At 71.7% G+C, this 55,583-nt stretch carries 55 protein-coding genes and 2 pseudogenes (1 of these 57 running past the window's edge); 39 read left to right on the top strand and 18 right to left on the bottom strand.

Translation table 11 applies throughout. The features are described 5' to 3' along the window. Both ffh and AC3EN4_RS03170 read left to right on the top strand, forming a co-directional pair. On the top strand, positions 1 to 956 hold the 3' portion of the coding sequence (gene ffh, locus AC3EN4_RS03175) for a signal recognition particle protein (protein ID WP_422738768.1). It extends 598 nt beyond the left edge of the window; the window shows 956 of its 1,554 coding nt (coding positions 599-1,554); the start codon falls outside the window, past its left edge; its stop codon occupies positions 954 to 956. An 86-nt stretch (positions 957 to 1,042) separates the two neighbouring features. Next, on the top strand, positions 1,043 to 2,122 hold the full coding sequence (locus AC3EN4_RS03170) for an amidohydrolase family protein (RefSeq protein ID WP_435204435.1): 1,080 nt from the start codon (positions 1,043 to 1,045) through the stop codon (positions 2,120 to 2,122). A 505-nt stretch (positions 2,123 to 2,627) separates the two neighbouring features. On the opposite strand, the gene AC3EN4_RS03165 is transcribed toward AC3EN4_RS03170, so the two are convergent. After that, positions 2,628 to 3,230, bottom strand: a complete 603-nt coding sequence (locus AC3EN4_RS03165) for a TetR/AcrR family transcriptional regulator (protein WP_435204434.1) — start codon at positions 3,228 to 3,230, stop codon at positions 2,628 to 2,630. 142 nt (positions 3,231 to 3,372) lie between these two features. On the opposite strand from AC3EN4_RS03165, the gene proS reads away from it, so the two are divergent. The 12 genes from proS (at position 3,373) to AC3EN4_RS03105 (ending at position 11,609) form a co-directional block, all read left to right on the top strand. Beyond that, positions 3,373 to 4,779, top strand: a complete 1,407-nt coding sequence (gene proS, locus AC3EN4_RS03160; protein WP_435204433.1) for a proline--tRNA ligase — start codon at positions 3,373 to 3,375, stop codon at positions 4,777 to 4,779. A 37-nt stretch (positions 4,780 to 4,816) separates the two neighbouring features. Then, positions 4,817 to 5,437 carry a ribonuclease FAU-1 family protein gene (locus AC3EN4_RS03155; RefSeq protein WP_435204432.1) on the top strand — a complete coding sequence of 207 codons (621 nt, stop codon included), beginning with the start codon at positions 4,817 to 4,819 and terminating at the stop codon, positions 5,435 to 5,437. A 230-nt stretch (positions 5,438 to 5,667) separates the two neighbouring features. Continuing rightward, entirely contained in the window at positions 5,668 to 6,138 is a 471-nt protein-coding gene (rpsP, locus tag AC3EN4_RS03150; protein ID WP_421474950.1) for a 30S ribosomal protein S16, read from the top strand. Between the two features lies 1 nt (position 6,139). Further along, positions 6,140 to 6,373: an RNA-binding protein gene (locus AC3EN4_RS03145; protein ID WP_013284588.1), complete on the top strand. Its 234-nt coding sequence runs from the start codon at positions 6,140 to 6,142 to the stop codon at positions 6,371 to 6,373. After that, positions 6,373 to 6,930, top strand: coding sequence for a ribosome maturation factor RimM (rimM, locus tag AC3EN4_RS03140; RefSeq protein ID WP_422738772.1), 558 nt, complete (start codon positions 6,373 to 6,375; stop codon positions 6,928 to 6,930). The genes AC3EN4_RS03145 and rimM overlap by 1 nt, the downstream gene beginning before the upstream one ends. An 11-nt stretch (positions 6,931 to 6,941) precedes the next feature. After that, positions 6,942 to 7,715: a tRNA (guanosine(37)-N1)-methyltransferase TrmD gene (gene trmD / locus AC3EN4_RS03135; protein WP_435204431.1), complete on the top strand. Its 774-nt coding sequence runs from the start codon at positions 6,942 to 6,944 to the stop codon at positions 7,713 to 7,715. Positions 7,716 to 7,858: 143 nt separating this feature from the next. After that, positions 7,859 to 8,215, top strand: coding sequence for a 50S ribosomal protein L19 (gene rplS, locus AC3EN4_RS03130; RefSeq protein WP_421474953.1), 357 nt, complete (start codon positions 7,859 to 7,861; stop codon positions 8,213 to 8,215). A gap of 181 nt (positions 8,216 to 8,396) precedes the next feature. Next, entirely contained in the window at positions 8,397 to 9,266 is an 870-nt protein-coding gene (lepB, locus tag AC3EN4_RS03125; protein ID WP_422738774.1) for a signal peptidase I, read from the top strand. Between the two features lie 10 nt (positions 9,267 to 9,276). Further along, complete coding sequence (gene lepB / locus AC3EN4_RS03120; protein ID WP_433537471.1) at positions 9,277 to 9,912, top strand: signal peptidase I; 636 nt, start codon at positions 9,277 to 9,279, stop codon at positions 9,910 to 9,912. A gap of 55 nt (positions 9,913 to 9,967) precedes the next feature. Beyond that, positions 9,968 to 10,483 carry an NUDIX hydrolase gene (locus tag AC3EN4_RS03115; RefSeq protein WP_435204847.1) on the top strand — a complete coding sequence of 172 codons (516 nt, stop codon included), beginning with the start codon at positions 9,968 to 9,970 and terminating at the stop codon, positions 10,481 to 10,483. Next, a complete protein-coding gene (locus AC3EN4_RS03110) occupies positions 10,477 to 11,289 on the top strand; it encodes a ribonuclease HII (RefSeq protein ID WP_435204430.1) in 813 nt (270 codons plus the stop codon). The genes AC3EN4_RS03115 and AC3EN4_RS03110 overlap by 7 nt, the downstream gene beginning before the upstream one ends. Further along, positions 11,286 to 11,609, top strand: a complete 324-nt coding sequence (locus AC3EN4_RS03105) for a DUF2469 domain-containing protein (RefSeq protein ID WP_018218957.1) — start codon at positions 11,286 to 11,288, stop codon at positions 11,607 to 11,609. Before AC3EN4_RS03110 ends, AC3EN4_RS03105 begins: the two co-directional genes overlap by 4 nt. A 46-nt stretch (positions 11,610 to 11,655) precedes the next feature. Here the strand turns inward: AC3EN4_RS03105 and AC3EN4_RS03100 are convergent, their stop codons facing one another. After that, positions 11,656 to 12,816, bottom strand: coding sequence for a sulfite oxidase (locus tag AC3EN4_RS03100; protein WP_435204429.1), 1,161 nt, complete (start codon positions 12,814 to 12,816; stop codon positions 11,656 to 11,658). A gap of 128 nt (positions 12,817 to 12,944) precedes the next feature. Here AC3EN4_RS03100 and AC3EN4_RS03095 point away from each other — a divergent pair, with 128 nt between their 5' ends. Both AC3EN4_RS03095 and AC3EN4_RS03090 read left to right on the top strand, forming a co-directional pair. Next, positions 12,945 to 13,391 carry a DUF4240 domain-containing protein gene (locus AC3EN4_RS03095; protein WP_435204428.1) on the top strand — a complete coding sequence of 149 codons (447 nt, stop codon included), beginning with the start codon at positions 12,945 to 12,947 and terminating at the stop codon, positions 13,389 to 13,391. Between the two features lie 134 nt (positions 13,392 to 13,525). Next, the gene (locus tag AC3EN4_RS03090; RefSeq protein WP_435204427.1) at positions 13,526 to 14,134 is read left to right on the top strand and encodes a M23 family metallopeptidase; all 609 of its coding nucleotides are present in this window, start codon (positions 13,526 to 13,528) and stop codon (positions 14,132 to 14,134) included. 10 nt (positions 14,135 to 14,144) lie between these two features. On the opposite strand, the gene AC3EN4_RS03085 is transcribed toward AC3EN4_RS03090, so the two are convergent. The 5 genes from AC3EN4_RS03085 to AC3EN4_RS03065 all read right to left on the bottom strand — a co-directional run bounded on the left by AC3EN4_RS03085 (position 14,145) and on the right by AC3EN4_RS03065 (position 19,733). Next, on the bottom strand, positions 14,145 to 15,326 hold the full coding sequence (locus tag AC3EN4_RS03085; RefSeq protein WP_435204426.1) for an aminotransferase class V-fold PLP-dependent enzyme: 1,182 nt from the start codon (positions 15,324 to 15,326) through the stop codon (positions 14,145 to 14,147). A gap of 44 nt (positions 15,327 to 15,370) precedes the next feature. Next, the gene (locus AC3EN4_RS03080) at positions 15,371 to 16,504 is read right to left on the bottom strand and encodes a tyrosine recombinase XerC (protein ID WP_435204425.1); all 1,134 of its coding nucleotides are present in this window, start codon (positions 16,502 to 16,504) and stop codon (positions 15,371 to 15,373) included. 128 nt (positions 16,505 to 16,632) lie between these two features. Continuing rightward, entirely contained in the window at positions 16,633 to 17,829 is a 1,197-nt protein-coding gene (dprA, locus tag AC3EN4_RS03075; RefSeq protein ID WP_435204424.1) for a DNA-processing protein DprA, read from the bottom strand. Continuing rightward, positions 17,826 to 19,346, bottom strand: coding sequence for a YifB family Mg chelatase-like AAA ATPase (locus AC3EN4_RS03070; protein ID WP_435204423.1), 1,521 nt, complete (start codon positions 19,344 to 19,346; stop codon positions 17,826 to 17,828). Before AC3EN4_RS03070 ends, dprA begins: the two co-directional genes overlap by 4 nt. 27 nt (positions 19,347 to 19,373) lie before the next feature. Then, the gene (locus tag AC3EN4_RS03065) at positions 19,374 to 19,733 is read right to left on the bottom strand and encodes a YraN family protein (protein ID WP_435204422.1); all 360 of its coding nucleotides are present in this window, start codon (positions 19,731 to 19,733) and stop codon (positions 19,374 to 19,376) included. A 990-nt stretch (positions 19,734 to 20,723) separates the two neighbouring features. On the opposite strand from AC3EN4_RS03065, the pseudogene AC3EN4_RS03060 reads away from it, so the two are divergent. The 5 genes and pseudogenes from AC3EN4_RS03060 to frr form a co-directional block, all read left to right on the top strand. Continuing rightward, a pseudogene (locus tag AC3EN4_RS03060) lies at positions 20,724 to 21,338 on the top strand (hypothetical protein); the annotation flags it as partial. A gap of 330 nt (positions 21,339 to 21,668) precedes the next feature. After that, on the top strand, positions 21,669 to 22,526 hold the full coding sequence (gene rpsB, locus AC3EN4_RS03055) for a 30S ribosomal protein S2 (RefSeq protein ID WP_422738784.1): 858 nt from the start codon (positions 21,669 to 21,671) through the stop codon (positions 22,524 to 22,526). A 134-nt stretch (positions 22,527 to 22,660) separates the two neighbouring features. Then, the gene (gene tsf, locus AC3EN4_RS03050; RefSeq protein ID WP_422738785.1) at positions 22,661 to 23,488 is read left to right on the top strand and encodes a translation elongation factor Ts; all 828 of its coding nucleotides are present in this window, start codon (positions 22,661 to 22,663) and stop codon (positions 23,486 to 23,488) included. A gap of 162 nt (positions 23,489 to 23,650) precedes the next feature. Then, a complete protein-coding gene (pyrH, locus tag AC3EN4_RS03045; protein WP_421474972.1) occupies positions 23,651 to 24,418 on the top strand; it encodes a UMP kinase in 768 nt (255 codons plus the stop codon). A 55-nt stretch (positions 24,419 to 24,473) separates the two neighbouring features. After that, complete coding sequence (gene frr, locus AC3EN4_RS03040; RefSeq protein WP_121655235.1) at positions 24,474 to 25,031, top strand: ribosome recycling factor; 558 nt, start codon at positions 24,474 to 24,476, stop codon at positions 25,029 to 25,031. An 82-nt stretch (positions 25,032 to 25,113) separates the two neighbouring features. Here the strand turns inward: frr and AC3EN4_RS03035 are convergent, their stop codons facing one another. After that, positions 25,114 to 25,557, bottom strand: coding sequence for a hypothetical protein (locus AC3EN4_RS03035; protein WP_435204421.1), 444 nt, complete (start codon positions 25,555 to 25,557; stop codon positions 25,114 to 25,116). 427 nt (positions 25,558 to 25,984) lie between these two features. On the opposite strand from AC3EN4_RS03035, the gene AC3EN4_RS03030 reads away from it, so the two are divergent. From AC3EN4_RS03030 to AC3EN4_RS03020, 3 genes are all read left to right on the top strand, one after another. After that, positions 25,985 to 27,472, top strand: a complete 1,488-nt coding sequence (locus AC3EN4_RS03030) for a phosphatidate cytidylyltransferase (RefSeq protein WP_435204420.1) — start codon at positions 25,985 to 25,987, stop codon at positions 27,470 to 27,472. A gap of 104 nt (positions 27,473 to 27,576) precedes the next feature. Next, positions 27,577 to 28,734 carry a dual-specificity RNA methyltransferase RlmN gene (rlmN, locus tag AC3EN4_RS03025; protein WP_422738788.1) on the top strand — a complete coding sequence of 386 codons (1,158 nt, stop codon included), beginning with the start codon at positions 27,577 to 27,579 and terminating at the stop codon, positions 28,732 to 28,734. A 31-nt stretch (positions 28,735 to 28,765) separates the two neighbouring features. Next, a complete protein-coding gene (locus AC3EN4_RS03020) occupies positions 28,766 to 30,025 on the top strand; it encodes a DivIVA domain-containing protein (RefSeq protein WP_435204419.1) in 1,260 nt (419 codons plus the stop codon). 184 nt (positions 30,026 to 30,209) lie between these two features. Here AC3EN4_RS03020 and AC3EN4_RS03015 read toward each other — a convergent pair whose 3' ends face one another. Further along, positions 30,210 to 30,434 (bottom strand): DUF2631 domain-containing protein, encoded by a 225-nt coding sequence (locus AC3EN4_RS03015; protein WP_422738790.1) that lies wholly within the window; start codon positions 30,432 to 30,434, stop codon positions 30,210 to 30,212. A gap of 197 nt (positions 30,435 to 30,631) precedes the next feature. On the opposite strand from AC3EN4_RS03015, the gene AC3EN4_RS03010 reads away from it, so the two are divergent. Both AC3EN4_RS03010 and AC3EN4_RS03005 read left to right on the top strand, forming a co-directional pair. Beyond that, a complete protein-coding gene (locus tag AC3EN4_RS03010) occupies positions 30,632 to 32,221 on the top strand; it encodes a Rieske 2Fe-2S domain-containing protein (RefSeq protein ID WP_435204418.1) in 1,590 nt (529 codons plus the stop codon). 162 nt (positions 32,222 to 32,383) lie between these two features. Then, positions 32,384 to 33,022, top strand: coding sequence for a TMEM175 family protein (locus tag AC3EN4_RS03005; protein ID WP_435204846.1), 639 nt, complete (start codon positions 32,384 to 32,386; stop codon positions 33,020 to 33,022). On the opposite strand, the gene AC3EN4_RS03000 is transcribed toward AC3EN4_RS03005, so the two are convergent. The 3 genes from AC3EN4_RS03000 to AC3EN4_RS02990 all read right to left on the bottom strand — a co-directional run bounded on the left by AC3EN4_RS03000 (position 33,017) and on the right by AC3EN4_RS02990 (position 37,230). Next, positions 33,017 to 34,612 (bottom strand): phytoene desaturase family protein, encoded by a 1,596-nt coding sequence (locus AC3EN4_RS03000; protein ID WP_435204416.1) that lies wholly within the window; start codon positions 34,610 to 34,612, stop codon positions 33,017 to 33,019. The genes AC3EN4_RS03005 and AC3EN4_RS03000 overlap by 6 nt on opposite strands. Positions 34,613 to 34,706: 94 nt before the next feature. Then, positions 34,707 to 36,539, bottom strand: coding sequence for a HAMP domain-containing sensor histidine kinase (locus tag AC3EN4_RS02995; protein WP_435204415.1), 1,833 nt, complete (start codon positions 36,537 to 36,539; stop codon positions 34,707 to 34,709). Continuing rightward, positions 36,529 to 37,230, bottom strand: coding sequence for a response regulator transcription factor (locus tag AC3EN4_RS02990; RefSeq protein ID WP_435204414.1), 702 nt, complete (start codon positions 37,228 to 37,230; stop codon positions 36,529 to 36,531). The genes AC3EN4_RS02995 and AC3EN4_RS02990 overlap by 11 nt, the downstream gene beginning before the upstream one ends. Before the next feature lie 122 nt (positions 37,231 to 37,352). Between AC3EN4_RS02990 and AC3EN4_RS02985 the strand changes: the two genes are divergently transcribed. Genes AC3EN4_RS02985 through AC3EN4_RS02970 form a run of 4 tightly spaced genes read left to right on the top strand, consistent with a single transcriptional unit; the run spans position 37,353 to position 40,999 of the window. Beyond that, on the top strand, positions 37,353 to 37,946 hold the full coding sequence (locus tag AC3EN4_RS02985; protein WP_435204413.1) for a hypothetical protein: 594 nt from the start codon (positions 37,353 to 37,355) through the stop codon (positions 37,944 to 37,946). Then, on the top strand, positions 37,933 to 39,042 hold the full coding sequence (locus AC3EN4_RS02980; RefSeq protein WP_435204412.1) for an efflux RND transporter periplasmic adaptor subunit: 1,110 nt from the start codon (positions 37,933 to 37,935) through the stop codon (positions 39,040 to 39,042). Before AC3EN4_RS02985 ends, AC3EN4_RS02980 begins: the two co-directional genes overlap by 14 nt. Before the next feature lie 44 nt (positions 39,043 to 39,086). Continuing rightward, positions 39,087 to 39,785, top strand: coding sequence for an ABC transporter ATP-binding protein (locus tag AC3EN4_RS02975; protein WP_435204845.1), 699 nt, complete (start codon positions 39,087 to 39,089; stop codon positions 39,783 to 39,785). After that, positions 39,782 to 40,999, top strand: coding sequence for an ABC transporter permease (locus AC3EN4_RS02970; RefSeq protein ID WP_435204411.1), 1,218 nt, complete (start codon positions 39,782 to 39,784; stop codon positions 40,997 to 40,999). Before AC3EN4_RS02975 ends, AC3EN4_RS02970 begins: the two co-directional genes overlap by 4 nt. On the opposite strand, the gene AC3EN4_RS02965 is transcribed toward AC3EN4_RS02970, so the two are convergent. Continuing rightward, on the bottom strand, positions 41,000 to 41,830 hold the full coding sequence (locus tag AC3EN4_RS02965; RefSeq protein WP_435204410.1) for a YhjD/YihY/BrkB family envelope integrity protein: 831 nt from the start codon (positions 41,828 to 41,830) through the stop codon (positions 41,000 to 41,002). It abuts the gene before it with no gap. Between the two features lie 51 nt (positions 41,831 to 41,881). On the opposite strand from AC3EN4_RS02965, the gene AC3EN4_RS02960 reads away from it, so the two are divergent. Further along, on the top strand, positions 41,882 to 42,433 hold the full coding sequence (locus AC3EN4_RS02960) for a GNAT family N-acetyltransferase (protein WP_435204409.1): 552 nt from the start codon (positions 41,882 to 41,884) through the stop codon (positions 42,431 to 42,433). A 338-nt stretch (positions 42,434 to 42,771) separates the two neighbouring features. Beyond that, entirely contained in the window at positions 42,772 to 46,425 is a 3,654-nt protein-coding gene (locus tag AC3EN4_RS02955) for a CARDB domain-containing protein (RefSeq protein ID WP_435204408.1), read from the top strand. Positions 46,426 to 46,536: 111 nt separating this feature from the next. Here the strand turns inward: AC3EN4_RS02955 and AC3EN4_RS02950 are convergent, their stop codons facing one another. From AC3EN4_RS02950 to AC3EN4_RS02940, 3 genes are all read right to left on the bottom strand, one after another. Beyond that, positions 46,537 to 46,980, bottom strand: coding sequence for a hypothetical protein (locus AC3EN4_RS02950; protein ID WP_435204407.1), 444 nt, complete (start codon positions 46,978 to 46,980; stop codon positions 46,537 to 46,539). A 102-nt stretch (positions 46,981 to 47,082) separates the two neighbouring features. Further along, on the bottom strand, positions 47,083 to 47,349 hold the full coding sequence (locus AC3EN4_RS02945; protein ID WP_435204405.1) for a hypothetical protein: 267 nt from the start codon (positions 47,347 to 47,349) through the stop codon (positions 47,083 to 47,085). After that, complete coding sequence (locus AC3EN4_RS02940; protein ID WP_435204404.1) at positions 47,346 to 47,588, bottom strand: hypothetical protein; 243 nt, start codon at positions 47,586 to 47,588, stop codon at positions 47,346 to 47,348. Before AC3EN4_RS02940 ends, AC3EN4_RS02945 begins: the two co-directional genes overlap by 4 nt. A 136-nt stretch (positions 47,589 to 47,724) precedes the next feature. On the opposite strand from AC3EN4_RS02940, the gene AC3EN4_RS02935 reads away from it, so the two are divergent. From AC3EN4_RS02935 to ispG, 6 genes are all read left to right on the top strand, one after another. Next, the gene (locus AC3EN4_RS02935) at positions 47,725 to 48,606 is read left to right on the top strand and encodes a helix-turn-helix domain-containing protein (RefSeq protein WP_435204403.1); all 882 of its coding nucleotides are present in this window, start codon (positions 47,725 to 47,727) and stop codon (positions 48,604 to 48,606) included. Continuing rightward, a complete protein-coding gene (locus AC3EN4_RS02930; RefSeq protein WP_435204402.1) occupies positions 48,596 to 48,787 on the top strand; it encodes a DUF397 domain-containing protein in 192 nt (63 codons plus the stop codon). Before AC3EN4_RS02935 ends, AC3EN4_RS02930 begins: the two co-directional genes overlap by 11 nt. A 194-nt stretch (positions 48,788 to 48,981) precedes the next feature. After that, a complete protein-coding gene (locus AC3EN4_RS02925) occupies positions 48,982 to 49,611 on the top strand; it encodes a Uma2 family endonuclease (protein WP_435204401.1) in 630 nt (209 codons plus the stop codon). A gap of 134 nt (positions 49,612 to 49,745) precedes the next feature. Continuing rightward, complete coding sequence (gene dxr, locus AC3EN4_RS02920; protein ID WP_435204400.1) at positions 49,746 to 50,957, top strand: 1-deoxy-D-xylulose-5-phosphate reductoisomerase; 1,212 nt, start codon at positions 49,746 to 49,748, stop codon at positions 50,955 to 50,957. Continuing rightward, on the top strand, positions 50,957 to 52,207 hold the full coding sequence (locus tag AC3EN4_RS02915) for a M50 family metallopeptidase (protein WP_435204399.1): 1,251 nt from the start codon (positions 50,957 to 50,959) through the stop codon (positions 52,205 to 52,207). The genes dxr and AC3EN4_RS02915 overlap by 1 nt, the downstream gene beginning before the upstream one ends. A gap of 9 nt (positions 52,208 to 52,216) precedes the next feature. Further along, a complete protein-coding gene (gene ispG, locus AC3EN4_RS02910) occupies positions 52,217 to 53,389 on the top strand; it encodes a flavodoxin-dependent (E)-4-hydroxy-3-methylbut-2-enyl-diphosphate synthase (RefSeq protein WP_357122317.1) in 1,173 nt (390 codons plus the stop codon). 169 nt (positions 53,390 to 53,558) lie between these two features. Here the strand turns inward: ispG and AC3EN4_RS02905 are convergent, their stop codons facing one another. Beyond that, positions 53,559 to 54,146 (bottom strand): PadR family transcriptional regulator, encoded by a 588-nt coding sequence (locus tag AC3EN4_RS02905; protein WP_435204398.1) that lies wholly within the window; start codon positions 54,144 to 54,146, stop codon positions 53,559 to 53,561. A gap of 151 nt (positions 54,147 to 54,297) precedes the next feature. Between AC3EN4_RS02905 and AC3EN4_RS02900 the strand changes: the two genes are divergently transcribed. Next, positions 54,298 to 55,137 (top strand): GNAT family N-acetyltransferase, encoded by an 840-nt coding sequence (locus tag AC3EN4_RS02900; RefSeq protein ID WP_435204397.1) that lies wholly within the window; start codon positions 54,298 to 54,300, stop codon positions 55,135 to 55,137. Between the two features lie 63 nt (positions 55,138 to 55,200). Here AC3EN4_RS02900 and AC3EN4_RS02895 read toward each other — a convergent pair. Then, positions 55,201 to 55,583, bottom strand: a pseudogene (locus tag AC3EN4_RS02895) (hypothetical protein); the annotation flags it as partial.

The following is a 55,583-nucleotide window of genomic DNA, read 5'->3' as shown; positions in this document are numbered from 1 at the left end:
ACGCCGAGATGATGCAGCAGGCCGCCGACATCCGTGACGCCGTCTCGCCGGACGAGGTCATCTTCGTCATCGACGCGATGGTCGGTCAGGACGCCGTACGCACCGCCGAGGCGTTCCGCGACGGCGTCGGCATCACCGGTGTGGTGCTCTCCAAGCTCGACGGCGACGCCCGTGGTGGTGCCGCGCTGTCGGTGCGCGAGGTCACCGGGCAGCCGATCCTGTTCGCCTCCACCGGCGAGAAGTTGGAGGACTTCGACGTCTTCCACCCCGACCGGATGGCCAGCCGGATCCTCGGCATGGGCGACGTCCTCACTCTGATCGAGCAGGCCGAGCAGGCCTTCGACTCCGATCAGAAGGAGAAGATGACCGCCAAGCTGATGGGCGGCGAGCAGTTCACCCTGGACGACTTCCTCGACCAGCTCATCGCGGTACGGCGGATGGGCCCGATCGCCAACGTGCTGGCCATGATGCCGGGCATGGGGCAGATGAAGGACCAGCTCGCCGAGTTGGACGACAGCCACTTCGACCGGGTCACCGCGATCATCCGTTCGATGACCCCGGGCGAGCGGACCAACCCGAAGATCATCAACGGTTCCCGCCGGGCGCGTATCGCCAACGGCTCCGGGGTCACCGTGATGGACGTCAACCAACTGCTGAACCGCTTCGCCGACGCGCAGAAGATGATGAAGCAGATGGGCGGCATGATGGGTCTGCCCGGCGGCGGTCGGCGCAAGGCCACCAAGAGCCCGAAGAACAAGCGCAAGGGCACCAAGGGCGGCGGTCGTCCGCGTACCGGCGCCGGGATGCCGGCCGGCTTCCCGGGTGGCATGCCGCAGCTTCCGCCGGGGATGGACCCGAACGACCTGGCCGCCGGCCAGGGCCTCCCGCCCGGCTTCAAGCTGCCGAAGATCGACTTCAACAAGCTCGGCAAGGGCGGCGACAAGGGCCCGCGCTGACGCGGGCGCCTTTCCTGCCTGCGTTGACCGCCGGGAAGAACGACCTGCTCGCCCCCGACGAGGAGTGATCGGGTAGGACTGTGCGCATGGCCCTTCATGTGCGCGGCGTGCTGCTCCCCGACGACGAGGTCCGGGACCTCTGGCTGGTCGGCGACCGGGTGACCTTCACCCCGGTACCCGACGCGGAGACCGTCGTGGACGGCGGCTTCGTGCTGCCGGGCCTGGTCGACGCACACTGCCACATCGGCATCGCCCGAGGTGGCGCCCCGATCACCTCGCTCGACCAGGCCCGTGACCTGGCTCGGCTCGACCGGGACGCCGGGGTGCTGGCGATCCGGGACGCCGGCTCGCCGTACCCGTACCCCGAGTTGGACGACGAACCCGACCTGCCGCGACTGGCCCGCGCGGGCCGGCACGTCGCCCCGCCGAAGCGGTACCTGCGGGACATCGGCGTCGAGGTCGACGCCACCGACGTGACGGCCACGGTGGCCGCCCAGGCGAAGGCCGGCAACGGCTGGGTCAAGCTGGTCGGCGACTGGATCGACCGGGGCGTCGGCGACCTCGCGCCGGCCTGGGACGCGGACACCCTCACCGCCGCCGTGCGGGCCGCGCACGACGCCGGGGTACGCGCCGCGGTGCACACCTTCTCCGAGTCGGCCGTCGAGATCATGGTGCGCGCCGGGGTGGACTCGGTCGAGCACGGCACCGGCCTGAGCCTCGACCTGATCGACGAGATGGCCCGCCGGGGCACCGCTCTCGTCCCCACGATGATCAACATTGCGACCTTCGGCGGGATCGCCGAGCAGGCGCGGGCCAAGTTCCCCGGGTACGCCGAACACATGCTCGCGCTGCGCGACCGCTTCCCCGACGTGGTGCGGGCCGCACACGAGGCCGGCGTGCCGATCTACGTGGGCACCGACGCCGGCGGCGGCATCGACCACGGACTGGCCGCCGAGGAGATGTTGCTGCTGCACGAGCGCGCCGGCATGCCCGCCGAGGACGTACTCGCCGCCGCCTCCTGGGGCGCCCGGGAGTGGCTCGGCTTTCCCGGGCTGGTCGAGGGCGGTCTCGCCGACCTCACCGTCTACCCCGAGGACCCCCGCCGCGACCTGGGGGTCGTCCGCGCCCCGTCCCGCACGATCCTGCGCGGCCAAGTGGTGCGCTGACTCGTCCGCGCTGGGCTGGGCTGGGCCGCGCTGGGCTGCGCTGGGCTGGGCTGCGCCGCGCAAGATCGCGCTCGATCCTGGTTGTAGTGGCCTCAGCATTCGCGGGATGCCACTACAACCAGGGTGTAGCACGATCTTGCCGCCCAAGATCCGCACAACATCAGGGATGTTGCTGCTTCCGGCGCGTCTGAGGCAGCAACATCGGTGATGTTGTGAGGATCTTGGGCGCGGGGCGCGGGGCGCGGGGCGCGGGGCGCGGGGCGCGGGGCGCGGGGCGCGGGGCGCGGGGCGCGGGGCGCGGGGCGCGGGGCGCGGGGCGCGGGGCGCGGGGCGCGGGGCGCGGGGCGCGGGGCCTTCCCACGCCGATCTTGCACTTTCTGCGCGGACTTATTTCGCGAACATGGACATGTCGGCGTCAGTAAGTGCAAGATCGGCGCGTGGGGCGCGTGGGGCGCGTGGGGCGCGTGGGGCGCGTGGGGCGCGTGGGCGCGTGGGCGTGGGCGGGTCAGGGGCGCCGGGTGGCGGCGGCGGTGAAGAGGTGTACGGCCAGGTCGGCGAGGGCCGTCGCGGTCTGCTCGATCGGTGCGCCGGGGAGCACGATGTGGCTCACCACGAGGCGGACGATCGTGTCGGCGGCGAAGGCCAGCGCGGTCGGGTCCGCGCCCGGCAGGTGGTCGCCGGCCCAACCGAGCAGCGCGTCCGAGGCTTCGGTGAGGACCACCTCGGCCCGGGTGGTGAGGTACGGCAGTAGTTCGTCCGAGCCGCCTCGGGCGCTGGTCAGGATCGCTTTGACCAGTGGATTGTCCGCCGCGGTGGCGAGGGTGTGCGCGATCGCCGCGTACGCGCCGGCGCGTACGTCGGAGCCGTGTGCGTCCAGCGCCTCGCGGACGTCGCCCACGAAACGGTCCACCTCGCGCCGGGCGAGCGCCTCGGCCAGGCCGGCCTTGCTGCCGAACTCGTTGTAGACGGTCTGCCGGCTCACACCGGCGGCCGTGGCCACCCCGCCCATCCGTACCGCGTCCCAGCCGGCGGCGATGGTCCGCGCGCGGGCCGCGTCCACGATCGTGTCCCGAAGCCGCTGGCGCGGTGAGCCCGTCGTCGCAGTCATGATGGTCGAACTCTACCCGCGCCGCCGGCCGACCCACCGCCGCCTCGTGGCGGCCGGGGCGCGCCGCGCGACGCCTCCCGCGGCGCGGCGCGACGCCTCCCGGGCGCGGCGGCGCCTCACCTGGCGCATAGGATGTGCGGTCATGGCTCGCGTGCTCACTCCCCGTGCGGAAGACTTTCCCCGCTGGTACCAGGACCTGATCGCCAAGGCGAAGCTGGCCGACAACGGCCCGGTCCGGGGGACCATGGTCATCCGACCGGCCGGCTACGCCATCTGGGAGCGGATGCAGGCCGAGATGGACGACCGGATCAAGGCGGCCGGCGCGGAGAACGCGTACTTCCCGCTGTTCATCCCGGAGAGCTACCTCAAGCGTGAGGCCGAGCACGTCGAGGGCTTCTCGCCGGAGCTGGCGGTCGTCACCCACGGTGGAGGCAAGCAGCTCGCCGAGCCGGTGGTGGTGCGTCCCACCAGCGAGACGGTGATCGGCGAGTTCATGGCCAAGTGGATCGACTCGTACCGGGACCTGCCGCTGCTGCTCAACCAGTGGGCGAACGTGGTCCGGTGGGAGCTGCGCCCGCGGGTCTTCCTGCGGACCAGCGAGTTCCTCTGGCAGGAGGGGCACACCGCGCACGCCACCCGCGAGGACGCGCGGGCGTACGCGCGGCGGATCCTGCACGAGGCGTACGAGGACCTGATGGTCAACGTGCTCGGCATCCCCGTGGTGGTGGGCCTCAAGACCGCCCGTGAGCGGTTCGCCGGGGCGACCGCCACGTACACCTGCGAAGGCATGATGGGCGACGGCAAGGCGCTCCAGCTCGGCACCAGCCACGAGTTGGGCCAGAACTTCGCCAAGGCGTTCGACATCAGCTACTCCTCCAAGGAGGGCGGCCGGGAGCACGCCTGGACGACCTCGTGGGGCACGTCGACGCGGATGCTCGGCGGTCTGATCATGGCGCACGGCGACGACAACGGCCTGCGGGTGCCGCCGCGGCTGGCGCCCATCCAGGCGTACATCATGATCGTCAAGGATGGCGAGGGCGTCGCGGAAGCGGCGGCCAAGCTGCGCGACGGCCTGCGCGACGCCGGCGTCCGGGTCGCGCTCGACGACCGGACCGACACCGCGTTCGGCCGCCGGGCCGTCGACGCCGAGCTGCGCGGCTATCCGGTACGCGTCGAGGTCGGTCCCCGCGACCTGGCCGCCGGTAACGCGACGGTGGTACGCCGTACCGATGGGTCGAAGTCCCCGACGGCGGTGGCCGACGTGGTCGGCGCGGTCCTCGCGGCGCTGGAGGAGGACCAGAAGGCGCTGCACGACCAGGCGCTGGCCCACCGGCAGTCCCGCACGGTCGAGGTGTCGACCCTGGCCGAGGCGATCGAGGCGGCCGCCACCGGCTGGGCCAAGGTGCCGTGGTCGGCGGTGGGCGTGGCCGGCGAGGCCGAGGCGAACGGTCAGGGCGTGACGGTGCGCTGCCTGCTGCGGGCCGACGGCTCGGTGCCGGACTCGGAGGACGAGCCCGACCTGGTGGCCATCCTCGCCCGCGCCTACTGAGGTGCTTGTCGACCGGTTTCAGCCGGGTCGGCTGATCATGCATCGCAACGTGCGGCACGGCCGGATCGGCTGGGTACGCCCGGGGCGGGTGGTCAGCGACGACGAGCGGGGCCTGCTGGTCTGGATCGCCCGGGACTCGCCGGTGGCGCACGAGGTCACCGAGGCGGGGCTCAACATGCGGGCCATGCCGTTCGCCCAGTGGGTCTCGTCGTCGTACCGGTTGGCGCACGGGCGGTGGAACGGTCCGCCGTTGCTGAAGTTCCTGCCCACCGGGGCGGCGCACTCGGTCTGGTGGTTCCGGGACGCACAGGGTCGGTTCGCCCACTGGTACGTCAACCTGGAGGAGCCCGGCGTCCGCTGGGACGACGGCCCGGTGGCCGGTGTCGACGTGGTGGACCAGGACCTCGACGTGGTGGTACGCCCGGACCTGAGCTGGGAGTGGAAGGACGAGGACGAGTTCGTCGAGCGGCTCGCCTTCGGCGACGACTACTGGGTGACCGACGAGAAGGCGGTCCGCGCCGAGGGGGAGCGGGTGATCGCGCTCGCCGAGGCCGGCGCGTTCCCGTTCGACGGCACCTGGGTCGACTTCACCCCACCCGCGGATTGGGACGTACCGGACGAACTGCCGCCAGGGTGGGACCGTCCGCCGGTGCGGTGACGGGTGTTCCGGATCACCGGTGACGTGGTGTCCGGGTCCGGTGCGAAAGATCGGCGTCGGATCTGGCAGAATGGGTCGCTGGTATCCGGCGCGCGTCCGGCGCCCTCTAACCCGGGCACGTCGCCAGTCCACCGAGTTGTCTCCGGCCCAACCCCACTGTGCCGGTCGGCGCTCACCCATGCACACCGCCCGTAGTGGGCTGGTGAGATCGCAACAGGAGCGAAACAACTGTGGCCGTAAAGATCCGGCTCCTGCGGATGGGCAAGATCCGCAACCCGCAGTACCGCATCGTCATCGCCGACTCGCGCACCAAGCGTGACGGCCGGGCGATCGAGTTCGTCGGGGTGTACCAGCCGAAGGAGGACCCTTCGGTCATCGAGGTCAAGTCGGAGCGGGTCCAGTACTGGCTGTCCGTCGGCGCCCAGCCGAGCGAGGCGGTGCAGCGGCTGCTGGAGCTGACCGGTGACTGGCAGAAGTTCAAGGGTCTGCCGGCCCCGCCGCCGCTGAAGGTCGCCCCCGAGCGGGCCGACCGCAAGGCGGCGTACGAGGCCGAGGCGAAGGCCGCCGCCGGGCTGGCCCCGGAGACCCCGGCCAAGCCGGCCAAGAAGGCCGCCAAGGCCACCGAGGCTCCGGCTGCCGAGGCCCCGGCGACCGAGGCTCCGGCCGAGACCCCCGCCGCCGACGCCGGTGAGCAGGCCTGACATGCCTCTGCGTCCCGCGTTGGAGCACCTGGTCAAGGGCATCGTCGACCACCCGGACGACGTCCGGGTCCGGATGGTCGATTCCCGTCGGGGCAAGCGGCTGGAAGTCCGCGTGCACCCCGAGGACCTCGGCACGGTGATCGGGCGGTCCGGCCGGACCGCCAAGGCGCTGCGTCAGGTGATCGGCTCCATCGGTGGGCGCGGCGTACGCGTCGACATCGTCGACTCGTACTGATGCAGCTCGTCGTCGGAAGGGTCGGCAAGCCGCACGGTATCCGCGGTGAGGTCACCGTGGAGGTGCGGACCGACGAGCCCGAAGCGCGGTTCGCCCCCGGCACAGTGCTCAGCACTGAGCCGGGGGCGGTTCCGCCGCCCGCGCCCGCTGACGGGCCGGGCGTGCCGTTCCGGGTGCCGGCAAAGCTGACCATCGAGCAGGCCCGGTTCCACCAGGGTCGGCTCCTGGTCGCCTTCGACGGGATCCTGGACCGCAACACCGCCGAGGCGCTGCGCGGCACCCTGCTCGTGGTGGACAGCGCCGACGTCGAGCCTCCGGAGGACCCGGAGGAGTTCCACGACCACCAGTTGGTGGGCCTCGCGGTGGTCACCCCGTCCGGCGAACACCTGGGCGAGGTCGCCCGCATCGACCACGCGCCCTCGTCCGACCTGCTGGTGCTGCGGCGGCCCGAGGGGCGTACCGCGTTGATCCCGTTCGTCCGGGCGATCGTCCCGGAGGTCGACCTGGCCGGTGGACGCGTGATCGTCGACCCGCCGGCCGGACTGCTCGATCTTTAGGACCACCCCGCATGCGCGTCGACGTCGTGTCGATCTTCCCCGAGTACTTCGCCCCGCTGGACCTGTCCCTGATCGGCCGGGCCCGCGCCAACGGCGTACTCCAGCTCGCCGTGCACGACCTGCGGACCTGGACCCACGACGTGCACCGCACGGTCGACGACACCCCGTACGGCGGCGGCCCCGGGATGGTGATGAAGCCCGAGCCGTGGGGTGCGGCGCTGGACGCGCTCGCGCCGGCCGAGGCCGCACCGCCCCGACTGCTGGTGCCGTCGCCGGCCGGCGTCCCGTTCACCCAGGCCATGGCCCACGAGCTGGCCGCCGAGCCGCACCTGCTCTTCGCCTGCGGCCGGTACGAGGGGATCGACCAGCGGGTCCTGACGCACGCCGCCACCCGCATGCCGGTCACCGAGGTGTCGCTCGGCGACTACGTGCTCTTCGGCGGCGAGGTCGCCGTGCTGGTCATCCTGGAGGCGGTCACCCGACTGCTGCCCGGGGTGCTGGGCAACGCCGGCTCGCTGGACGAGGAGTCGCACGCGCACGGGCTGCTGGAAGCGCCGATCTACACGAAGCCGCCGAGCTGGCGCGGGCACGACGTGCCGGACGTGCTCCGCTCCGGCGACCACGGAAAGATCGCCCGCTGGCGGCGCGAGGAAGGGCTGCTGCGCACCGCCGCCCGACGTCCGGACCTGCTGGCCGCGCTGCCCGCCGATCGGCTCGACAAACGGGACATCGCGGCGCTGGAACGGGCCGGATTTCAGCCATCGCCGGGGGATGTGGCAAAGTAGGGAGGTTGCCGTATCCGTCCGCGCCCGCGGGCGGCTGCGAGGATCCCCGACCGGGGTCGGCCCGCCGACCACCACCCGGGAATCAGAATCACCCATCCGCGCACCGAGTGACGGTGCGCCGTGAGCCTTACGAGGACGCAGCGATGAACATCCTGGACGCCCTTGACGCCCAGTCGAAGCGGACCGACATCCCCGACTTCCGTGCCGGTGACACCGTCAAGGTGCACGCGCGGGTCGTCGAGGGCAACCGGTCCCGTGTCCAGATCTTCCAGGGCGTCGTGATCCGCCGCCAGGGTGACGGTCTGCGCGAGACCTTCTCGGTCCGCAAGGTCAGCTTCGGTGTCGGCGTCGAGCGGACCTACCCGCTCAACGGCCCGGGCATCGACCGGATCGAGGTCGTGACCCGCGGTGACGTGCGTCGCGCCAAGCTCTACTACCTGCGCGAGCTGCGCGGCAAGAAGGCCAAGATCAAGGAGAAGCGGGAGAAGCAGCCCAGCTGACTTCCCGTTCGCCACGCCGCCTGAACTGCGCGTATGCCGTACCGACCGGACCGCACTACCCTGGTCGTACGGGCGCAGTCAGGCGGCGGCCCCGCCGACGAGGCGGGCAGCCGTCCACAACCGCCCGTGGAGCCTCGACGAGGCTCCCGGGCGGTGGTGTTTCTGCGGACCGGGGAGTGGCGTGGTGCAGACGCTTGACGAGGACGGCACCGTCGATCCGTGGCGCCGGCGGGTTCGCCGCACCCGGCGTCAGATGCCCCTCTGGCAGGAGCTTCCGCTGCTGCTGGTGGTGGCCTTCTGCCTCGCGGTGCTGATCCGCACGTTTCTGCTCCAGGCCTTCTTCATCCCGTCCGGTTCGATGGAGGACACCCTCCTGATCGGCGACCGGGTGCTGGTCAACAAGGTCGTCTACGACGTTCGTGACCCGGTGCGCGGCGAGGTGGTGGTGTTCCGGGGCACCGACCGCTGGGCCCCCCAGGTCGACGAGCAGCCGGAGCCCGGGTTCGCCGGCAAGCTCGCCCGGACCGTCGGCGACCTGGTCGGGGTCAGCCGCCCCGGCGAGAAGGACTTCATCAAGCGGGTGATCGGCGTGCCCGGTGACCGGGTGAAGTGCTGCGACTCGCAGGGGCGGGTCACCGTGAACGGGACCCCGCTCGACGAGTCGTACGTGCTGCGTGATTCGCCGCTGGACCTGCCACCGAACGCCCAGGAGTGCCGCTCCCGGCGTTTCGACGAGGTGGTCGTACCCCCGGGTCAGATCTTCGTGATGGGCGACCACCGCGAGGTCTCCCAGGACGCGCGCTGCCAGGGGCCGGTGCCGATCGACAACGTCGTCGGCCGGGCGTTCATGGTGGTGTGGCCGTCGTCGCGCTGGGCGGCGCTGTCGGTGCCGGCGACGTTCGACGACGTGGCCGCGCCGGCCACGGCCGCCTCCGGCGCACCGCCGGTCCGCCCGTCCCCGGAGGGCGGTGTGCTGCTGATCCTCCCGTTGACGGTCGCGCTGAGGGGTTCCCGCGCGTTCCGGACGGTGACGTCCGGCTCGGCAACGTAGGCTCCTTGGCGTGATTGACGAGCAGACCGACAAGCCGCGTAGCTCCTTCTGGAAGGAGCTGCCGATCCTGCTGGGTGTGGCGATCCTGGTCGCGGTGCTGGTCCGCGCCTTCGTGCTGCAGACCTTCTTCATCCCTTCCCCGTCCATGGAGAACACTCTCAAGATCGATGACCGCGTGCTGGTCAACAAGCTGGTCTACGACTTCCGGTCACCGCACCGCGGCGAGGTGATCGTCTTCAAGGCCCCCACCGAGTGGAGCGGCAACCCCGACGGTGAGGACTTCATCAAGCGGGTCATCGGCGTCGGCGGCGACCACGTGGTCTGCTGCGACCCGCAGGAACGGCTGATGATCAACGGCAAGTCGCTCGACGAGCCGTACATCTTCTCCATCGACGGCGTCCGCGACAAGGCGGCCGACCAGGAGTTCGACATCACCGTGCCGAAGGGGCGGCTCTGGGTGATGGGCGACCACCGGTCCGCCTCGGGCGACTCGCTGGAGCACTGGCAGCAGTCCGGGCAGAACATCACCGAGGCCACCATCCCCGAGGGGGAGGTGGTCGGGCGGGCGTTCACCGTCTTCTGGCCCGTCAACCGGGCCACCTGGCTGACCGTGCCCGACCAGTTCGACGGCATTCCCAAGCCCTAGAACGGGCGGGGGCGTGGGCGATCGGCCGCCCGTCTGGCAGGCTGGTGCGGTGACCGTGAGGAGTGGGCTGACGAGCCCCACAGACGCGAACGGTGCCGACCGCGTCTACATCCCTCGACGCGCGGCGCGGGTGCTGCTGGTCGACGCGGCCGGTCGGATCCTGCTGTTCCACGGCTTCGACCCGGCCCGCCCGGAGCACCGCTACTGGTTCACCCCGGGCGGCGGGCTCGACGGGGGTGAGTCTCCGGCGTCCGGCGCGGTGCGGGAGCTGGCCGAGGAGACCGGGCTGCGGGTCGATCCGGCCGAGCTGGGTGAACCGGTCTGGTCCGACGCCACCGAGTTCCCGTTCGACGGCGACTGGTACCGCCAGGAGCAGGACTTCTTCCTGCTCCGCGTGCCGTCGTGCGACGTCGACACCGTCGGCTTCAACGACGTCGAGCAGCGCAGCATCGCCGGTCACCGCTGGTGGCGGCCCGCCGAGTTGGCCGCCAGCGGCGAGCGGTACTACCCACCCGAGCTGCCCGACCTGCTGGCCCGGCTGTTGCCGCCGGCTGCCGAGGCGTCGTGCTGACCCCGCCGCGTACCGTCGTTCGCCGGGAGGCCGGGCTCTACGCGCTGGAGCGGGCGTTGCAGCGGCGCGGTTTCCGCCACGTGGCCGGCGCCGACGAGGCCGGCCGGGGCGCCTGCGCCGGACCGCTGGTCGCCGCCGCGGCCGTACTCCCGGAGGGGCGGCGCGGCGAGATCGACGGGCTGGCCGACTCCAAGCTGCTCACCCCGGCCAGCCGGGAGCGGGTGTACGCCGAGGTCGTCGACCGTGCCCTGGCGTACGCCGTGGTGGTCATCCCCGCCGACGAGGTCGACGCCCGGGGGCTGCACGTCTGCAACCTGGCCGCGATGCGGCGGGCGCTCGCCTCGCTCACCACCCGACCGGAGTACGTGCTGACCGACGGCTTCGGCGTGGACGGCCTGGGCGTGCCGGGGCTGGCGGTGTGGAAGGGCGACCGGGTGGCCGCCTGCGTGGCGGCGGCGAGCGTGCTCGCCAAGGTCACCCGGGACCGGATCATGGTGGAGCTGGACGGGGTGTACCCGGCGTACGGCTTCGCCGAGCACAAGGGGTACATCACCCCGGAGCACAGCGCGGCGCTGCGCGAGCACGGACCGTGCCGGGAACACCGCTTCTCGTACGTCAACGTCGCCGCGGTCTCCGGCCGCGACGGCCGGCCACCGCGCGCACGGCGGCCCGTCGGCCCCGCCTCGGACGAGCCGATGGGGCACTCCCGGGCGTCAGGGGGTACCGTCGGCGTGGCGTTGGGCGAGCAGCCTCGGCCTTCGACGCCGGTGGGGGAAGATGTGGTCATGGAAGGCGGAGTGCGATGAGCGCGGAAGATCTCGAGAAGTACGAGACCGAGATGGAGCTACAGCTCTACCGGGAGTACCGCGACATTGTCCGCCAGTTCTCCTACGTGGTGGAGACCGAGCGCCGGTTCTACCTGGCCAACCAGGTCGACCTGCACGTGCGGAACTCCGACGGCGAGGTCTACTTCGAGGTCGAGATGCACGACGCCTGGGTGTGGGACATGTACCGTCCCGCCCGCTTCGTGAAGAACGTCCGAGTGATGACTTTCAAGGACGTCAACGTCGAAGAGCTGGAGAAGCCCGACATCTCCCTGCCCGCCGACTCCGGCTTCGGTAACTGACCGGGCCGTCGCGCCCCGGGCCCCCCACCCGCGGCTGACCCACCGGTCACTCGGTCGGTACGACGACCTCGACGCGCTGCACCAGATTGTTCGCGAAACCGCCCCGGTTCCACGGCTGCTCGACCGGCTGGGTCCGCCCGGACGCGTCGGTCGCCCGCGCGCTGAGCACGTACCGGCCCGGCGTCGCCGTCCACTCGTACCGCCACCGCCGCCAGGCGAACTCCCCGCCCGTCACCGGGTCCAGCTCGGCCGGCCCCCAGCTCGCCCCGCCGTCGACGCTCACCTCCACGGCCACCACCGGCGCGTGTCCCGACCAGGCCCGACCGTCCACCGTGCACGGTCCCGGCCGGAGCACCCGGCGGCGCGTCATGAAGTCGGGGAAGCCCGGTGGGCGGACCAGCGCACGCGGCTCGATCCGGGTGACCGGCTCGCCCGGGTCGTCCGCGTCGCGGCGCAGCCGGTACGCCACCGCGTTCTGGTAGCCGTCGAACGCGGTGGTCCGCACCTCGATCGAGCGCAGCCACTTGACGTGTGCCATGCCGTACCAGCCCGGCACGATCAGCCGCAGCGGTGCGCCGTGCTGCGGGAGCAGGGGAGCGCCGTTCATCTCGTACGCCAGCAGCACCTCCTCGCGCAGCGCGTCGGCCACCGGCAGCGATCGCTGGTAGTCCTGCTCGACCCCTCGCTCGACGCCGTGGTCGGCGCCGGTGAAGACCACGTCCACCGCGTCCGTCCCCAGGCCCGCCTCGCGCAGCAGCGGAGCGAGGGGGGTGCCCGTCCATTCGGCGTTGCCGACCGCCTCGACCAGCCACGGCTGACTCACCGGCCGGGGGTGCAGCAGGGCCCGACCGTTGCCGGCGCACTCCAGGGTGACCCGGTGGGTGACCCGGGGCCGCTCCCGCAGTTCGGCCAGGCCGACGGTCAACGGCCGGTCGACCGCGCCGCCGACGGTGAGCGTGTGCGCCGCCGGGTCCAGCTCCGGGATGTCGTAGTGGATCAGCAGGTAGTGCAGCCCGGCGGGAGTGACGTCGTAGCGCAGCGCCTCCAGCGGCAGGCCGTGGTTGCGGGCCGCCAACTGCAACTCGTCGGCACTGATCGCCTCGTCGGGTTCGGCGAGCCGGGACGGGCCGCTCACGTCGGCCACCGTCGGGCCGGAACCCTCGGCGTCGTCCGCGCGGGACGTCGTCCGATCGTCAAGAGTGGTCATGCGGGCCTCCCCGGTACAGACGGCGGCACCCGCCGTACGCTGCCCAGCCTAGGCCTTGCGCCTGCGCCGGAGAACGGACACCAGAATTGGCGTCAGTCCGGCCGTACCGATGACAGGGTGAGGATTTGATGCTTGCCGATGACGAATTCTGGCGGCTCGTTGCGGTGCTGGGCGGCCAGCCCGAAGTCCAGGACGACCGGCCGTACGAGCGGTTGACCTCCATGCTGTCGGACGAGCCGGTGGAGCGCATCATCGACTTTGCCGAGACGCTCGCATTCAAGCTCTATCAGTTGGACCGTCGGGTGCTCGCTCAGGCGGTCCCACCGGGCGCTGATCAACTGACTGAGGACGGCTTCCTGTACGCGCGCTGCGCGGTGGTGGTGGCGGGGCCTGCGGCATTCGATGCTGTGCTCGCCGATCCGGCGGCGTTCGCCCGCTTCACGACCGTCGAGGCCGCGCACGCGGATTCGATCCTCGACGTCCCGTCGAACGCCTATCAGAAGGTGACCGGAGAGGAATGGGACCACGTCGAGGAGTACGACTACGAGACCGGCTCCAACGAAGAGTGGTGGTGACCTGACCCGCATCTCCTCAGCGCGGCATAGCAGATCATCGACTCCTCCGGGTGGTCGTCCACAGGGCTGCCCGTTGTCCACAGCTTCGGTGGCCGGGCTGGCGGACGACCCGGCCCCGGCCCGAGGCTGCCGGAATGCGATCGCCCTCCACCACCCGTCTCGGCTCTATCCGCCGTACCGTGCTGCTCTGCGCTGCGTTCCCCCTCGCTCTGATCGCGCAGCTCTGCGGTCTGGCGGTGCTTGTCGCCTCGGTACCCGGCCAGCCACCGACGTCGACCGTGCCGATCGCGTTTCAGGCTTCCGCTCCCGCGCCCGCTCCCGCCGAGCGCTTCCGTTGGCCCCTCGACGGCCCGCCGCGACTCGTGCGCCGGTTCGACCCGCCACCCCAGCCATGGCTGGCCGGGCACCGGGGCGTCGACCTGGCCGCCCCGGCCGGGGCTGTGGTCCGCAGCGCCGGGTCCGGCACGGTGCTCTTCGCGGGGCTGGTCGCCGGTCGACCGGTGGTCACCGTGGGCCACGCCGACGGCCTGCGGACCACCTACGAACCGGTCCAACCGGCGGTACGCCCCGGTCAGGCGGTCGCCGCCGGCGCGCCGCTGGGCGAGCTGCTGCCCGGCCACCCGGGTTGTCCGGCGGACGCGTGCCTGCACTGGGGCCTGCGGCGCGGCGAGGAGTACCTCGATCCGCTGGCCCTGCTCGGCCTCGGACCCGTGCGCCTGCTACCGGTGCGCCGGCCGGGGTGAGCGGGTGAGGTCAGCGCTGGGCGAGCAGCGCCGGCAGCCGTACGGCCAGCCGCTCGTACTCGCCGGCCGTGTTGTAGACCTGACCGGTGAGCCGCAGCCACCCCTGGCCGTTCCAGCTCATCACCGCCACCTCGGCGGCGAGCCGCTCGCCGATGCGCGTCTGCAACGCCCGCGCCGCCTCGATCGTGGCGGCCGTGCCGGCCGGCAGCGGAATGAGCCGCAGCGCGACCCCCGGTCCGCCCGGGTCGGGCAGCCGGGCGGGGGGCACCGCCAGCGCGTCCCCCACCACCCGTTGGCCGTACGCGGCGAGCGCGGCGTTGTGCTCCCGCACCCGGTCGACACCGAGGCTGCGCAGCGTGAACAGGCCGGCGGGGGCGGCCAGCCACGAGGTGTAGTCGAGAGTCGCCTGCCATTCGACCCGGGCCGGGAAGCCGGTTTCCTGCTCCCACGACACCACCAGCGGCTCGATCCGCTCGCGCCACTGCGGGGCGACCGCCAGCAGGGCGGTGCCGCGCGGCGCGTACCCCCACTTGTGCAGGTTGCCGGCCCAGAAGTCCGCGCCGATGCTGGCGACCGTGGTGGCGAGCATGCCGGGGGCGTGCGCGGCGTCCACCAGGACCGGCACCCCGCTCTCGTGGGCCACCTGCACGATGGCGGCGGTCGGGAAGAGCTTGGCGGTGGCGGAGGTGAGCTGGTCGACGACGAGCAGCCGGGTCCGTCCCGGGCGCAGGCCGGCCCGGATGGTCTGCACGATCTGTTCGTCGCCGGCGTCCAGCGGGATCGGCAGGACCCGGCTGACCGCGCCGGTGCGGCGGCACTCCCGCGCGATGGCCAGACTCACCGCCCCGTACCCGTGGTCGGTGTTGAGCACCTCGTCACCGGGGCGCAGGCCCACCGACTGGAGCACCACGGCGACGCCGGTGGTGGTGTTGCCGACCAGCGCGCTGCCGTCGGGATCCGCGCCGAGGAACCCGGCGAGGTGCCGCCGGGTGTGCCCGATCCGGTCGACGAGCCCCTGGGTGAAGAAGCGCAGCGGGTTGCTCTCCATCTCGTCGCGCAGCCGCTGCTGGGCGCGCTGCACGCCGATCGGCACCGCGCCGAACGAGCCGTGGTTGAGGTGGCTGACCGCCGGATCCAGGGAGAAGAGCAGGCGGGCGCCCGGAATCGGCTCGGGAGGCTGCGGGACGCTCACCGGATGATCGTAACCGCCGGCCGATCCGGCCTCCCCGCCCTTGATCAGGCGCGGGGATGCGCCTGGCGGTAGGCGGCGCGTAACCGTTCCACCGAGACGTGCGTGTAGATCTGCGTGCTGGCCAGCGACGAGTGCCCGAGCAACTCCTGCACGGCGCGCAGGTCGGCGCCGCCCTCCAGCAGGTGGGTGGCGGCGGAGTGGCGCAGCCCGTGGGGGCTCGTCCGGGGCAGACCGGCAGCCTCGGCGTACCCGCCGACGATCTGCCGCGCCGTGGTCGGGTTGAGCCGACCGCCGCGCGCCCCGAGCAGCAGCGCGTCACCCGAGTGGGGGGCGGTCAGCGCGGGTCGGCCCCGGCGCAGCCACTCGTCGAGCGCCCGCTGCGCCGGCACGCCGTAGGGCACCGAACGCTCGCGGCGGCCCTTGCCGAACACCCGGATCACCCGACGACCGTGGTCAACGTCCGCGACGTCCAACCCACACGCCTCGCTGACCCGTACGCCGGTGGCGTAGAGCAGTTCCAGCAGCGCCCGATCGCGCAGCGCCACCGCCGCGTCGGTCGCCCCGTCCGTCGCGGGCTCCCCGCTCGGCGCGGAATCCGTCGTGGCCGTGCCGTCCGCGGGTGATCCTGTCGCCGGCGTGCCGTCCGTGGGCGATCCTGTCGTGGCCGTGCCGTCTGGGGGTGATCCTGTCGCGGGCGTGCCGTCTGCGGGTGATCCTGTCGCGGGCCTGCCGTGGATGGTCGTCGGGTGTCGGGTCGGTGCCTCCAGCAGCGCGGCGGCCTGGTCGGCGCGCAGCACACCGGGCAACTCCCGGTGCGCGCGCGGGCTGGCCAGCGCGGCCCCCACGTCGGCGGGGAGCAGCCCGGCGCGGTGTGCCCACGCGCCGAACGCCCGCGCCGAGGCGGCCCTGCGGGCCAGCGACGTACGGGCGGCGCCGGTGGTCCGCTGCCGCGCCAGCCAACTCCGCAGCACCGACAGGTCGACCTCGCCCAGGCCCCGGCAACCCATCCGCACCGCGTGGTCGAGCAACGCGACCACGTCGGTGACGTACGCGCGGACCGTGTGCGCCGACCGGTTGCGGACCTGGGCGAGATGCTCGGCGAAGTCGTCGACCGCGTCGCGCAGCGCCGGTGGCAGCTCCTGGTGGGTGGCCCGGGTGCCCCGGGCGGACCGGCTCACGACCGCGCGACCGATCGTGGCGTCCCGGATGCGGTGCGCCGGGCGGCGTGCGCACCCTCGCTGGCAGCAGGCACGGCACCAGCGTACGGCCGAAGGCGGTGCTCCGCCGGCCACGTCGGCGTCCGCGTCTACCGGCGATCGGTCGGGCCCTTTGGTTTGCCGACCGGGGCGAGGGCGTAGCCGTCGTCGCGTCGTACCACCATGGACAGTTCCTCGAGCAGTGCCAGTTTGCGCAGCGCGGTCCGCACGTCCAGGCCGGCGCGGGCGGCGAGAGCGTCCACACCCCGTGCGCCCCGGCGGGGCAACGCCTCCAGCACCGAGCGGGCGTCGTCGTCCAGATCGTCGGTCGGCCGCTGCGGACCACGGGCAAGCGGGGCCAGGTCCGCGCCGATCCGGCCCACCTCCTCGAGCACGTGCGCGACGCCGGTGACCAGCCGGACCTTGGGGTGCTCGCGCAGCAACTCGTGCGCACCGACGGACATCGCCGAGGTCACCGGCCCGGGCACCACCATGGCCACCCGGCCGGTGTGGATGGCACGCCGGGCGGTCTGCGTCGCTCCGCTGCGCGCCGACGCCTCCACCACGACGGTGCCCAGCGTGCCGCCGGCGATCACCCGGTTGCGGATCAGGAACCGCGGCCGCAGCGGCTCGGCGCCGGGCGGCCACTCGCTGACCAGCAGCCCGGTGTCGGCGATCCGGTCGAAGAGGGCGGTGTTGCCCATCGGGTAGGGCCGGTCCACCCCGCAGGCGAGCACCGCGACGGTGAGTCCTTCGGCGCTGAGGGCGCCCCGGTGGGCGGCGGCGTCGATCCCGAACGCGCCACCGGAGACGACCGTCCAGTCCCGCTCGGCCAGCCCGTACCCGAGGTCGGTGGCCACATGCTGGCCGTAGGCGGTGGCGGCCCGCGCGCCCACCACGGCCACCGAGCGGTCCAGCGCCTCGCCGAGCGGCCACCCGCCGCGTACCCAGAAGCACAGCGGTGGCGCGGTCTCCACGTCCACCCGGCGGGTCAGGTCCGGTAGCCGCAGGGTGCCGAGGTCGGCGACCCGGGCCGGCCACTCGTCGTCGTCCGGGGTGACCAGACGCGCGCCGAGCCGATCGGCCCGGTCCAGGGCCTCGGCCGCCACCGAGCGGGCATCACCGGCCGACATCCGGGCGGCCACGGCGGCGGCCAGCTGCCGGTCGGGGCTGCCGCCGTCCAGCAGCAGATCCAACGTGGCCACCGGCCCCGACCGCTTGACCAGTTCGTGCACCACGCGGGTGCCGGGCTCGGCCAGCCAGGTCAGCGCCACCCGGGCCAGCCTGCTCTCCTCGTCGGCGCTCATGCCGCCTCTCCTGTCCGTAGCTGGGTCGCCTCACGTACGTCCTCACGGTCGGGTCGGTCCCGGCCGTCCAGGTCCGCGATGGTCCAGGCCATCCGGATCACCCGGTCGAAGCCGCGCGCCGACAGTGAGCCGGAGTCGAGCCGGGCGCGCAGCTCGGCGGTGACCGACGCCGGTAGCCGCCACGGCGGGCGGCGCAGGAGCGGGCCGTCCACCTCGGCGTTGAGCCGCCGGCCGAGGCTGGCCCAGCGGATGGCCGCCGCGCCACGAGCCGCCGCGACCCGGGCGGCGACGGTGGCCGATGACTCGACGTCGGCTCCGGACGCCATCAGCTCCGCCGCCCGTACCGGCATCAGCCGCACCTGCACGTCGATCCGGTCGAGCAGCGGCCCCGAGAGCCGGCCCAGGTAGCGGCGGCGGGCCAGCGGCGAGCACTCGCAGTACGCGTCACCGGACGGTTTCGCGCACGGACACGGGTTGGCGGCCAGCACCAGTTGGGTCCGGGCCGGGTACTCGGTGCCGCCACCGCTGCGGCTGAGCTGGATGCGGCCGTGCTCCAAGGGCTGGCGCAGCGCCTCCAACGCGCCCTTGCTGAACTCGGGCGCCTCGTCGAGGAAGAGCACCCCGCGGTGGGCGAGCGACACCGCGCCGGGGCGGGCCAGCCCCGAACCGCCGCCGACAAGGGACGGAACGGTCGCCGTGTGGTGCGGCGCCTGGAACGGCGGACGGCGCAGCAGCCGACCACCCGGCGGCAGCAGTCCGGCGACCGAGTGCAGGGCGGTCACCTCCAGCGCCGCGTCGTCGTCCAGCTCGGGCAGGAGCGACGGCAGCCGCTCGGCCAACATCGTCTTGCCAGCGCCCGGCGGACCGAGCAGCGCGAGGTGGTGCCCGCCCGCCGCGGCGATCTCCAGCGCCCGCCGGCCCACCTGCTGCCCCGCCACCTCGGCGAGATCCGGTCCGCCGACGACCGGTGCCGGGGCGTCCGGTGGTGGTTCGAGCAGCGGACTGCCGTCACGGACGAAGGTGACCAGCCGGTGCAACGTGTCCACCGCCCGCACCCGTACGCCCGGGATGACCGCGGCCTCGGCGGCGTTGCCGGTGGGCACGATGACGCGTTCGATGCCGGCCCGGGCCGCCGCGGCGACCATCGGCAGCACGCCACGTACCGGCCGGACCGTCCCGTCCAGGCCCAGCTCGCCGAGGACCACCACGCCCTCCAGCGGCAGCAGCGGCAGCTCACCGGAGCCGCCCAGCAGCGCGGCGGCGATGGCCAGGTCGAACGCCGAGCCGAACTTCGGCAGCGTCGCGGGGAGCAGGTTCAGCGTGATGCGCCGGTTCGGCCACCGTTGGCCGGAGTTGACCACGGCGGCCCGGACCCGGTCGCGGGCCTCGTGCAGGGCGGTGTCCGGCAGACCGGAGATCACCACCGCGGGTAGGCCGGCGGCCAGGTCCGCCTCGACCTCGACCAGTTGACCGGTGACGCCGACCAACCCCACGCAGAGCACCTTCGCGTAGCTCATGACGCGTCACCCGTGCGGCGGCCCATCTCAGAACGCGCCCTTGACGTGGTCGACCAGCGCGGGTCCGGAGTCGGGCAGGCGTACCGACAGCACGTCGAACCGCACCTCGTCGGCGCTCGTACCGGTCTCGGCGAGCCAGCGCGCGGCGAGCCCCCGCAGGCGGCGGGCCTTGGCCGGTACGACTGCCTCGGCCGGCGTGCCGAAGACGTCGCCCCGACGCGTCTTCACCTCGCAGAACGCGAGCACCGGACCGTCCCAGGCGATGATGTCGATCTCTCCCTCCGGGCAGCGCCAGTTCCGGACGATCGGGCGGAGTCCCGCCTCGCTCAGATGCCGGGCGGCGCACCGCTCGCCGTACGCGCCGACCGCCTGGTTCCGCTTCGTCATGGCCGCGACGGTGCCCGTGGCGGTACGAGCGCCGCGACCCCGCGAGGGCTTGCCTGTGGATGACGGTCGCTCTGTGGACGACCGGACGATCAAGCCGGTGCTGTGCTACGGCGAGAACGGCGCTGATCGACTCCGGATCGGCGAAGTGGGGGTGTCCTGGGGGTCGGATGCCCCCACTTCGGCGACCCGGAGTCGATCAACAGGGCCGGGCCGAAATGACGCGGGGATGGGCCGTCGCATACGGTGCCTGACGTGGACGGACGACGGAGCTTTCCGGAAGATCAGGAGCCGCGCTGGTACCCCGACGAGCGGGGGCACGGGTACGGCGAGCCCGAGTGGCGCGGTACGGGTGAACCGCGGTACCGCGACGGCGAGATCCCCGAGCAGCGTGGCGTCGAGGACGCCCGCTCCGTCGAGGACACCGGCATCGGCCGACGCCGGGAGCCGGACCCGGTCCGCTTCGGCGGCGCGCCGGAGGCGGACCCGATCCGCTTCGGCGGCGCACCCGAGCCCGACTCCGCCCGGCTGAGCGCGCTCGACGCGACCCGCTTCGGCGGTGCGCCAGAGGCGGACTCCGGCCGGCTGAGTGCGCTGGACGCGGCCCGTTTCGGTGGCGCGTCGGAGCCGGACTCCGCCCGGCTGAGCGCGCTGGACGCGGCCCGTTTCGGCGGTGCGCCGGAGGCGGACTCCGGGCGCTTCGGTGCCGTCGAGGCCCAGTCGGGGCGGTTCGCCACCACCGAAGCCGGTTCCGGGCGGTTCGGCGCGGTCGACCCGCTGGGTGAGGTTCGTACGGACGCGGACGGATACCGGGCGACCCGCTCCCGCCGGGCGGATCGGGATCCCTCGGAGATCTCCGGGGAACTGCCCGGCCGCCGGGCTGCCCGGGACCCGCTGGCCACGAGCGCGCCGGACGCCACCCGGGACGCCGTGCCGGCCGCGGGCCACACCGCGCCGGCGGACGCCGCCCCGGCAGCCGCTCTGCTCACCGGACAGACCAGAACCGCCGAGCCGGGCCAGACCAGAACCGCGGAGCCGGGCCAGCCCAGAACCGCGGAGCCGGGCCAGCCCAGAGCCGCCGAGCCGGGCCTGCCCGCTGCCTTCGCCGACCCGGGTCAGCCCACTCCGTTCGCCGAGCAGACCCGGCCCGCGCCGCTCGCCGGCTACCCGATCGTCGAACCGAACCGGGGCGGCGGCACCGACCAGCCGCACCCGCTGGAGATGCCCACCGGCCCGATGCCGGGCATCGGCCCCCGCCCCGATCTGCCGGTGGGCGATGCGCCGGCGTACTCCGCTGCGCCGGACGGCGTCTACCGGACCCGCCGCCCGGCGTTGGCGGTCCTCTTCGCCCTGCTGGCGTTGGTCTTCGAGATCCCCGCGCTGCGGGTGTTGCTGGCGGGCGTGACCGGCGACCCGGTGAACGCCGGGAACGTCGTCGCGGGTATCTGCCTGGTCGCCGGGCTGCCGATCTTCGCAGTGGGGCTGTACGGGCTCAGAACGGGCGGACTGGCGCTGTCCGACAACGGTCGGGGCTGGTTGCGCCCGCCGACGGCGTACCTGACGGTCGGCCTCGTGCTCTTCGTCGCCGCGGCGCTCGCGGCCGGCTGATCCGCCGCCGGCCCTGGCACGGCGGATGATCCACGCGACAACCAGGAAATAGTGGCCTCCGGTGACGCGGAAGCCACTATTTCCCGGAAGTAGCGCGATCTTGTCCGGCGGCGCGGCACCCCGGCACGCCGAAACCGGGAAGGGGCGTACACTGGCCAACTGGCGACCGCCTTGCGCGGTCGACCTCGCGCGCCCTCTCCACGAATCGTCGTGGGGCGACGGCCTCCCTGGTCCCGATCTTGGTCGGGCCCGCATGGCCGCCGACCGGGCGCCAGGATGCCCGGCCGCCGGCCGGGCGGAACAACCAGGGATGCAAGGAGTACCCACACCATGGCCGTCGTGACCATGCGTCAGCTGCTGGAGAGCGGTGTCCACTTCGGGCACCAGACCCGGCGCTGGAACCCGAAGATGAAGCGCTTCATCTTCACCGAGCGCAACGGTATCTACATCATCGACCTGCGCCAGACCCTCGACTACATCGAGAAGGCGTACGAGTTCGTGCGTGGGACCGTCGCGGAGGGTGGCAGCATCCTCTTCGTCGGTACCAAGAAGCAGGCCCAGGAGGCCATCGCCGAGCAGGCGACCCGGGTCGGTCAGCCGTACGTGAACCACCGCTGGCTCGGTGGCATGCTGACCAACTTCCAGACGGTGTACAAGCGGCTCCAGCGGATGAAGGAGCTGGAGGCCCTTGGTGACCTGAGCGGCACCGCCGCCGGTTACACCAAGAAGGAGACCCTGCAGCTCTCCCGCGAGAAGATCAAGCTGACCCGCACCCTTGGTGGTCTGCGGGACATGCAGAAGCTGCCGGCCGCCGTCTGGATCGTCGACACCAAGAAGGAGCACATCGCCGTCGACGAGGCCCGCAAGCTGGGCATCCCGGTGATCGCCGTCCTCGACACCAACTGCGACCCGGACGAGGTCGACTTCCCGATCCCGGGCAACGACGACGCCATCCGCTCGGCCGAGCTGCTGACCAAGGTCGTCGCCGCCGCCGTCGCGGACGGTCTGATCGCCCGTTCGGGCCGTCGTCGGGGCACCGACGAGAAGCCGGAGGCTGGTGTCGCCACCGACGAGCCGCTGGCCGAGTGGGAGCGCGAGCTGCTGGAGGAGCCGAAGAAGGCCGACGAGTCGGCCCCGGCCGAGCAGCCCGCCGCCACCGAGCAGCCGGCGGCCGCCGCCGCGGAGTGACCGCACCGTCGCCGCCCCGCCGTCCGTTTTCACGAACGGCGGGCGGCGACGGTACGCCGGGCACGTTCCGCCCGAATCCGGGTAACCGGCACCTCTGACCATCCACACGCCGACTCAACACCGAAGAGAGAGCCATGTCCCAAATCACCGCCGCGGACGTCAAGAAGCTCCGCGACCTCACCGGCGCCGGCATGATGGACAGCAAGAAGGCGCTGACCGAGGCCGAGGGCGACTTCGACAAGGCCGTCGAGATCCTGCGCGTCAAGGGCGCGAAGGACGTCGGCAAGCGGGCTGGCCGTACGGCCGCCAACGGTCTGGTCGCCCACTCCGGCAAGGCGCTGCTCGAGCTCAACTGCGAGACCGACTTCGTCGCCAAGACGGAGTCGTTCATCGCGCTGGCCCAGCAGCTGGTCGAGCACGGCGAGCGTTCCGGTGTGAGCAACGCCGAGGAGCTGCTCGCCACCGAGCTGGACGGCAAGGTCGTCGCGGACCTGATCCAGGAGCAGTCCGCCAAGATCGGCGAGAAGCTGGTGCTCAACCGGTTCGCCAAGGTCGACGGCACCACCGCGGTCTACCTGCACCGCAAGGCCCAGGACCTGCCGCCGGCCGTCGGCGTGCTGGTGTCGTACACCGGCAAGAGCGACGAGGCGGGCGACGCCGACGCCCGTGGCGTCGCGATGCAGATCGCGGCCATGCGGCCGAAGTACCTGACCCGCGACGAGGTTCCGGCCGACGTCGTGGAGTCCGAGCGGCGTATCGCCGAGCAGACCGCCCGCGAGGAGAACAAGCCCGAGGCGGCGCTGCCGAAGATCGTCGAGGGTCGGGTGAACGCCTTCTTCAAGGACTACGTCCTCGTCGAGCAGGCGTCGGTGGCCGACAACAAGAAGTCCGTGAAGCAGGTGCTGGCCGAGGCCGGCATCGAGGTCACCCGCTTCGTGCGGTTCGAGGTCGGCCAGGCCTGAGCCGCGACCGGGCGCCGCGCGCGCCCGTGAGCGCAAGACGTCGAACGAGGAGGCCGCCGGTGTACGTGACAGGCACCGCGGCCTCCTCGTCACATAGGGTCGGCAGCGGCAGGTTCGCGGTAACGCGTCGCCCGGGGCGTGCGCGTGGGGAAGGCGGGGCGGATGACGCAGGTTGTGAGTGACCGGACGCTGGCGATGGACGATCCGACGGCGCCGCCGCCCGGACGGGCCCGCCGGGTGGTGCTGAAGCTCTCCGGTGAGGTGTTCGGTGGTGGCGCGATCGGCGTCGACCCGGACGTCGTGCAGGCCATCGCCCGCCAGATCGCCACCGTGGTCCGCCGCGGTGTGCAGGTCTCGGTGGTGGTCGGTGGGGGCAACTTCTTCCGGGGCGCGGAGTTGCAGAAGCGTGGGATGGATCGCGCGCGCGCCGACTACATGGGCATGCTCGGCACCGTGATGAACTGCCTCGCGTTGCAGGACTTCCTGGAGAAGGAGGGCATCGAGACCCGGGTGCAGAGCGCCATCACGATGGCCCAGGTCGCCGAGCCGTACATCCCGCTGCGGGCGATCCGGCACCTGGAGAAGGGCCGCGTGGTCATCTTCGGCGCCGGCGCCGGTATGCCGTACTTCTCGACCGACACGGTGGCCGCCCAGCGCGCGCTGGAGATCCGTGCCGACGTGGTGCTCATGAGCAAGAACGGTGTGGACGGCGTCTACACCGCCGACCCTCGGGTCGACCCCACCGCCAGCAAGCTCGACTCGATCACCTTCTCCGAGGTGCTGCGCCGCAACCTCCGGGTGGCCGACGCGGCCGCGTTCAGCCTCTGCATGGAGAACGGCCTGCCGATGCTGGTCTTCGGCGCGCAGGGTGACGACACCATCATCCGCGCGGTAGGTGGCGACAAGATCGGCACCCTGATCACCGCTTGAGCCTGACGACTTTCAGCAGAGCCCACGACGAGCACAGAAGGAGGCGAGGAGACCGGTGATCGACGACACCCTCCTCGAGGCCGAGGAGAAGATGGAGCGTGCGGTTGAGCACGCCAAGGAGGAGTTCGGCGCCATCCGCACCGGTCGCGCCAACCCCGCCATGTTCTCCAAGATCATCATTGACTACTACGGCACGCCGACGCCGCTGACCCAGATGGCGTCCGTCGCGATCCCCGAGCCGCGCATGGCCATCATCAAGCCGTACGACAACTCGCAGATCAACGCGATGGAGAAGGCGATCCGCGACTCGGACCTCGGGGTGAACCCGAACAACGAGGGCAACCAGCTGCGCATCCTGCTCCCGCAGATGACCGAGGAGCGCCGCCGCGACATGATCAAGGTGGCCCGGCACAAGGGCGAGGAGGCCAAGGTGGCCATCCGTAACGTCCGCCGCCGCGGCAAGGAGGAGCTGGACCGGATCGTCAAGGACGGCGAGGCCGGCGAGGACGACGGTCGCCGCGCCGAGAAGGAACTCGACGATCTGACGCAGCGCTACGTCGCCAGCATCGACGACCTGGTCAAGCACAAGGAGACCGAGCTGCTGGAGGTCTGAGACCCCACCCGGCGTCCGCCGGGCGAACAGCCGATGCGAGGCCCGCCCCCGATCCGGGGACGGGCCTCGCGCCGTCTGGGCGTCAGCAGGGGATCCGGACGGTACGGGTCGTCTCGGTCAGGGTCGTTCCCACGTACGCGTCGTGCAGCTCGAAGCGCACGGTGGCCCGACCCGGATGCAGTACCGGGTCCGCCCGGTAGAAGCCCATCGAGATGCTGGCGGTGCCGCCGTCGCAGACGATCTCGCCGGCGCCGAGGGCACCGGTGGCCCAGTAGGTCGGCAGGCCGTCCTGGGTCAGGGACGCCGACAGGAAGTACACGCCGGTCGGGCAGTTGCGCACCTCCCCCCGGGCGGTGGCGGCCGGGAACGCCGGCCCGGTGCCGTCGGGACTCCCGTCGTACAGGTAGATCTCGCTGGTGCGGTGGTCGATCCTGATGCTGGCGTTCGGTGTCGCCGCGATGGCCGGTGAGGCCGCCGTCAGGACGAGGGCGGCCATCGTCAGCACTGCCAGGCTGATTCTGCGCACGAACGTTCCTTCCCCGCTGCTCTGGTAGACACCGCCGGCGGACGCCGGCACACGGACAGCCGACCACCGACGGGTGGTGCGAGTCATCCCCTGTTCGCCCGGATGCACGGTCGGATAGGCGTCGATGCGCCTGGGCGGGCGGGGTTGCGCAGGCCGCCGTGCGCCCGCTGCCGTCGTGGCGGCACGGCGACCCACCGGGCCTCGCGCACCGTGCCCCCGGAGGGGCCGGGCGGTCACTGGCGCCATCGTCCGCCTCGCCCCGGCGGCGGGTGCAGTAGGCTCGGCAGGATTCCGGGCCACCGGGCGGTGCGCACCGGGAATCGACCGACCGCCGGGGCGGTCGAGCCGGAGGAACACAGTCGCGCTTGTAGGGGATGCTCGTGGTCTTGCGTCATGTGGTGGCACTCGCGCTCCGACACGGTGCGTGATGTCCCGCCCCGACCCCTACGGAGGCGAGCCGCGCGGCTGGGATCGGCCGGAGCGTCCGGCCGCCCTGCCCTGGCCCGAGCAGGAGCTGGAGGCCGGCCAGTGGAGCCGCCATCCGGCCGCCGGGCCTGAGCGGTACGCCGAGCCGCGCGCCCGGGCGTACGCCGAGCCGCAGGTCCCGTACGACGAGCGTGGCCGGGCCGTCCGTCCGGACGAACGGGACCGTTACGACGACGGTGACCGTTTTGACGAGCGAGGTCGTTACGGTGACCGCCCGCCGACCGGTGACGCCCCGCCGCGCTACGACGTCCGCGACGCCGGCCCGCGCTACGACGAGCGCGACGCTCCACCGCGCTTCGACGAGCGCGACGAGCCCCGGTACGACGCCCGCGACGCCGGCCCGCGCTTCGACGACCGAAACGCTCCGCCCCGCTACGACGACCACGACGACCCCCGCTACGACGACCGGGACGGGCCCCGGTACGACCACCCGGACGTTCCGCCGCGCTTCGACGACGATGCCGGTTACCCGACCGCGCAGCTCGCGCCGATCGGTGCCGAGATCCTGCCGGACGACGACCCGGTGACCGACCCGGAGCCGCCGGTGGGCCGGCGGCCGAAGGGACGCCGACGGGCCAGCGTCGACCGACCGCCCACCCAGCAGGTGGGCACCGGACGGGCCGGCCGCAACCTGCCGGCGGCGATCGGTGTCGGCCTCGCCCTGGGCGCGCTGATCGTGGTGCCGTTGGCCGTCTACCCGCCGGCGTTCCTGCCGGTGATCGCCGCCGCGGTCGCCATCGGTATCTGGGAGATGGCCCGGGCGGTGCGTCGCAGCGGCGCTCACCCACCGCTGGTGCCGCTGCTCGCCGGTGGTGTCCTGACCGTGGGTCTGGCCTGGTTCGCCGGCCCGGACGCGCTCAGCCTCGGGCTGTTGGTGACGGTGCTCGGCACGATGATCTGGCGGTTGGGTGACGGCCCGGCCGGCTTCCAGCGGGATCTGACCGCCGCCACCCTGATCGCCGTCTACGTGCCGTTCCTCGCCGGTTTCGCGGCGTTGCTGGCGGCGGCTCCCGACGACGGTCGGCTGCGCATCCTGGCCACGTTGATCGCGGTGGTCCTCTCCGACACCGGCGGGTACGCGGCCGGCGTCTCCTTCGGCCGGCATCCGATGGCCCCGTCCATCAGCCCGAAGAAGTCCTGGGAGGGCTTCGCCGGCTCGGTCACCGCGGCGGCGCTGGGCAGTGCCCTGCTGCTGTGGCTGATGTTCGACCTGGCCCCCTGGTGGGGTGCCCTGTTCGGGGTGGCCGTCTCCGGCGCGGCGGTCCTCGGCGACCTGGCCGAGTCGATGATCAAGCGGGACCTCGGGATCAAGGACATGAGCAACCTGCTCCCGGGGCACGGTGGCCTGATGGACCGGCTGGACTCGATCCTGTTCGCGGTGCCGACCGCGTACCTGTTGCTGGTGATCTTCGTGCCGGTGGCGGGGTGAGGCATGCGTCACCATGGCCGGAGCGCTGCGGACCGACGCCGGGGGCCGGTTCGACGCCTCCGGACGGGTGCCCGACGCCTGCGGCGTGACACACTGGACCGGCCATGACGAGTCTGCCGCTGATCCCCGCCATCTCGGACGCCCCCACCGCACGCCGGGCCTCCATGCCACCGCAACATCTGGCTGACCTGGACCTGGCCGGCCGCCAGGCGCTGGTCGCCGGGCTGGGTGAGCCCGCCTTCCGTGCGAAGCAGATCTCCAACCACTACTTCGGGCGGCTGGTGCGCGACCCGCAGGAGATGACCGATCTGCCGGCCGCGACGCGCGAGCGGCTCGCCGACCAACTGCTTCCGAAGCTGCTCAGCCCGGTGCGCGAGTTGGCCTGCGACGACGGCGCGACCCGCAAGGCGCTGTGGAAGCTGCACGACGGCGCGTTGGTGGAGAGCGTGCTGATGGGTTACCCGGACCGGGTCACGGTCTGCATCTCCAGCCAGGCGGGCTGCGGCATGGCCTGTCCGTTCTGCGCCACCGGCCAGGCCGGGCTGACCCGCAACCTGTCCACGGCCGAGATCGTCGACCAGGCGGTCTACCTGGCCGGGGTGGCGGCCTCCGGCGCGGTCGCCGGCTCACCGCCGAGGCTGTCGCACGTCGTCTTCATGGGCATGGGCGAGCCGCTGGCGAACTACAACCGGGTCATCGCGGCGATCCGTCGGCTGGTCAGCCCGGCCCCGGAAGGGCTCGGTCTGTCCCAGCGGCACATCACCGTTTCCACGGTCGGCCTGGTTCCGGCCATCCGCCGACTGGCCAGCGAAGACCTCTCTGTGACCCTTGCGTTGTCGTTGCACGCGCCCGATGATGATCTGCGCGACGAACTCGTGCCGGTAAACCAGCGCTGGAAGGTAGCCGAGGTGCTGGACGCAGCGTGGGACTATGCCGCCCGGACGGGCCGTCGCGTGTCCATCGAGTACGCAATGATCAAAGACGTGAACGACCAGCCGTGGCGAGCTGACCTGCTCGGGCGGCTGTTGGCCGGCAAGTTGGCGCATGTGAACCTCATCCCGCTCAATCCGACCCCGGGCAGCCGCTGGGACGCGAGCCCGAAGCCGGTCGAGCGGGAGTTCGTCCGGCGCTTGCGCGACGCGGGAGTCTCCACCACCGTACGGGACACCCGGGGTCGCGAGATCGACGGCGCGTGTGGCCAGCTCGCCGCCGCCGAAGACACCGACACCTTCACCGACCGCGCCGGAGAGGCACCGGCGTGACCGGGCGTGGCGAACGACACCAGGAGACATAGTGGCGAGTCAGGGTCAGCGTTTCCGGCGCAAGGCGGTTCGCCGGGGATACAAGGTCGACGAGGTGGACGCCTTCCTCGACCGGGTCGAGGCGACGCTCGACGGCCGGCAGGTCGGTGCGCCGGTCGCCTCCCAGGAGGTCCACGACGTCGTCTTCCGAGTCCGGTTCAACGGCTACGACGAGTGGCAGGTCGACCTGCACCTGGACCGGGTCGAGCGGCAGCTGGCCGAGTTGGAGGAGCGCAACAGCGCCGGGCGCGGCGGCGATCCTCGGATGGGTGACCGGATGGGCCCGCCGGACCGGATGGGTCCGCCGATGCGCGACGACCGTGGCGGCATGGTTCCGCAGCCGATGCCTCCCCGGCCGATGCCCGCCCAGGCCGGTCCGCCGGCCGACCGCTACGGCCGGTACGACGAGCCCACCGGCGCCTTCGCGGGCGGGTACGACGCCCCCCGTGGTGGCTACGACGCGCAGCGCGGGCCCGGCCCCGGCGGTCCCGGCCCCGGCCCCGGCGGTCCCGGCCCCGGCCCGGGTGGTCCCGGCCCGATGGGCCCCGGCGGCCCGATGGGCGGGCACGGCCTGCCGCCGCGCGGTCTGCCGGCCGGTCCGGGTGGCTACGGCCCGCCGGAGGACCAGCGGATGCCCGGTGGCTACGGTCCGCCGGATGACCAGCGCATGCCCGGTGACCAGCGGATGCCCGGTGGCTACGGTCCGCCGGACGACCAGCGGATGCCCGGCGGGTACGGCCCGCCGGACGGTCCGCGGGCGCCCGGTGGCTACCCGCCGCCGCAGGACGAGCCCCGCTTCGACGGCTTCGAGGCCGGCCGGCGTGCCCGCGCCGACATGACCGCCGAGATCCGGATGCCCGAACGTGACCTGCGTGACCTGCGGCGCGGCCCGGCCGGTCCGCCCCCGATGCCGCAGCAGGGCATCGGTGGTCCGCCGATGGCCGGCCCGCCCGCCGTCGCCGGCCCGCCGATGGGTGGCCCGCCGATGGCCGGTCCGCCCGGCAGCGACCTGTACCGGGTCGACCAGATCCGCCGCCGTTTCCAGGTACGTCGGTTCGGCAGCGGGTACGACCCGGACCAGGTGGACCAGTTCTTCGAGTCCCTGCTGGGTGGCATGCAGCGTCGCAACCCGATGCCGGTCGACCCGAAGGACCTGGACACGCTCCGGTTCGGTCTGGTGCCCGGCGGCTACTTCGAGGCCGAGGTCGACGCGGCGCTCAAGGACGTGCAGGACATCCTGTTCGGGCGCTGACCCGGACGCGGACACGAACGAGGGCCCGTCCCCCGAGTGGGGACGGGCCCTCGGCGTCTGCTGGTCGGTCGCCCGAAGGCCGGTCGAGCCGGTCGCCCGAAGGCCGGTCGAGCCGGTCGTCCGAAGGCCGGTCGAGCCGGTCGTCCGAAGGCCGGTCGAGCCGGTCGCCCGGCGGCCGGTCGGGTCAGGAGCGCAGCCCGTTGCGCCGCAGCACGGCATCGCCGATCACGATGACCAGCAGCAGCGCGGCGAGGCCGATCAGCCAGATCTCCTCGACCCTGCCTTCGTGGTTGCCGCAGAACGCCATGACGACCAGCGCCAGCGCGGACAGCACGGCGCCGATGCGCCCCGACTTGCGGTGCCCGGGCTTGTGCTGGTCCGGCGACGTTACCGGCTCGCTTCCTGCCACTGTCGGTCCTTCCCTCGCGATCGGATCTTTGGTTAGTCTGGCACGCCTCCTGCCCGGGGCGGTGCGGTGGGGGTTTCCCGGCCGTACGACCCGGCCGCCCAGGCCGGACGGCACTACGGGCGTCGCGGGGTGGCGGTCAGACTCCCTCCGGTAGCGTTTGGCGTACACCTGATTGTCTGTTTGAGGGGGACTGTGCGGTGCGAGTGACCGGAACCGGGCACGCCAGCATGCGGATCGACACGGCCGCGGGCAGCATCCTGTGCGACCCGTGGGTCAATCCGGCCTACTTCGCCTCGTGGTTTCCCTTCCCGGACAATTCCCTGCTCGACTGGGAGACCCTGGGTCAGGTCGACTACCTGTACGTCTCCCACCTGCACCGGGACCACTTCGACGCGAAGCACCTGCGCGACTACATCTCGAAGGACGCCACCGTCCTGCTGCCCGAGTTCCCCACCTCCGAGATGGAGGACGAGTTCCGGGCGCTGGGCTTCACCAAGTTCCTGAAGGCGCCGAACGAGCAGGTCGTGGAGCTGCCCGGCGGCCTGAAGATCATGATCCAGGCGTTGACCAGCCCGACCGACGGCCCGATCGGCGACTCCTCGCTCTGGGTCGAGTACGACGGGGTGCGGCTGCTGAACCAGAACGACGCCCGCCCCACCGACCTGAGCGTCTTCGCCGAGCTGGGGCACGTGCACGCGCACCTGCTGCAGTTCTCCGGGGCCATCTGGTACCCGATGGTCTACGAGCTGCCGCAGGCGGCGAAGACCGCGTTCGGCAAGCAGAAGCGGGACCGGCAGTTCGACCGGACCTGGCGGTACATCGACGACCTGAAGGCCGATCACGTCTTCCCGATCGCCGGGCCGCCGTGCTTCCTCGACGACGAGCTGTGGCAGTTCAACGACATCTTCGGCGACGAGGGCAACATCTTCCCCGACCAGTCGGTCTTCCTGTCCGAGTACGCCAAGGTCGGCGGTACCAACGGGATCGTGCTGCTGCCGGGCAGCGTCGCCGAGGTCACCACCGAGGGCGCGAGCACGACCCACCCGGTGCCGGTCGAGGAGTTCTTCGCCAACAAGGTCGCCCACCTGGAGGAGATGCGGGAGCGCAAGCGCCCGATCATCGAGGCGGAGAAGGCGTCCTGGCGGCACCCCGAGGTCGACGTGCTCGGCGAGATGAAGCGCCGGATCGAGCCGCTGCTCGACGAGTCGATCTACCTGGCCAAGGGGGTCGGTGGTCCGGTCCGCTTCGACCTGGTCGGCACCGACGGCTCAGGCGGGGAGACCGTCGAGTCGATCGTGGTGGACTTCCCGGGCAAGGAGGTCCGGCCGTACGCGGACGAGAAGGTCCGCTACCGGTTCCGGACCGAGCGGTCGCTGATCGAGCACCTGCTCTTCATCGACGAGGTGGACTGGGTCAACTCGCTCTTCCTGTCCTGCCGGTTCTCGGCGGCCCGGATCGGCCAGTACAACGAGTTCGTCTACGCGTTCTTCAAGTGCCTCTCCGAGGAGCGTCTCCAGTACGCCGAGGGCTGGTACGACGAGCACGAGCGCACCACCGACGCCGAGGACATCACGCTTGGCGACTGGGTGGTGCAGCGCCGCTGCCCGCACCTCAAGGCGGATCTGACCCGGTTCGGCATCGTCGAGGGTGATCAGCTCACCTGCCAGCTGCACGGCTGGCGCTTCGACCTGCCCTCCGGCCGCTGCCTAACGAGCGTCGGCCACAAGGTCCGCGCCCACCGCGTAGACGCGGAAACCCCGGCCCCGGCGGGAGAAGTCCTGAGCTGACCCGCCCCGCGATCTTGCACTTTCTGCGGGTGCAAAGCGCCGCAATCGCCCCGAAACGGCAACCGAAAGTGCAAGATCGCGGAAGGGGTGCGCGACGAGAGCGGGGCGGGCGTGGCGGGGGCGGACGCGCGGAAGGGTTACCGGTACGGGCGCGGTCGGGAGATGGCCCGGGACGCGGCGCGGGTCGAGACGTTCAGCGACGGGGTCTTCGGGGTCGTCCTGACGGTGATGGCCGTCGAACTGCTTCAGACCGGCCCGGCCCGGGAGGGCGGGAGGGAGCTTCCCGCTGCCCTCGCCCATGCCTGGCCGTCCTACCTGGCGTACGTGATCACTTTCGGGATCGCCGGTCAGGTCTGGATCGCCCACCACAACATCTGGCGGTACGTGGCCCGGGTCGACCAGCTGCTGCTGGTGTTCAACCTGCTCGTGCTGCTCTTCATCGCCACCATCCCGTTCACCGCCGACCTGTTGTCCGACAACCTGCGGGGCAGCGCCACCGAGCAACGGCTGACCGCCGCGCTCTACCTCGGCACCGTGCTCGGTGAGGCGATCTTCGTGAACCTGAGCTGGTGGTGGGCCCGCCGGGCCGGGCTGCTGCACGCCGACCTGGATCCCCGGCTGGCCCGGGCGATCGCCCGGCGGATCCTGCTGAAGCCCGTGTTCTACCTGCTCGCCTTCGCCACGGTCTTCGTCGACCCGATCCTGAGTCTCTGCGCGTACCTCCTGTTGGTCGCCTTCTACCTCATCGGTGGCCCGGGCGACCTGCGGCCGTACGCACACCGGCCCGAGGGGGCCTCATGAACGCAGGTCGGCGAGGATCCGGCGGGCCGCGTTGTGGCCGGCGGCGCCGATCACGCTGCCGGCCGGGTGGCAGCCGGCGCTGCCCGCGTACACGCCGTCGACGCCGGTGGCGTACGGCATCCGGTCGGTGAACGAGACGGTGTTGTCCACATGGTGGATGTGCCCGCCGCTGATGCCGAAGTGCGCCTCGATGCCGGGCGGCGGAAGCGGCACCGCGTCGGCGATCAGGTCGGCGGTGCCGGGGGCGTACCGCTCGACGATCTCGACGAGCCGGTCGACGTAGCCGGGCAGTTCCGCGTCCCAGGTGGTGCCGGCCAGCTCGTAGGGGACCGACTGGACGAAGAGCGCCGACGAGTGGTGCCCGGCGGCGTCGGAGAGCGACGGGTCGACGGTGGTGTGCAGGTACCACTCGATGGTCGGCTCGGCCGGCAGCCGCCCGGCCCGCACGTCCGCCCACATCGCCCGCAGCGCGGTCATCGGCGAGGTGGCGTCCCCGCCGACCAGCGACGCGGAGCCGGGCAGCAGGTGGATGGTCGACCCGAACGGGCTCGGCGCGTCGGCCGGCAGGCAGGAGAAGCGGGGGAGGCCGCTGAGCGCCAGGTTGAGCTTGAGGGTGGTGCCGGGCCGGCGGACCGCCGCCATCCGCTCGCCGAGTCGCGCGGGGAGCGCGCCGTCGGGCAACAGCTCCATCAGGGTGTACGGGTCACACGCGCCCAGCACCACCCGCGCCGCGACCTGCCGGCCGTCGGCGAGTACGACGCCACTGGCCGCGCCGCCGTCGAGGGTCACCGCGCGCACCGGCGTACCCGTGGCGATGGTGGCCCCGGCGGCGCGTGCGGCGTCGGCGAACGTCCGCGAGACGGTGCCCATCCCGCCCTCGGCGATCATCCAGGTGCCGCCCGAGCCGGGTAGCCGGCACATGTTGTGCACCAGGAAGTTGTGGCCCGTCCCGGGGTCGTCCGGGCCGGCGTTGAGGCCGGAGAGGCCGTCGGTGACCGCGTACATGCTGACCAGCAGTTCGGAGCGGAACTCGAAGCGGGCCAGGTAGTCGGCGACCGACCCGCGGACCAGGTCGACGAAGACCTGCTGCAGCGCCGGGCGGACGTGCCGCTCGGCGGTCTCCTCGACGGTCAGCGGCTCGGCCAGCCAGGCGGGGGCGAGGTCCTCGCGCAGCGCGGCCAGTTCGGCCTGCATGGCGTCGTCGGCTGCCACGTCGGCGGGGGAGAAGAACGCGGTGAGCTGCGCCCGGGTGGCGGCGGTGTCACTGCCGAAGAGCAGGTACGGCGAGCCGAGGCCACCCGGGGTGGGCAGGAAGTAGTGCGGGTCGCGGCGCAGCACGGGGATGCGGACGTCGAGGGTGGCGAGCAGTTCCGGTGGCATCAGCCCGAGCAGGTACGAGCCGGTGGAGTGGCGCAGCCCCGGCACCTTGGGGAAGGGGTTCTCGGTGCGGGTCGCGCCCCCGATCACGTCGGCCGCCTCTAGCACGAGGACGTCCAAACCGGCGCGCGCCAGCAGAACCGCGGAGACCAGACCGTTGTGCCCGGCGCCGACGACGACAACGTCCACCCGAGCCGGAATCTCACCACTCATGCCGCCGCAGCCTAGTCCCACCACCGCCCTCTGTGACCCGGTGATCAAGAGGTTGGCGTCAGGAAACGCCGTCCGGATGACGCGAACCTCTTGATCACCGGGGGTGGGTGGGGAGGCGGACGGTGAAGGTGGAGCCTTCGCCGGGCGCGCTGCACGCCTGGACCGTGCCGTGGTGGGCCTCTACCAACTTGCGGACTATGGCCAGGCCCAGGCCGCTGCCGCCGGTTTGCCGGCTGCGGGACTTCTCCGCCCGCCAGAAGCGGTCGAACACCCGGGGCAGGTCCTCGGCGCTGATGCCGCTCCCGGTGTCGGCGACGGCGATGCGCACCTGCCCGTCGGCCGCCCCGGCGCTGATCGTGACACGGCCGCCGGCCGGGGTGTGGCGTACCGCGTTGCCGACCAGGTTGCCGACGACCTGGCGCAGCCGCACCGGGTCGGCGTACACCTGCGGGTCGGCGTCGATGAGCACCGACAGCGTCACGCCGGCCCGGTCGGCCGGCACGCGGTACGCCTCGGCCACCTGGCCCAGCAGGTCGGCGAGGTAGACCGTCTCGGGGTGCAGCCGCAGCGCGCCCGCCTCCGCCTCGGCGAGATCCTGGAGGTCGGCGATCACGTGTTGCAGCAGCGTTGCCTCCTCCAGCAGCGACGACACCAACCGCCGGTCCACCGGTGCGACGCCGTCCTCGGCGGCCTCCAACCAGCCCCGGATCGTGGTGACCGGGGTACGCAGCTCGTGGGCGATGTCGCTGACCATGGCGCGACGGAGCTGTTCGAGGCGTTCGCGCCGCTCGGACATGTCGTTGAACGCCTCGGCCAACCGGGCGATCTCGTCCCGGCCGGTGACGCGGACGCGGGCGGCGCCGTCGCCGTCGCGCATTCGCTGGGCGGCGCCGGTCAGCGCGTGCAGCGGACGGGTCAGCCGGACCCCGGCCAGCACGGTGACGCCGACGGTCACCAGCAGCACGAGACCGGCGACCGCCACGATGCGGGCCTGGTTGGCGCGGGACAGGTCGAAGGTCGTGGTGGGACGGCCGCCCGGATCGGAGACGAACAGGGTCGCCGCCGGGGCGACGTACGGAAGGAGCTGTTCCCTGCGGCTGGTGCCCACACAGGCGTTGGCCGCCCGACTGTGGTCCTGGTCGACCTCGGTGAGGTCCCGGGCCGTGTTCCGCGCCGGGGCGGACCGCAGCGTCCAGGTCCAGTCCAGCGCGACGGTCACCGGCGCGAGCTTGCGTCGGGCCAGGCAGGTGTTCACCAGCGCGTTGAGCTGCGCCAGCGCCTTGCGTTCGGTGGCCGTCGGGGCCGCCAGTTCCTCGCGTGCCTGGCCGCAGATGGCGTTGTCGTTCAGGTCCGTGCCGGGGGTGGCGATCCGTGGTCGACCGGAGGCCCCCTGCTCGGCGACGGCCGCGATCCTCGCCCGCACCCGCAGGCACAGGACAGCCTGGTCGGCCCGGTCGCGCAGGGTCCGCCGATCGTCCGGCGGGAGCAGGTACGGGCCGGCGGCGCGGGGATCGATCCGCGCGGCGTCGACGGCCGCGGGGGAGCCCGGGGCCAGGGCGGTGTCGACGGCGAGCGCGTCGATGGTCGCGGAGGGCTTGCTGGGCAACGGGCCGGCCTGCGGCGCCGAGTCGGCGAGTGGCGTGCCCGACTCGGTGGTCAGCGTGATCCGCCGGCCCACCTGCTCGGCGAGGGGCCGCAGGGTGGCGTCGACGCCGTCCCAGCTCGGATGGGTCGCCGCGTAGCCGATCAGGGTGTCGTAGATGCGGGCGTCGTCGGCGAGCGCCTGGCCCTGTTCCTGCCGGATGGCCCCGGTCGTGGTGCGCACGGCCAGCCAGGCGGTGGCCGCGATCGAACCCACGGCGATGAGGACGGCCAGCGCGAGCAGCCGGAGCAGCAGGCTGCGGTGCAGCGGCACCTCACGCCGCATGGTGGTTCACCTCTGCCAGCTTGTAGCCGACGCCGTACACGGTCAGCAGTCGGACCGGTTTGCGCGGGTTCGGCTCGATCTTCCGGCGCAGGTTCATGACATGGACGTCGACGGTCCGGCCGGTGATGTACTTGTCGAAGCCGTGCAGGTGACCGAGGAGCTGGTCCCGGGTGAAGGCCCGCCCCGGCTGGGCGGCCATCGCCTGGAGCAGCTGGAACTCGCCCGGCGTGCAGTCGACGCGTCGTCCGTCGACGCGTACCTCGTGCCGGATCGGGTCGACGTGCAGGTCCCCGACCCGCAGCACCGGGTCGGTGGCACGGGTCGTCCGCTGGCTGCGGCGCAGCAGCGTCCGCACCCGGGCCACCAGCTCGCGTGGACTGTACGGCTTCGTCATGTAGTCGTCGGCGCCCAGATCGAGGCCGAGCAGCAGGTCGTCCTCGGTGGCGCGGGCGGTCAGCATGAGCACCGGTAGGTCGGATTCCCGGCGCAGGATGCGGCAGACGTCCAGACCGTCGACCTTCGGCATCATCACGTCGAGGATCAGCAGCTCCGGTGGGTGCTGGCGGACCTGCTCCAGGGCGGCCCGCCCGTCGCCGACGACGACGACCGTGTGCCCCTCCCGTTCCAGGTAGCGGCGGACCAGCTCGGCCTGCTTCTCGTCGTCCTCGGCTATCAGCACCCGCGCAGTCACGGCAGCGACTGTACGTGCCCCGGTCGGCCCGGAACGGCCGTCGACGATGCCCGTGAGCTGGGGCTACCGGATGAGGACGGCTTCCTGACAGGTCTCTGACAACTGTCGATGAGGCTGCCGACATGACAACCGCACCACGACGGGTCGGGTTGACCGCGCTCATCCTGTTCGCCACGGTCCTCGCCGGCTGCGGCGGCGAGAAGTCCGACGCCGACGGCACCCCCGACGTCGCCTCCCTCGTCACCGGGTCCGCCGTGCCGAGTGCGTCCGCCACCAGTGGGGTGGCCGGACGTCCGCAGTTGCGCCTGGACATGAACGAGGACGAGAAGCAGCGGCTCTGGAACACGTACAACTACTGCCTGCGCGACCACGGGGTCAAGGAGATCAAGGAACGTTCCGCCGGGGCCCCGAAGGGGAGCGGCATCATCTCCCTGGACCAGAGCGGCGAGCCGAAGGCGGCGTACGTGGCCTGCGCCGACAAGCTGCCGCTCCAGCCGCCCGAGCTGGACGAGGAGAAGAACCCGAACTACGTCATCCAGTGGAACGACTACGTGCAGTGCCTGCGCGGGCGGGGCATGAAGATCCACTCGCTGCCGGACGGCTCCGGCTGGACGTACGACGACGGCGTCGCGGACCCGTCCGGCGGTCTCCAGGGCGCCGCGTACGACAAGGCCGAGCGGGAATGCACCTTGGAGGCGTTCCGTGGCGAGAAGTAAGCCGACCCGGCGGACCACGATCGTGGTGGCGCTGGTGACCGTGGTGGTCGCCGTGGGTGCCGGAGTCGCGGTGCTGACGCTGCGTGGCGGTGGCGCGGACGCCGCGACGAGCGCCCCGCCGGCGCTCACGACGACGACGGTGACCCGCACCGACCTGTCCGACAGTCGCTCGCTCGACGGAACGCTCGGCTTCGGTCCGGAGCGAGTGGTCAAGGGGACGGGCGAGGGGATCGTCACCCGGCTGCCGACGGTCGGTGACACCGTGGCCCGGGGCAAGCCGCTCTACTGGGTCGATGACCGGCCGGTGCCGGTGCTGTTCGGCGACACCCCGCTCTTTCGTACCCTCGACAAGCCCGGCCTGGTCGGCAGCGACGTGCTGATCGTGCGGGACAACCTGAAGGCGCTCGGCTACGCCACCGGCACGCAGCCGACCCGGGCCAAGGACGGCACGAGGATCGGCCCGGGTCGGGCCCTGCTCACCGACCAGCTGGTGGCCGCGATCAAGAAATGGCAGCAGGCGCTCGACCTGAAACCCACCGGCCGGATCGAGGTCGGGCAGGCCGTCGTGCTGCCCGGGGCGGTCCGGGTCAGCGCGGTGCGGGCCGTGCCCGGCGACCCCGTCGGCGGCGAACTGGTAGCCGTCACCGAGAAGACCAAGCTGGTGACCGTCGCGGTGGAGGCGACCGAGGTCGGCACCGTCCGGGTGGGCGCCGCCGTGACGGTCACCCTGCCGGACAGTTCGGAGATTCCCGGTCGGGTCGCCTCGATCTCCCACACCGTGCAGGGTGGCGGCCCGGACGCGGGGGCCGGACAGAGCGGCCCGCCCAAGGTGGACGTCCTCGTCACGCCGGTCAAGGCGGCGGATGTGGCGAAGCTGGACGCGGCGGCGGTCCAGGTCACGTTCACCACGAACGCCCGCAGGAACGTGCTGGCGGTGCCGGTCGGCGCGCTGGTGGCGCTCCGCGAGGGCGGACACGCCCTTCAACTCCCCGACGGTGGGCTGCTGGCCGTGCAGACCGGGATGTTCTCCCGAGGGCTCGTCGAGGTCAGCGGCGACGGCGTCACCGAGGGACTGACGGTGGTGACGGCCGCGTGAGCACCGTCATCCCCTTCCCGGTCCGGGACGCGCCGACCGAGGTGATCCCGGCGTACCCGAAACCGGTCCTACAGCTCGACGGGGTGAGCCGGACGTACCTGGGCGGCGTCACCGCCCTGGACGACGTCTCGCTGACCGTGCGTGAGGGCGAACTCCTCGCCATCGTCGGGCCGTCCGGGTCCGGCAAGTCGACCCTGCTGAACATCATGGGCACGCTCGATGCGCCCACCAGCGGGCGGGTACACGTCGCCGGGCAGGAGGTCACCGAGCTGTCCGACCGGCGGCTGTCGGCGCTGCGGGGCCGATGGCTCGGCTTCGTGTTCCAGCAGTTCCACCTGGTCAGCGGGCTCGACGCCGCCGAGAACGTCGCCACCGGGCTGCTCTACGCGGGCGTGCCCCGTCGTCGCCGTCGCCGCACGGCGGTCGACGCGCTGGCCCGGGTCGGCCTGGCGCACCGGGTCGACCACCTGCCGCACCAGCTCTCCGGCGGGGAACGTCAGCGGGTCGCCATCGCGCGGGCGCTGGTCAACGACCCGGCGCTGGTCCTGGCCGACGAGCCGACCGGGGCGCTGGACACCGCCAACGGCGAGGCGGTCCTGGCGCTGCTGCTGAGCCTGCACGCCGAGGGCACCACCATCGCCATGATCACCCACGATCGGGACCTCGCCGCCCGTACCCCTCGGCAGGTGGACATCCGCGACGGGCGGATCGTCTCCGACACCCTCGACAGGACCCGCCGATGACCACACCGACAGCGGCACCGGGCGGCCGACCGCCCCGGCTCGCCCCGAGCGACGTACTCCGGCTCGGTCTGCTCGGGCTGACCAGCCGGCGGATGCGGGCGGTGCTGTCCGCCCTGGGCATCTCCATCGGCATCGCCACGATGATCGTCGTGGTGGGCATCCCGGCGTCCAGCCAACGCGACCTCATGGACCAGCTCTCCGCGCTCGGTACCAACGTGCTGCGCGCCGAACCCGTGCCGGACCAGGACCCGCCCGTGCTGCTGCCGCAGGAATCGGTGGCGATGGTGGACCGGATCGGGCCGGTCGAGGCGGTGAGCGCCGTCGCGAACACCCACCTCACGGTCCGCCGCAGCGACGCGATGGACCCGTACGACACGTCGGGACTCACCACCCTCGCCACGCGCCCGGATCTGCTGGGCATCGTCAACGGCCGGGTCCGTGCCGGACGGTTCCTCGACGACGGCACTGCCCGGCTGCCGACCGCCGTCCTCGGCTACGTGGCCGCGAGCCGGCTCGGGTTCGCCACCGTCGATCCGGCCCAGCCACCCCAGGTGCTCGTGGGCGAACGGTGGTTCACCGTGATCGGCGTACTCGATCCGCTGCCCATCGCCCCCGACCTGGACCGGTCGGTGCTGGTCGGCTGGGACGCGGCCCGCGACCTGCTCGGCTTCGACGGGCATCCCACCGTCGTGTACGTGCGGGCCCGCGAGGCCGCGTTGGAGGACGTCCGGGCGGTGCTGCCGGCCACCCTCGACCCGCAGTTGCCCGGCCTGATCCAGGTCAGCCGCCCCTCGGACGCGCTCGCCGCCAAGCGGGCCACCGAGAACACGTTCTCCGCGCTGTTCCTCGGGCTGGCCGCGGTGGCGCTGCTGGTCGGCGGGATCGGGGTGGCCAACACCATGGTCATCTCGGTGCTGGAGCGCCGCCGGGAGATCGGTCTGCGCCGGGCGCTCGGCGCGAACCGTGGTCAGATCCGGGTGCAGTTCCTCACCGAGTCGGTGCTGCTGTCCGTGCTCGGCGGTGCCGCCGGGGCGGCCCTGGGCGTGCTCGCCACGGTCGGGTACGCCGGCTACCAGGGCTGGCCGCCGACGATCCCGGTGACCTCGGTGGTCGGTGGCGTCGGCGGTGCGATGCTGGTCGGGATGGTGGCGGGCGTCTACCCGTCGATCCGCGCCGCCCGCCTCACCCCCACCGAGGCGCTCGCCGCCGGCTGATCAGCCCTGCCGCTGGGCCCGCCACCGGGACAGGGCCAGGGTCGCGGAGTAGCCGGCCAGGACGATCACGTGGAACACGTACAGCCACAGGAGCACGGCCACGCCCGCGCCGATCGGGTCGAAACCGCCGAACGGCACGCCCAGGTCCAGCGGCAGCGACGCGAACAGCACGAAACCGTGCAGGAACCCGGAGAGGTTGGCCGCCGTGAACGACCCGATCCCGAGGGTGGAGAGCCAGTCCGGCGACGCCGGCCCGACCACCCGGAACACCCACACCAGCACCGGTGTGAGCACCAGCCAGACCGCCAGGAAGGAGAGCACGACGCCCAGCGCGCCGACCCAGCCGCCCTGGCGGACCAGGCGGGTGGTGAGCGGCAACGCCAGCAGGATCGACAGCAGCAGCGCGGGGGCCGGCGCGAGCAGCGGCAGCAACAGCAGCCGGCCGCGCCATCCCACCAGGTGCTCGTCGGTACGTGGCGCGGCCACCGACACGAACGCCCGGCGCAGCCCTTCGCCGTACAGCGACGCGGGCAGCAGGGAGGCGAGCGCCAGCAGCGGGGTCAACCGCACCCCGGCGTCGACCAGGGCGGCCACCGCCTGGGGCGCGCCGATGGCCGTCGGCAGGGCCTCCACGGCGTACGAGGTGAGCCGGCGTATCCGGTCGTCGCCCGCGACGAGTGAGGTGAGCCAGAGGGCCAGCAGCGCCACCGGGACGACGGCGATCGCACCGTAGAAGGTGATCGCGGCCGCGTGCAGCGACAGGTCCCGCCCGCGCACCGGACGGAACGCGGCACTGATGATCCGTTTCGCGCGCTGCCATCCGCTGCCCATCGGCTTCTCCTTCCCGGTCGTCGGGGCCCTCACTCCTTAAGATCGCCGGTCATGACTGTTGTCACCACCGAACGCCTCATCCTGCGCGACTGGACCGACGAACCGGCGGACCTGGCCCGGATCTACGACATCTACTCACGCCCGGAGATCACCCGCTGGTTGGGCGTGTCGCCGGGTCTGCCGATGACCGAGCCGGGTCAGGCCGCCGAACGGCTGCGGATGTGGCGGGATCGGCACGTCGCGGACGCCGGCCGGTACGGCACCTGGGCGATCGAGGTACGCGAGACCGGCGTGGTCGCGGGAACGGCGTTGCTCAAGCCGCTGCCGGGACGCGGCGAGGGTGAGCTCACCGGGGACATCGAGACGGGCTGGCACCTGCACCCGGACTCGTGGGGCCACGGCTACGCCACCGAGGCGGCCCGTGCGCTCATCGCCCGGGAGTTCGCCACCGGCACCCCGGAGATCTACGCGGTCGTGTCGCCCGGCAACGAGCCGTCGATGGCGGTGTGCCGGCGACTCGGCATGGCGCACGTGGGCCAGCGCACCGACTGGTACGGCGGTGAGTTGCTGGAGACGTTCGTGCTGACCGCGCCGGGCGGCTGAGCCCCCGGGCACCTCCTTCCGAGCTCCACACCACCTTGAGCCGGATACCTCTTGGTCATCGTGATGACTCTGCGGTATCCGGCTCAACGTCGTGCCCGGCACCGGTCCGCGAGCAAGCCCATCAATAGTCACGGTGGTCGAAGTGTTGACGCTCTCGTAGCACGTCAGTAATCTTTGGCCCAATCTCGTGCAAGATTTCGACAAAGAGATGCTCGGTTTGATGCATCTCCCCGGAAATCTCGTGCCACCGCTCACCTCCACCCGCGGTCACCCCCCGCCCGCGGCAACCGTCCCCCGACGACAGGACAGTCATGAGACGACGAGCGACACTGTTCAGGATGGTGGCCGCGACAGTCGCGACCACGCTGATCGCGACGGCCCTCGCGAACCCTGCCCTCGCCGCCCGCCCCGCCGACCAACCGGCCGCCGCCGGCAGCGCCCTCGCCGCGGCGGCCACCAATCTCGCGCTGGGTCGTCCCATCCAGGAGAGCGGCCACGCCGACGTGTACGACTCGTCGAAGGTCGTCGACGGCAACGCGGGCAGCTACTGGGAGAGCGTCAACAGCTCGTTCCCGCAGTGGGTGCAGGTCGACCTCGGCTCGTCCCAGTCGGTCAACCAGGTCGTGCTGAAGCTGCCGACCTCGGGCTGGGGCGCGCGGACCCAGACGTTGAGTGTGCGGGGCAGCGGCGACGGCTCGTCGTTCACCGACCTGGTCGGGTCGCGGGCGTACACCTTCGACCCGGCCAGCGGCAGCACCGTCACCATCAACTTCAGCTCGACCGCCACCCGCTACGTCCGGATCACCATCACCGCCAACAGCGGCTGGCCGGCCGGGCAACTCTCCGAGCTGGAGGTGTACGGCAGCGGCACCACCGGTGACACCACCGCGCCGACTGTCCCGGGGACGCTGTCGCAGAGCACGTCGGGCAGCACGATCACGCTGAACTGGGGTGCGTCCACCGACTCCGGCGGCAGCGGCCTCGCCGGCTACAACGTCTACCGGGGCGGCAACCTCATCGCGACGCTGGGCACCGTCCTCACGTACCAGGACAGCCAACCGGCGACCGCGACGGTGTCGTACTACGTCCGCGCCCGCGACGGCGCCGGCAACCTGTCCGGCAACAGCAACACCGTCACCCGTACCGGCAGCAACCCGCCGGCCTGCACCAACGTGGCGCAGGGCAAGACCATGACGGCCAGCGGCTCCACCTTTACCTTCACCCCGGACAAGGCCAACGACGGGCAGCTCGGCACCTACTGGGAGGGCGCGGCCAGCTACCCGCAGAACCTCACCGTGGCGCTGGGCGCGAACCACTCGATCTCCGGCGTCACCGTCAAGCTCAACCCCGACCCGTCCTGGGGCACCCGTACCCAGACCATCCAGATCCTCGGCCGCGACCAGGCGTCGTCGTCGTACACCAGCCTGGTGTCGGCGGCGGCCTACCAGTTCGTCCAGGGCGTCAACACGGTGACCATTCCGGTCAGCGCGACCACGGCGGACGTGCAGCTGCGGTTCACCGGCAACACCGGCGCCCCTTCCGGCCAGGTCGCCGAGCTGGAGGTCTGCGGCACGCCGGCCCCCAACCCGGACCTGGTCGTCAGCTCGCTGTCCTGGTCACCCACGTCGCCCAGCGAGGCGTCCGCGATCACGCTCTCGGCCGTCGTGCAGAACATCGGCTCGGCTTCCTCTGGTGCGACGACGGTGAACTTCAACCTGGCCGGCACGCTCGTCGGCAGCGCCACGGTGGGCGCGCTCGCCGCCGGGGCCTCGACCACCGTGTCGTTCAACGCCGGTACGCGGCCGATGGGCAGCTACGCCGTCGCGGCGACGGTCGACCCGGCCAACACGATCGTCGAGCAGAACAACGGCAACAACAGCCTCACGGCGGCATCGCCGCTGGTGGTGGCGCAGGCGCCGGGGCCCGACCTCCAGGTGCTGAGCATCGCCTCGAACCCGCCCAACCCGGCCGTCGGGGCGTCCGTCACCTTCACCGTGGCGCTCCGCAACCGGGGCACCACGGCGACCGGCGCGACCACCGTCACCCGCCTGGTGGTGGGTGGCACCACGCTGAACACCAGCACCGCCTCGATCGCGGCCGGCGCGACGGCCACCGTGGCCGTCAGCGGTAGCTGGACCGCCACCAGCGGGGGCGCGACCATCACCGCCACCGCCGACGCCACGAACGTGGTCGCCGAGACCAACGAGAGCAACAACACCCTCAGCCAGTCCATCGTGGTCGGACGCGGCGCGGCGGTGCCGTACGTCTCGTACGAGGCGGAGGCCGCCCGTTACTCGGGCACGCTGTTGGAGGCCGACCCGCTGCGCACCTTCGGGCACACCAACTTCGCCAGCGAGTCCTCCGGCCGCAAGTCGGTACGCCTCACCAGCACCGGCCAGTTCGTCGAGTTCACCTCGGCGAACCAGGCCAACGCCATCGTGGTGCGCAACTCGATCCCGGACGCGCCCGGTGGTGGTGGCATCGAGGCGACCATCAGCCTCTACGTCAACGACGTCTTCTCCCGGAAGCTGACCCTGTCGTCGAAGCACAGCTGGCTCTACGGCAACACCGACGGGCCGGAGGCGCTGACCAACACCCCGCAGGCCGACGCCCGCCGGCTCTTCGACGAGTCGAACGCGCTGCTGTCGCAGTCGTACCCGGCGGGTACCCGGTTCAAGTTGCAGCGCGACTCGGGCGACACCGCCTCGTTCTACGTCATCGACATGATCGACCTGGAGCAGGTGGCCCCGCCGCTGAGCCAACCGGCCGGCTGCACCTCGATCACGCAGTACGGCGCGGTCCCGAACGATGGGCTCGACGACACCGCCGCCATCCAGCGGGCGGTGACCGACGACCAGAACGGCGTCATCAGTTGCGTCTGGATCCCGGCCGGGCAGTGGCGGCAGGAGCAGAAGATCCTGACCGACGACCCGCTGAACCGGGGCATGTACAACCAGGTCGGCATCAGCAACGTCACCATCCGGGGCGCCGGCATGTGGCACTCGCAGCTCTACACGCTGACCGAGCCGCAGAACGTGGTGGGCGGCATCAACCACCCGCACGAGGGCAACTTCGGCTTCGACATCGACAAGAACACCCAGATCTCCGACATCGCCATCTTTGGCTCCGGCCGGATTCGCGGCGGTGACGGCAACGCCGAGGGCGGCGTCGGTCTGAACGGTCGGTTCGGCACCGGCACCAAGATCAGCAACGTCTGGATCGAGCACGCCAACGTGGGCGTCTGGGTGGGCCGCGACTACGACAACATCCCCGACCTGTGGGGGCCGGCCGACGGGCTGGAGTTCACCGGCATGCGGATCCGCAACACGTACGCCGACGGCATCAACTTCAGCAACGGCACGCGCAACTCGCGGGTGTTCAACTCGTCGTTCCGCACCACCGGCGACGACGCGCTCGCGGTCTGGGCCAACCCGTACGTCAAGGACCGCACCGTCGACATCGCGCACGACAACCACTTCGTCAACAACACCATCCAGCTCCCGTGGCGGGCGAACGGCATCGCCATCTACGGCGGCTACGACAACTCGATCGAGAACAACCTGGTCTACGACACCGCCAACTACCCGGGCATCATGCTGGCGACCGACCACGACCCGCTGCCCTTCTCCGGGACGACGTTGATCGCCAACAACGGGCTCTACCGCACCGGCGGCGCGTTCTGGAACGAGGACCAGGAGTTCGGGGCCATCACCCTGTTCCCCGCGACCCGGGACATCGTCGGAGTCACCATTCGGGACACCGACATCGTCGACTCGACGTACGACGGGATCCAGTTCAAGAACGGCGGCGGCAACATGCCGAACGTCGCCATCACCAACGTACGGATCGACAAGTCCAACAACGGCGCCGGCATCCTCGCGATGGGCGGCGCACGCGGTAACGCCAACCTGACGAACGTGACGATCACGAACTCGGCCGACGGCAACATCGTCGTCGAGCCGGGTTCGCAGTTCGTCATCAACGGCGGCTGACCGGCCGGTCGCCGCTTGATCAACACGGTTTCCGTGAAATCGGGGTGTCCGCGGCATGCGGACACCCCGATTTCCACGAACGCGGGGTCGATCATGTCCTCTGCGGACCGGTCAGGCGGTCGGCACCGGTGCCAGGGCCGCCGCGAGGGCCTCGGCGTTCTTCTTGTCCACCCGGGGGAAGGTCAGGGTGACGCCGTCGCCGGCAGCGCCGAAGGCGATGCGTAGCAGGCTCACGATGCCCATCTTCGCCTCGGCGAGCGCGACCTGTTCCCGGGGCACCTCGCCGAGCACACCGGTGCCGGGCCCGCCGAAGAAGGTCTGCGGCAGGAAGATCAGCCGCCGGTCGGTGAGGACGACGAACTGCTTCTTGGTCCGTGACAGCGCGTGGCCCACCATCCCGGCGCCGGCCGTGATCAGTCCCTGCGAGACGACCGTCCCGAGTCGACCGGCCGAGTAACTGCCGACCAACGCCCGGGTCGCGGTGATCGGCTGTTCCCCGGGTTGCAGGATCGACGCCACCCGCTCGAACGCGCGGGTCTGAAGTTTCTGGTTCATGTGGTCCCCTCCGTGTATGACCATGACCGCCGCTGATGCTCGCGGAGCAGGACACCCTGGGCCATCCGTCGATCAGTCGCATGATCATGACGGTCGGCCGGGTCACCCGTGGTGGCGAGGAAGCCCGCAGGGGCCGTCGTGGGCGTCGGGCCGCCGGCACCGGCCGGCTTCGCCGAACCGGGCGTCACAGAACACTCGGGTACGCAGGAACTGCGCGTCCTCCTCGCTGAGCGTCGTCTCGCCGAAGTCGATGATGGCGAGGTGACCGAGCGAGTCGCGCAGCGCCACGGCCAGCGCGGTGGCGTCGTCGAGGCTGGTCAGCGTGGTGGGCAGGTGGATGACCCAGCGCGGCCCGGTTGCGGAACTCATGGCAGGGTCACCGTTCCGCCGTCCACCAACGTCTGGATCTGCCCGTCGGTCAGGCCGCGCTTGTGCAGGACGCGACGGCCCCAGCGGTGCAGCCGGCACGGGTGCCGAGCGCCGTCCTTGCGGCAGTGCTCGCCGTCGGGTCGCTGCTCGGCGGCGTGCACTCTGATCGCCCGCAGCGCGAACACGATGTCCTCTTTGGTCACGTAGGGCGGCAACGGCAGATCGTCGGTCGATTCCATGGCCGTCCTTCGGTGGGATTTTCGCGGTTGCTGTCATCTACGAGAGTCATTCCGACGATGGCCTAGCACAATCTTTCGGAGCAGAATCCGGACCAAGAGACGGGGCGTCTTACGCGACGACAGGCAGGGAGATGACGTGGAGGATTCCGGCAGCACGGTTCCCCGCAGGCAGCTCGGCAGATATCTGAGAGAGCTTCGGGAAAACGCGTACGTGACGGTTACCGCGGCGGCCAAGGAATTGGAATGGTCGGCACCGCGGATCTGGCGGTACGAGACCGGCCAGGTCTCCATGCACCCGAACGACGTGGCGGCCATGTGCCGCGTCTACGGCGCATCCCCGGAGACGATCGAGACGATGCGGGCGCTCGCTCGGGAGACCAAGGCGCACGGCTGGTGGCACAGCTACGGCGAGGCGATCAAGGACTGGTTCAAGCTCTATGTCGGCCTGGAGGCCGCCGCCACCCGCATCCGTCATTACGAGGCGAATCTCGTCCCCGGGCTGTTGCAGACGGTCGAGTACATGACCGAGGTGATCGCCACCGACCACCCGCAGATGGAGGAGCAACAACGTCAGGCGAAGGTGGACGTGCGGCTGCGCCGGCAACGCCTGCTGGTTCGGGCGATACCGCGCGCTCCGCGCCTCGATGTCATCCTCGGCGAGGCGGTGCTGCGCCGCCCACTGCGGGACCGCGCGGCGATGGCCCGCCAACTGGATTCGCTGCTGGTGTCGTCGCGGCAACACAACATCGCCGTCCGGGTGCTGCCGCTCTCCGCCGGCCTGGTCCGCTGGGCGCAGGCCGGCACCTTCACGATGCTCGACTTCCCGTCCGACGTGCGCGAGCCGGAACCGACCACGATCTACATGGACGGGCCGTGCGGCGCGGTCTACCTTGACAAGACCCACGAGATCGAGATTTATGAGGACGCCTGGCGCTCTCTCGGCGAGCGGGCGCTGAGCGCCGACGAGTCCCGTGAGCTGATCGCGGCGATAGCGAAGGAGATGACCGATGGAGCGTGACGGAGTCTGGCGCACGTCGACCCGGTCCGGCGGCGAGGGCAACTGTGTCGAGGTCGCCGGCTTCGCCGAGACGGTCGGCGTACGCGACAGCAAGGACCGGCAGGGGCCCGTGCTGACCTTCACACCCTCGGCCTGGACCGCCTTCATCGAATTCACGGTGGTCAGCCAACCCTCGCGATGACCACAGACCGCTCCCGTACCGCAGATCTTGGACACTTCCCGTTCCGTCCTGACGGTAACTGTCCAAGATCTGCGCGTGCCGCGCGCGAATCTGGTGCGTGATCGCTGGCGGACTCGGTGTGCGATGACGCGCTGCGCGGGCTGCGGTGGCTAGGCTGAGCTGAGCATGATGGTCCGCTGAGGGGGTGAGCCCGGATGGCCCAGGCAGCGTTCGCGCCGGAGCCGGCGCCGCAGCACACCGAGCCGTCGTTCGACGTGCTGCGGTGGCACGACGAGCCATGGACCGCGCAGCTCGCCCTCGACCTGTTGCCGGAGACCAACGGCCCCAAGGTTGAGGTCCTGAGCGGAAGCGTGATCGTGACACCACATGCCGGGTACGACCATCAGGACGCGGAGCTGGACCTCGCGTTCCACCTGAAGCAGGCAGCCCGCCGGGCCAAGCTGTGGCTCTACCTTGAGACGAACATCGTGTCGGGCCAGGACCTGTTCATCCCGGACATCGTCATCCTCGACGCTCCGGGCGGCGGTCGGACGACGATGGACATCGGGCACGCCGTGCTGCTCGGGGAGATCGTCTCTCCGGGCAATCGGCGCAAAGACATCATCGACCGGCCGCGTGAGTACGCCGCCGTCGGCGTGCCGTTCTTCCTCCGGGTCGACCTGCGCAATCGGGTACCCACCATCGCGTTGTACGAGTTGACCGAGGGCGAGTACCGGCCGGTGGCCGCCGCCGCGGCCGGGACACGCTTCGTGATGCGGGAGCCGTTCGAGTTCTCCATCGACCCGGCCGACCTGTTGGGCGAGGAGGCGGGCCCCGATTCGTGATCGACACGAGTTCGGCGATGTGGGGGTGTCGGAGAGCTGCGGATACCCCGAGGTCGGCGAACTCGTGTCGATCAAGGGTGCGCGAGGCTGAGGCTCCCAGCGGGCGTACAGCGGGGGTGGGGGAGAATGGCCCCGTGACTTCCCCCCGTGACCTCGTCCTGCTTGGGTCCACCGGTTCGATCGGCACACAGGCGATCGACATCGTCCGGCGCAACCCGGACCGGTTCCGGGTGGTGGCGATCGGGGCCGGCGGCGGCAACGTCGAACTGCTCGCCGCGCAGGCCCTCGAACTGGGCGTCGAGGCGGTCGGGGTGGCCAAGGCGTCCGCCGCGCAGGACCTGCAACTCGCGTTCTACGCCGAGGCGAGCCGGCGCGGCTGGGCCACCGGCGACTTCAAGCTTCCCAAGATCGTGGCCGGTCCGGACGCCATGACCGAGTTGGCGCAGTGGCCGTGCGACATCGTTCTGAACGGGGTGGTCGGCTCGCTGGGCCTCGCTCCTACGCTGGCCGCTCTGCGCGGTGGTCGTACTCTCGCGCTTGCCAACAAGGAGTCGCTGGTGGCCGGCGGCCCGCTGGTCAAGGCCGCGGTGACGCGGCCGGGGCAGATCGTGCCGGTTGACTCGGAGCATTCGGCGCTGGCCCAGTGTCTGCGGTCCGGGTCGCGCGGTGAGGTGCGGCGGCTGATCGTCACGGCCAGCGGCGGCCCGTTCCGGGGGCGGCGACGCGACGAGTTGACGCAGGTCACACCGGAACAGGCACTCGCACACCCGACGTGGAACATGGGGCCGGTCGTGACGATCAACTCGGCGACCATGGTCAACAAGGCCCTTGAGGTGATCGAGGCGCACGAGCTGTTCGACGTGCCCTACGCCGACATCACCGTCATGGTGCACCCGCAGTCGGTGATCCACTCGATGGTCGAGTTCGTGGACGGATCGACGATCGCCCAGGCCAGCCCACCGGACATGCGGCTGCCGATCGCGCTCGGCATCGGCTGGCCGGACCGGGTGCCCGAGGCCGCCACCGCAGTCGACTGGACGGCCGCGCACAGCTGGGAGTTCGCGCCGCTCGACGACGACGCGTTCCCCGCCGTCGCCCTCGCGAAGGCTGCCGGGGAGACCGGGCGCTGCCGCCCGGCCATCTACAACGCGGCGAACGAGGAGTGCGTGGCGGCGTTCGTGGCCGGACGGCTGCCGTTCCTCGGCATCGTCGACACCCTCGAGCGGGTGTTGGAGGACGCTCCGGACTTCGCCGAACCAGGTACCGTCGAGGACGTGCTCGCGGCCGAGTCGTGGGCGCGCGCGCACGCGCAGGAGATCATCGCGGGTTCGGTGGAAGGAGCTTGATGTCGTACCTGCTCGGGGTGGTCCTCTTCGCCCTGGCCATCCTCGTCTCGGTCAGTCTGCACGAGGCGGGGCACCTGCTCACCGCCAAGATGTTCGGGATGAAGGTGACGAAGTACTTCGTCGGCTTCGGCCCCACCATCTGGTCCTTCAAGCGGGGTGAGACCGAGTACGGCCTCAAGGGCATCCCCCTCGGTGGCTTCTGCAAGATCGTCGGGATGACGCCGCAGGACGACGACGTCGAGCCCGGCGACGAGCCGCGGGTGATGTGGCGCTACCCGGTCTGGAAGCGGACGATCGTGATGGCCGCCGGCTCGATCACGCACTTCGCGCTCGCGCTGGTCACCATCTGGATCCTCGCCGTCTCCGCCGGCCTGCCCAACCCGGCCTTCCCGACCACGGAGGTGCAGGCCCGTCAGGAGCCGGCGGTCATCCGACTCAGCGAGTGCGTCGTGCCGGAAAACTCGCTGCGCGCCTGCACCCCCGCCGACGCCCCCAGCCCGGCCGCCCAGGCTCAGCTCCGCGACGGCGACCGGATCACCTCGATCAACGGCACCCCGATCAGCACCTACGGCGATCTGCTCACCACGCTGCGCGGCCTCAAGCCGGGGGAGACCACCCAGATCGCGTACGTCCGCGACGGCCAGCCCGGCACCACCAGCACCGTGCTCGCGCAGACCCAGCGTCCGCCCCTGGACAACCCCGACGGCACCGCCGGGCCGGTGGCCGCGCTCGGCGTCGGCCTCGTGCCCAGCACTCCCACCCGGGTGACGTACGGGCCGGTGGCCGCCTTCGGCGCCACCGCCAGCTTCACCGGCGACCTCGCTGTCGGCACCGCGCAGGCGTTGCAGCGCATCCCGCAGAAGGTCCCCGCCCTGTGGACCGCCCTCACCGGCGGCGAGCGCGACGTGGACACCCCGATCAGCGTGGTCGGCGCGAGCCGGCTCGGCGGCGAGGCGGTCGAGAACAACGCCTGGCTGGTCTTCTTCATGCTGTTCGTGTCGCTGAACTTCTTCATTGGCGTGTTCAACCTGCTGCCGCTGCTCCCCGTCGACGGTGGTCACATCGCCATCGCCTGGTTCGAGCGGGCCCGCTCCTGGATCTACGCGCGGATCGGCCGGCGAGACCCCGGCCGGGTCGACTACCTCAAACTGATGCCCTTCACGTACGCGGTGATCCTGATCGGTGGCGCGTTCACGCTGCTCACCATCGCCGCGGACGTCGTCAACCCGATCACGCTCTTCTCAAGGTGAGTGCCTGAAGTGACCGCTATCAGTCTCGGTATGCCCGCCGTGCCGCCCCCGCCGCTCGCACCCCGCCGGGCCAGCCGCCAGATCATGGTCGGCTCGGTGCCGGTCGGTGGCGGCGCGCCGGTGTCCGTGCAGTCGATGACCACGACCCTCACCTCCGACGTCAACGCGACGCTCCAGCAGATCGCCGAGCTGACCGCCTCCGGCTGCCAGATCGTCCGGGTGGCGGTGCCGTCCCAGGACGACGTCGAGGCGCTGCCCGCGATCGCCAAGAAGTCGCAGATCCCGGTGATCGCCGACATCCACTTCCAGCCCAAGTACGTCTTCGCCGCCATCGACGCCGGCTGCGCGGCCGTCCGGGTCAACCCGGGCAACATCCGTCAGTTCGACGACAAGGTCAAGGAGATCGCGCGCGCCGCCGGGGACGCGGGGGTGCCGATCCGGATCGGCGTCAACGCGGGCTCGTTGGACAAGCGGCTGCTGACCAAGTACGGCAAGGCCACCGCCGAGGCGCTTGTCGAGTCGGCGCTGTGGGAGTGCTCGCTGTTCGAGGAGCACGGCTTCCGCGACATCAAGATCTCGGTCAAGCACAACGACCCGGTCGTGATGATCCGGGCGTACCGGCAGCTCGCCGAGCAGTGCGACTACCCGCTGCACCTCGGTGTCACCGAGGCCGGGCCGGCCTTCCAGGGCACCATCAAGTCGGCGGTCGCCTTCGGCGCCCTGCTGGCCGAGGGCATCGGCGACACCATCCGGGTGTCGCTCTCCGCCCCGCCGGTCGAGGAGATCAAGGTCGGCAACCAGATCCTGGAGTCCCTCGGCCTGCGCGAGCGCGGCCTGGAGATCGTCTCCTGCCCGTCCTGCGGGCGGGCCCAGGTGGACGTCTACAAGCTCGCCGAGGAGGTCACCGCCGGCCTGGAAGGGCTGCCGGTGCCGCTGCGGGTCGCCGTGATGGGCTGCGTCGTGAACGGTCCGGGCGAGGCCCGCGAGGCCGACCTCGGCGTCGCCTCCGGCAACGGCAAGGGCCAGATCTTCGTCAAGGGCCAGGTCGTCAAGACGGTGCCCGAGGGGCAGATCGTGGAGACGCTGATCGAGGAGGCGCTGCGCATCGCCGACGAGATGGGCGCCGAACTGCCCGAGGAGCTGCGTGGGCTGGTCACCGGCCCGACGGTGACCGTGCACTGAGTTCTGCTGCTACGCCGAAGAGCGGCCGCTTCCCCTCGGGGAGACGGCCGCTCTTCCCGTTCCGGCGCGCTGCCCCACGGCGGCAGTCTCCACCGTGTCGAATTTGGCAACAACTCCGTGATCACAGCGGCCTGTCCGGTGCGCGGCGCGTTGTGGGCCGCGGACTGCGTCACTCGGATTCGGCGAGGATCGCGTACAGCTTGCGGCGGGTCTCGTCGAGGACCTGGGCCGCCCGCTCCCGCTGGTCGTCGGTGCCGTTCATCATCACCTGTCGCAGCGCGTTCATCGCCTGCGCGCCGGAGTCGCGGATGTCGTGCCAACTGCTCACCGTGCCCTGCGCGACGTCCGCCCAGGGCGGAGTCTGCGCCGCGGCGGTGGCCTCGGCCTGACCGGCCTCGGTGACGGTGAACCGCTTCCGTCCACCGCCGGACTCCTCGGTGCTGGCGACGATCACACCCTCGTCCTCCAGGAGCTGGAGCGTGGGGTAGATCGACCCCGGGCTGGGCCGCCAGGCCCCGCCGGTGCGGGAGTCGATCTCCTGGATCATCTCGTAGCCGTGCATCGGCCGCTCGGTGAGCAGAGCCAACACCGCGCCACGGACGTTGGGGCGTCGCCCCCTGCCCCGGCCGCGACCACGCCCGCCCCAGGGGCCGCCGTGTTCGTGACCGTGGCCGTGCGGGCCGGGCGGAACCGGCGGGAAGCCGAACCCCCGCATCCGGGCCTCGTGCATCGGGTGGTGCTGTCGATGGAACCGCATCGGGTTCCCCCTCTCTTCGTACTGTCGCTGATGCATCAACGATATATCGGCAATGCATCGACGACAAGGGGAGGCGAGTAATTCGGCCGTTTGGGGTCGGGCTCGCCACTCGGCCGGCGGGGCGGGGGGTCGATCTGGCAGGCTGGTAGTCGTGCTGACGGTGCCGGTACGGCAACTGGGGGAATCGGAGCGCCGCGCGGTAGAGCGCCTGCTCGACCGTGACCCGTTCGCGGGTGCGCAGGTCGCCGAGCGCATCGCCGCGCGCGGACTGTCCTGGTGGCGGGCCGAAGGGCGGATCCTGGGGTACGGCCCCCGGCGCAACCTCGAATCACTGTGCTGGCTCGGCGGCAACCTGACGCCGGTGCTCGCCAGCGACGCCGCCGTGTCCGCCTTCGCCGACCTGCTCGCCGGGGAGGACCGACTCTGCTCGTCGATCGTCGGCCGTGCGGACGCCGTCCTCGCCCTCTGGGACCGGCTCTCCGAGACGTGGGGCCCGGCCCGCGACGTCCGCCCCAACCAGCCACTGCTGGCCACCGACACGACGCCGGCCGTTCCGGCCGATCCAGAGGTACGACGCGTACGCTCCGGCGAGGTCGACCGGCTCTTTCCGGCGGCCGTCGCCATGTACACCGAAGAGGTGGGCGTCTCCCCGCTCGCCGAGGACGCCGGCCGCAGCTACCGACGGCGGGTCAACGACCTGGTCCGCGCCGGCCGCGCGTACGCCCGGTTCGTCGACGGCAAGGTCGTGTTCAAGGCCGAGTTGGCCGTGGTGACCAAGCGGACTGCCCAGGTCCAGGGCGTCTGGGTGGCGCCGGAGTGGCGGGGCCGGGGCATCGCCGCCGGCGCGATGGCCGCCGTGGTACGCGACGCGCTGGCCCGGGTCGCTCCCACGGTCAGCCTGTACGTCAACGACTTCAACCTGCCGGCCCGCCGGCTGTACGAACGCTGCGGCTTCCAACCGGTCGGCACGCTCGCGACGGTCCTGTTCTAAGACGATCTGTGTAGACGGCGATGGCCGGCACCCGTTGTCGGGTGCCGGCCATCGGTGTTGGTGTCAGCTGTTCCAGTACTGGCCGACCAGGTCGGTGGCCTGCTGTTCCCACTGGGCGTAGGCGTCGGGGTAGGCGGAGACCTGGACGGTCTGGGCGGCGTCGGTCAGGGGCATGTCCTGCCAGCCGTCGACCTGCTTGAGGCCCTTGAGGAACGCCGTCGTGGAGTACTCGGGGTTGGTGATCTGCTCCGGCGTGCCCCAACCACTGGACGGGCGCTGCTGGAACAGGCCCAGCGAGTCGTGGTCGTTCATGTCACCCAGGTGGCCGAGGTTCTCCAGCTTGGACTCCTGCAGGCTGGTGGCGATGGAGATGACCGCGGCCCGCTCGGGCAGGCCGGCCTTCTTGGTGGCGGCGATGATGGCCTTGGCGTTGGCGGTCTGCTCAC

This window comes from Micromonospora sp. bgisy143 (assembly GCF_057708145.1).
Note: the sequence above shows the minus strand (reverse complement) of the source record. Positions and strands in the feature narration are given on the sequence as shown.

Excerpts from the sequence above, each read along its gene's own strand:
- AC3EN4_RS02995 (WP_435204415.1), bottom strand. The coding sequence starts at position 36,539 with ATGCGGCGTGAGGTGCCGCTGCACCGCAGCCTGCTGCTCCGGCTGCTC.
- AC3EN4_RS03070 (WP_435204423.1), bottom strand. The coding sequence starts at position 19,346 with ATGAGCTACGCGAAGGTGCTCTGCGTGGGGTTGGTCGGCGTCACCGGT.
- AC3EN4_RS02950 (WP_435204407.1), bottom strand. The coding sequence starts at position 46,980 with ATGAACCAGAAACTTCAGACCCGCGCGTTCGAGCGGGTGGCGTCGATC.
- AC3EN4_RS03065 (WP_435204422.1), bottom strand. The coding sequence starts at position 19,733 with ATGACGAAGCGGAACCAGGCGGTCGGCGCGTACGGCGAGCGGTGCGCC.
- AC3EN4_RS03145 (WP_013284588.1), top strand. The coding sequence starts at position 6,140 with ATGCCTCTGCGTCCCGCGTTGGAGCACCTGGTCAAGGGCATCGTCGAC.
- AC3EN4_RS03105 (WP_018218957.1), top strand. The coding sequence starts at position 11,286 with ATGAGCGCGGAAGATCTCGAGAAGTACGAGACCGAGATGGAGCTACAG.
- AC3EN4_RS02965 (WP_435204410.1), bottom strand. The coding sequence starts at position 41,830 with ATGGGCAGCGGATGGCAGCGCGCGAAACGGATCATCAGTGCCGCGTTC.
- AC3EN4_RS02970 (WP_435204411.1), top strand. The coding sequence starts at position 39,782 with ATGACCACACCGACAGCGGCACCGGGCGGCCGACCGCCCCGGCTCGCC.
- rplS (WP_421474953.1), top strand. The coding sequence starts at position 7,859 with ATGAACATCCTGGACGCCCTTGACGCCCAGTCGAAGCGGACCGACATC.
- AC3EN4_RS03155 (WP_435204432.1), top strand. The coding sequence starts at position 4,817 with ATGCATCGCAACGTGCGGCACGGCCGGATCGGCTGGGTACGCCCGGGG.
- AC3EN4_RS03170 (WP_435204435.1), top strand. The coding sequence starts at position 1,043 with ATGGCCCTTCATGTGCGCGGCGTGCTGCTCCCCGACGACGAGGTCCGG.
- rpsB (WP_422738784.1), top strand. The coding sequence starts at position 21,669 with ATGGCCGTCGTGACCATGCGTCAGCTGCTGGAGAGCGGTGTCCACTTC.
- trmD (WP_435204431.1), top strand. The coding sequence starts at position 6,942 with ATGCGCGTCGACGTCGTGTCGATCTTCCCCGAGTACTTCGCCCCGCTG.
- rimM (WP_422738772.1), top strand. The coding sequence starts at position 6,373 with ATGCAGCTCGTCGTCGGAAGGGTCGGCAAGCCGCACGGTATCCGCGGT.
- tsf (WP_422738785.1), top strand. The coding sequence starts at position 22,661 with ATGTCCCAAATCACCGCCGCGGACGTCAAGAAGCTCCGCGACCTCACC.
- AC3EN4_RS02925 (WP_435204401.1), top strand. The coding sequence starts at position 48,982 with ATGGCCCAGGCAGCGTTCGCGCCGGAGCCGGCGCCGCAGCACACCGAG.
- AC3EN4_RS02960 (WP_435204409.1), top strand. The coding sequence starts at position 41,882 with ATGACTGTTGTCACCACCGAACGCCTCATCCTGCGCGACTGGACCGAC.
- AC3EN4_RS02955 (WP_435204408.1), top strand. The coding sequence starts at position 42,772 with ATGGTGGCCGCGACAGTCGCGACCACGCTGATCGCGACGGCCCTCGCG.
- AC3EN4_RS03095 (WP_435204428.1), top strand. The coding sequence starts at position 12,945 with ATGCTTGCCGATGACGAATTCTGGCGGCTCGTTGCGGTGCTGGGCGGC.
- AC3EN4_RS02915 (WP_435204399.1), top strand. The coding sequence starts at position 50,957 with ATGTCGTACCTGCTCGGGGTGGTCCTCTTCGCCCTGGCCATCCTCGTC.
- AC3EN4_RS02985 (WP_435204413.1), top strand. The coding sequence starts at position 37,353 with ATGACAACCGCACCACGACGGGTCGGGTTGACCGCGCTCATCCTGTTC.
- AC3EN4_RS02940 (WP_435204404.1), bottom strand. The coding sequence starts at position 47,588 with ATGGAATCGACCGACGATCTGCCGTTGCCGCCCTACGTGACCAAAGAG.
- AC3EN4_RS03000 (WP_435204416.1), bottom strand. The coding sequence starts at position 34,612 with ATGAGTGGTGAGATTCCGGCTCGGGTGGACGTTGTCGTCGTCGGCGCC.
- AC3EN4_RS03005 (WP_435204846.1), top strand. The coding sequence starts at position 32,384 with ATGGCCCGGGACGCGGCGCGGGTCGAGACGTTCAGCGACGGGGTCTTC.
- proS (WP_435204433.1), top strand. The coding sequence starts at position 3,373 with ATGGCTCGCGTGCTCACTCCCCGTGCGGAAGACTTTCCCCGCTGGTAC.
- AC3EN4_RS02905 (WP_435204398.1), bottom strand. The coding sequence starts at position 54,146 with ATGCGGTTCCATCGACAGCACCACCCGATGCACGAGGCCCGGATGCGG.
- AC3EN4_RS03165 (WP_435204434.1), bottom strand. The coding sequence starts at position 3,230 with ATGACTGCGACGACGGGCTCACCGCGCCAGCGGCTTCGGGACACGATC.
- AC3EN4_RS02930 (WP_435204402.1), top strand. The coding sequence starts at position 48,596 with ATGGAGCGTGACGGAGTCTGGCGCACGTCGACCCGGTCCGGCGGCGAG.
- AC3EN4_RS03030 (WP_435204420.1), top strand. The coding sequence starts at position 25,985 with ATGTCCCGCCCCGACCCCTACGGAGGCGAGCCGCGCGGCTGGGATCGG.
- dprA (WP_435204424.1), bottom strand. The coding sequence starts at position 17,829 with ATGAGCGCCGACGAGGAGAGCAGGCTGGCCCGGGTGGCGCTGACCTGG.
- AC3EN4_RS03100 (WP_435204429.1), bottom strand. The coding sequence starts at position 12,816 with ATGACCACTCTTGACGATCGGACGACGTCCCGCGCGGACGACGCCGAG.
- rlmN (WP_422738788.1), top strand. The coding sequence starts at position 27,577 with ATGACGAGTCTGCCGCTGATCCCCGCCATCTCGGACGCCCCCACCGCA.
- AC3EN4_RS03090 (WP_435204427.1), top strand. The coding sequence starts at position 13,526 with ATGCGATCGCCCTCCACCACCCGTCTCGGCTCTATCCGCCGTACCGTG.
- AC3EN4_RS02945 (WP_435204405.1), bottom strand. The coding sequence starts at position 47,349 with ATGAGTTCCGCAACCGGGCCGCGCTGGGTCATCCACCTGCCCACCACG.
- pyrH (WP_421474972.1), top strand. The coding sequence starts at position 23,651 with ATGACGCAGGTTGTGAGTGACCGGACGCTGGCGATGGACGATCCGACG.